We start from the raw sequence: 57,671 nt of genomic DNA on the forward strand, positions 1-57,671 counted from the left end.
CTGCGTTTGTTGATACAATTGCAAATTTCATGAATACATCTCTTAACATGACACCCCCAGAATTTTCCACGGGGCAGTTGAGTAACTTAGTAGAATATGAATTAAAAAATCACGAAATAGGATCTAATGATACGCTGTTTACATTTAATTCAGAGTTATTTTCTAAAGGAATAGGCTCAGGATTTAATGTATTTATTGTAATGGATCCAGAATCTACAGATAAATTATTTGAAAAATTAAATTAAAGGGCTTTCACGGTGTTACTTTGGGAGTAATCGAAACAATAAATAAATTGGTTGATATTGGAAAAGATGCGGCAGAAAACACTGCCAGTGCGTTTACAGGACTTACCTGTGAATCTACAGATATTCATTTTACAGGGCTTAGTTTTGTACCTGTTGAGTACATTCCAGAACAGTTCAGTGATGAAACATGCAAAGTTGTAAAAATAAACTTTGATGGCATTCTTTCTGGAACATCGGTTCTTATGATAAACGAAGAAGATTCTGTAAAGTTAGAAAAGCTTTTATTACTCGATCTTGTATGGGATGGGCTCGTTAATAAAACAGAACTTCCTGATTACGAAGAAATTGAAGAATCTGTATTAAATGAGGTTGCAAACGTAGTTTTAGCTTCATTTTTAAATGTATTTGCAAACGCACTTGGTAGCGAAATAAATATAACAACTCCCGAATTTACAAAAGACAGTGGATTTAATATTGTTGAATCTTTAGTTTTGGAAATGGCAGATAAAGGAATTGATAATATGCTGGTTTTTGATAATAAAATAGATATTATTAGAAGATTCCCCATAAAAATTAATATTTTTATAATGATAGACCCTGAAAAGCTTGAAAACCTCGATAAATTATAATTAATAAATTTTTTTAAGTTTTATTCTTACACGACTTTTTATTTTTTCAGATCTTATGCTGGTGATTTTGATGGATGATATGTATTTTAAAAGGATTAAACGTGATATTGGCACAAAATTAAAAATACAGGTGGACCAGTACAAGGATACTTACATTTTAAGGCGTGTTTCAGTTAGAATGAGGCTTTGCAAATGTAAAGATTTTAAAGAATATTACGAATATCTAACAAAAAATCCTTCAGAATATGAAAAACTTGAAAATACGCTTACTGTAAATGTAACGGAATTTTGGAGAGACAGGACAGTTTATAATGAACTTAGAAACGTCTTTGAAAAGATGGTAACTGATAGAACCATTAGAAGTATTCGAATCTGGAGTGCAGGCTGTTCTTCAGGGGAAGAACCGTATGGTTTAGCAGTTATGATAAAAGAATTAATGGAAAAACACAACCAAAAATTTTTAAGAGTAATGATTACTGCAACGGACCTTGACAAAGAGATATTAGAAAGGGCAAAAGAAGGAACCTACATTTCAAAACAATTTAAAAATATGGATCAGGATGTTATCGATAAATATTTTGATAAATTAAATGATAAAGAGTACCAGATTAAAAAAGAAATAAAAAGAATGGTTCAGTTTAAAAAACACGATCTTATTAAGGAAGGGCCCATGAAAGACATGAATATGGTTCTTTGTAGAAACGTTATAATCTATTTTGAAAAAGATATTCAGGAAAAATTATTTATGAAATTCCACGAAGCTTTAAATGATGGTGGATATTTGGTTTTAGGAAAAACTGAAATGCTTCACGGGGATTCAAGAAATGCTTTTAAACCTTCAAACCACAGGGAAAGAATTTATCAAAAATTAAAAATAAATTAAAAAATTACTTTTTTAAAAAAATAATTATTCTGTTTTAAATTTACTTACATCTTTTGAGATTTGTTCAGATGATTTAGTTATTTCTTCAATTGAATCGTCAATTTCATTCATAATTCTGCTCTGTTCTTCTGCAGATGCAGTTAATTCCTCTGCAGTTGCTGCAAACTCTTCCGAAATTGATGCAATATCCTGTGCATTTTTAAGAGCATTTTCTACGTTGTTCGCGGCTTTTTCAGCATTAATTTTTATTGAATTTATTTTTTCAGATGTGGTTTCTACACTTTCTTTTATTTTTAAGAAAGCACCGTTAACTTCGTCAATTGCGATAACTCCTTTATCAACTTCGTCTTTTCCAGAAATCCCTAGATCAATCGTAGCTTCAACTTTTCTGTTTACGCCGTTAATTGTCCTGTTAATATCTTCAACTGACTTTTTGATTTCTTCTGCTAAAGATTTAATTTCACTTGCAACAACTGCAAATCCTTTTCCTGCATCCCCTGCACGAGCAGCTTCAATTGATGCATTTAGTGCTAAAAGTCCAGTTTGTTCTGCAACGTCTTTAATTAAAACTGTAACTTCATTAATTTTTTTGGATTCATTTCCAAGTTCCTGAATTGCTTTTCCAAGGTTTTCGATAACATTGGTGATACTCTGCATTGTTTCAATTGCATTTTCAACTTTTTTAACTCCCATTTCAGAGTTTTCTTCAATTTCAAATGCTGCAGTAACTGTATCATCTGCTGCATCGGTAACTGCCGAAGTAATTTCTGATGTAGCTTCAAGCTGGTCAGATACATCCTGTAATTTTGCAGATTGGTCAGCTGCCGCAGTTGCAACCTGACTTGCTGCATCCGCAACCTGTTCTGAAGTTTCTTCAGCCCTTACAAGATCTTCTTTTGCTTTTAAAAGTTCAGCATTTAAATATTCAATCTGTTTTTTAAGGTCGTTTACCATTGTTGAGACATTTACTATTGCATTGTTTGTTGTTACTTGTAACGCATTATACTTTCTATTTGTGTCTGCCCTTATTGTGAAATCTCCCTGTTCTAAACTTTTAAATATTGTGTGGAGTTCTGAAAATGTATTTGCAACATCTTTTTTGTAAGTTTTTAAAAAATTTTCGTCTTTTTTTAACTTTTCAAAGTTAGAAATTACTGTTTCAACCATTTCTTCATCGCAATGTTTGTATTCTTTCCCAATTATTTTTGAAGAAGAATTTAAAAAATTTGTTACATTGTCAAGATATGTTTTTTTAAGAATTACATATCCAATTGCTGTAGAAATTACAATTGAAACAATAAACACTACGAATAATATATTTAAATTAAAAGATGAAGCCGCTATTAATGCATAAAAACTGACAAAAATGATTGCCGAGGATAAAATTGCCGTAATTAATAATGGCACATAAGGTTTTTGCATTTTCATATCTATCACCGTATAATTATATAGTTTTGAGTTCACTGCCAGTTCTAACTAAAACACTGCCGTCTTTAAGTGATAATGTTATAGTTCGGCCTGTGTAGCCACCAAGATCTTCAGAGGCTATTCTTAAACCCATTTTTTTGACTTCTTGCCTCGAAGCTTCAATATTTTTTTTGCCAACATCTATCGTATTTGAATTACATTTAAACATTGCAGCGCCACCTGCAAGTTTGGTGGTTAATTTATCTTTTCTAGCGCCAAGTTTAGCCATTCTATTGATTAATTCGGGGATTGCAGTATTTGCATACTTTCCAGGATTTTTTTCTGATGAATTTCTGGATTTTGGAAGCATTACGTGCGCAACGCCACCAATTTTTTTGCCCCTATCGTAAAGTATGATTGCAACACATGAGCCTAACAGAGTTTCAATCGATTCAGGGTTTTTAGCAACGCCAATATCCCCCATTTTTACTTTTAAAACCATGCTGATCGTCCTAAATGTTGTTTAAATCTAATATCAACGCTACGCGACCATCCCCTAATATTGTAGCTCCAGCAAGTCCATTAATATTTTTAAGTATTCCTGTGAGTGGTTTTACAACTATTTCATCCCTTCCAATAACTTCATCAAGGATCATTCCAACTTTTCCTTTATTTTTCTCGACAACTACAACATAGAGGTCGTCGGAATCGGAAAATCCTGATGTATTCAATGCATCTTTCAGCCAGATTACAGGCAAGATATGGTTTCTGTAAATTATTGCTTCCTGCCCTTCTAAATTTTTAATCTGTTCTTTTTCAACTGAAATAACATCTAAAACGCTCGTCAATGGCAGTGCATAGATATGCTCATTTAAGCGGATTAACAGGGTCTGTATGATTGCCATTGTTAATGGAAGATGCAGGGTTATTTCTGTACCTTTTCCAACTTCGGAATTTACTGTAACGCTACCTCCAAGTGATTCAATTTTTGACCTTACAACGTCCATTCCTACGCCACGTCCGGAAACGTCGGATACAACTTCCGCGGTGCTGAATCCTGGAAGGAAGATAACATTAACAGCTTCGTTATCGGTTAATTTTTCAGCTTCTTCTTTTGAATAGAGTCCTTTTTCAAATGCTTTTTTACGCATTGCATCAGGGTCTATTCCCTTACCATCATCCCTAATTATAATATTTACTCTATCTCTCTGTCTTGTTGCAATTAATTTTAAAATCCCTTTTTCAGGTTTTCCTAATTTTATTCTTTCATCTGCATGTTCAATACCGTGATCGAGAGAATTTCTAATCAGGTGAGTTAAAGGTTCTGCAAGTTCGTCGAGAACAGTTCTATCCAGTTCAATATCTGAACCCTCTATTTCAAAATCAATTTCTTTGTCGAGCGCTTTTGCAGTATCCCTTACGGTTCTTGGGAATCTATTGAATACAAATGCAACCGGGATCATCCTCATACCCATTACTTCTTCTTGAAGTTCTGTTGCAAGCATGTTGAGTCTTCCAACTGCATTATGGAGTTCTTTTAAATCGTATTTCGTAGCAATTTGGGTAAAGTTTGCTCGGTTTATTACAACCTCACCGACTAAATTCATCAATTTATCGAGTTTTTCAATGTTTACCCTTACAGTCTGCGACTTTTTAGATGAAGAATTTTCAGCCTGTTTTTTTGAAGTAGCATCTACCGTATTTTTAATTTTTGTATTGTCCTTTGAATTATTGGTATTTTTTTGAACATTTACCAAAAATTCAGTTATTTCAGGAGTTTTTGAGATTATTTCTTTTATATCATCTTCTGATTCATCGCTATCGTAATAAATTGTAACTGTGTTTCCGCCGAGATTTCCTTCCTGTATTTTTTCTTCAGGAGGTTCGGTTTCCAAAACATTTCCTTTTTCCTTCAAATCTTTAATGACCATGTATGCTCTAACGGCTTTTAATAGACATTCTTCATCTATTTTAATATTAATTTTGAATTTTGCAAGTGTTTCCAAACTTTTTTCTTTTTCTAGAACTTCTGCATCAGCAACTTGATTTACTGTTGTTTCAAGTTCAAATTTGACTTCTGTTGATACCACATATTCCATTTCACATACTGAATCTAAAATATCTATACTGTCCAAATCAGTTGAGATTAAAACATCCAGTTCTCTAGAACCACTTGATAAAAAGTTTTCTTCTGCAGGAACTGATGCTATTATGGTTCCAATTTCTTTTAATTTAGAAAGCACCATTGTTAACCGAACTGCTTTTAACAGGCAGTCTTCAACAACTTTTGATTTTACATGGTAAATTTTTTTATTTTCATTTATTTCAGAAATTAATTCTTTGGAAACTTCTTCTAAATTGAATATGGTATGGTCCAAAATGATCTCTTTATCATCTACTGATTCGCCAACAGTTTCTGATAATGTAATTGAAATTTTTTCATTTAATTCTGAATAGTCGTAGTTAGAACTGGATCCTGTTTCAACTACTTTTGCAATCTGTTGCATTGTTGAAAGTGCTGATTTTAGAACTGAAAGTGAATTTTCAGTTATTGCAACAGTTTCATTTAGCATTGCAGTTGAGAGTTCATCGATATTTTTTACAGTATCTTTTAATTCACTGTATTCGAGGGCATCAAGGATTGTTAGAAGTGCGGAAGCTGATTCATGCATTTGATTTAAAACACTGTCTAAGTTTTCAGGTTTTTCAACTACAAAATTATTAGATTGTCCTTCGATAAGTATGATTGAGGATTCATCTACTAAATGGATAGAACCTGAATTGGACGAGATATTGTTAACAGTTTTTTCTTCAACCTGTTTTTTAGCAACTTCATTAGGATCACTACAATCTAAAGGATCTTCTTTAGGGTTTTCTCCAGAAAGATACTTCTCTTTAACAGATTTAATTACCTCAACGAGTGAATCCACATCAACACTTGTTGTATCTTCTCCATCGCTAACTTCTGAAACCATTGTTTCAAGAGCATCGAGGCATTTGAAGAGTAAATCAACTATTTCAGGATTTACTTTTATTTTTCCATCCCGGATGTAGTCCAAAATATCTTCCATGTGGTGAGTTAATGAGGATATATGTTCAAATCCCAGTGTTCTTGCTGACCCTTTCAACGTGTGTGCAGACCTGAAGATCATGTTGATAATTCTTTCAGAGTCTTCAGGGCAGTTTTCAAGTTCAACCATATTTTGATTTAATGATTGCAAATGTTCTTCCGCTTCAGTCATGAATAGTTCTTTATACTGTTCCATATCGTCCATGGTATCAGCCCCCTATTTTTTTGGCGAATTTAATGATTTCTAAAGGAATATCTATTGGATCCATAACTTTATCGACTACATTCATTTCGATTGCTGTTTTGGGCATGCCGTAAATAACACATGTGTCTTGATTTTGTGCAATGGTATATCCGCCCTTATTTTTTACCATTTTTAGCCCGTTTGCACCATCTCTTCCGATACCTGTTAAAAGTACGCCAATTGTGTTTTTTCCATAATATTTTGTGACGTATTCGGCAGTTACATCCACGGTTGGTTTCGTTCCATGGATTTTTGGCATATTTTCATCAATTATGATGTATACATTGCCACCTCTTTTTTGAAGAACCATTTGGGAATCGCCTGGTGCAACGTAAGCATGGTCGGGTTTTACAATTTCACCATGTTCTGCTTCTTTAACGGTAATTGCTGAATTATTGTTCATCCTTTCGGCAAAAACACGGGTAAATCCTTTAGGCATGTGTTGAACTATAAAAATTGGAGGTGTGTTTTTAGGAATATTCGAAATTATGCTTGAAACCACTGGTGGCCCACCTGTTGAAGAGCCTATTAATATTGCAGTATCATTTAATTTTTCAGGAGAAAGTCCAGAAGTTTTTTCAACCTGCGGTTTTGGAGTACTGCTTTCCGCCTGTTTTTCTTTTTTAATAGTTTCTAAAATTCGAGATGATTTAATTCTTACTTTAGATTTTGAAGCATTTTTAACCTGTTTAATTATTTTTTCCCCGATTTTTCTAATATCCAGTGAAACAGAACCTGAAGGCTTTTCTATAAAATCAACTGCGCCATTATCCAGTGCTTTTAATGTAGCTTCTGAGCCCTGTTTTGTTACTGCGGAAAGCATGAGTATGGGGGTAGGTTTGTATGCCATGATCTGTTTTGTAGCATCAATTCCATTCATGATCGGCATTTCAACATCCATGGTAATTACATTTGGTTCTAATTTTTTCACAAGCTCGAATGCTTCCTTTCCATCTTTTGCGGTAGCAACAACTTCTATTTCGTCATCGGATTTTAAAATGTCTTCTAAAACCTTCCTCATAAATGCTGAATCATCTACAATCAGAACCTTTATTTTACTCATGTTTTCACTTGTTTTTGGTAATTAGGGGATTTTTTTAGGTTATTTAAAATTCTTGCGGGTCAATTAAATTTTTGATATCAAGAATAATGATTAATCTATTTCCAATTTTTGCAATGCCTTCAATGTATTCTCCGCTTGCATTTTTCTTGATTCCTTCAATGTCTTCGATCTGTTCAGCTGAAATCTGCATTACGTCACTTACGGAGTCGACCAATATTCCAATTGGAACGCCATCAATTTCTACAACCATTACAAGCTTTTCATCAACGCCTTCGTCGCCTAAATCTTCAAAAAGATTTAATTTTCTTCTTAGATCAATGATGGGCATTATTTCGCCACGAATGTTTGTAACTCCAACAATGTAATCAGGCGTATTTGGAATTGAAGTAATATCTTGCAATTTTAAAACTTCTCTCACACCAGTTACTCTTAAACAATATTCATTGCTTGCTAATTTGAAAACTACTACTTTTGGAACATCATCCATGCTAAAAACCTCATTTTAACCTATCTAATATATTATGAACAAGAATTATGCAGTGATCGGCATGTAATTCTAAAGGCGACAGCGATATTTTTTCTGCACCAAGTTCTTCCAAAAATTCTTCGTCCTTATCGCCAATTCCGATATGGTCGCCAAGTACGAATAAAAAATCTTCGTCATCTTTAAATTCAAAATCTTCAAGTGGTTTTCCGTTTAAGTGGAGGTAAAAAATTCGTTTTCCTTCATTTTTCTTTTCCAGAATAATATCTCTAAATTCACGTTTAGAAGAATATATTCCAGAAGTACTTTCTTTCCAGAGTTCAGAAGCATCTTTTTCAAGTGCTTTTTTGATAAAAAGTGCAATACTCCTTTCATCAGGACTGACTCTTTTTAATTCACTTCCAACGAATTTCAGTGCAACTGGAGGGTTTGGAGATCCATAGTTAACACTGTAAAAAATAGTATCTCTTCTCATATCGTGAGAAAGAAAAAATGCGCTGTTTACACAGCGACATAGCAAATCCAATCTTCCAGAACTTCCTGGAAGATCTTTTAAGTTAATTTCACCATTAGTTACGGCTTTGTTAGCTTTAATTATAAATTCTTTCAAAATTTCACCTAATTAAGGTCTAAAACATCAAAAGTATTGTAAATACCTTCTTTCTTTTGAGCAACAAATTTAATTGCAAGGACTGCTCCTGAAACGAGGGACTGTCTGCTGGTTACCCTGTGTGAAAGTTCAAGCCTTTCTCCTTCTGTTGTGAATATTACGCTGTGGTCTCCAACAATATCTCCGCCTCTTAACGCGTGGATACAGATTTCTTCTTTTGTTCTTTCTCCAGTCATTCCTTCTCTTCCGTAGATTACGTTGGAGTCTCTGTTTAAGTTGTTTTGAATAATTTCAGCAGCTCTTAATGCAGTTCCGCTTGGTGCATCTTTTTTGAATTTGTGGTGCATTTCAAGAATTTCGATATCGTAATCCCCGAGTTTTTGTGCTAAAAGTTCAAGGGTTTTAAAGAATATATTTACACCAACTGCATAGTTTTGTGAAATGGTTGCAGCAACTTTGTTTTTTGAAATTGCATCTTCCATTTCAGCTCTCTGTTCAGGCGTAAATCCAGTAGTTCCAATAACTAAATTTACTCCAAGTTTGCTCGCTGTTTTTGCGGTTTGAACACAAGGCGCTGCTGCAGTAAAATCAACTAATACTTCTGCACCAGATTCTTTTAAAACAACTTCAAGTTCGTCTGAAGTACTTAAGGCTACACCAATTTTTCCAAGGCCCGTTAATTCCCCAACATCTTGACCTTTTTTTGGGTGATTTGGAATATCAATTGCTGCAACTACATCTAATCCATCAGTTTCAGTAATTGTTTTTATAATTCCACTTCCCATTCTACCGAGTGCTCCTGTAACTGCTACTTTAACCATATTTCCACCTAAGCTTCCGCTTTTTCGTTAATATTGTCCATATAACTATCAATTTTACATTTTAAATTATCTACAACACCAGAAGCTCTGTCTATATTTTCAGGAGTAAACTCTTTTAAAATATATTTTATGTCCTGCACTCCTTCGTAAATTTCCTGAAGAAGGTTTAAAAGTCCTGAAATTTTGACATCTTGGGCATCCAATGCGTCGATTATTTTTTCAGAATTGTTATCAATACTTGATAATACGTTATCGATTTCTGAAGTAATTACATCTAATTTAGATGTCTGTTCATTATTTGAAGCTATTAATATATCCAGTTTATTATTAATTGATTCTAGTAAATTATTGTTTCCTTCAGAGCCTTTTTCAATTTTTTCAATCGAAACCGCTGGTTTATCCATTGCGAGTTTGATTTTGTTGAAAATATTGTTCATCGAATTTTTTAGATTATAAGCAAGAGATTCAAAGTCCTCATTTTCAGGGTTATCATATTCAGACTCTGGAAAATCAGGTTCTTCGCACGTAAATTCTTCAGTATTATATAAATCTTCGGAATTTTCGTTATCATTAATATTATTTTTAAAATCGCTATCTTGGTTTTGCTGATTTTCTTTTATTTTTTCGAATCGCTCAACGCTACTATCAAAAACTTCCATGATTATCGGCTCCATATAATGTAAGAATTTTTTTGCCGATTATATACTATATTGTTTTTGTGTAGGTAATTATGTTTATTACTAAAAATTTACGTATTGTTCAAAAAATATTTTTATTTTTTTGCCGTTTTTATTGGAATTCTTGTAATACTGTTGCAATCAAGGCAGGTAATTACAACGTGCGGGTAATTTTTTGCTTTTGTTCTTACTCTTGCATTTTTACCATATATTAAAAAAGAACCGCAATTTTTACAAATCCTTCTTTTCCATTCTTTTGGATAGGGCATTCTCATTCGCATTGCAATTTTTTTGCCCAAAAGTACGTAATTTTTTGAACGCTCAGTTTTTCCAGAGTTTGATTCTTTTTCAGCCTGATTCATCAATATATTGATACGTTCTTCTGCAACTTTTTTTGACTTTTCTAGAAATTTCTTTTTTAGTTTCATGTTTTTCCCTTATAATAATTATAAAAAATCAAATAGAAATCTGGTAAAATTATATAAAAAGGAATGTAAAGAATAGAGATTTCTTACTAAAATTTATATTGTATGAAACCGAATATGATTTGCTAAAGAATTTGCTAAAGATTTTTTATAATTATGGTGAAACAGTGAGTAATGTTAAGGACATGAGTCTTGCTCCAAGTGGGCACCTGAAAATGGAATGGGCAAAACGACATATGCCTGTTCTTTGTCGTATAGCGGAAGAATTTAAAAACGATAAACCTTTTGAAGGACTTACAATTGGAATGGCACTGCATTTAGAAGCTAAAACTGCAATTTTAGCAGAAACACTCCTAAAAGGCGGTGCAAAAATTGTGATTACCGGATGTAATCCACTTTCTACACAAGATGATGTTGCAGCAGCATGTGTTGAAAAAGGAATGGAAGTTTATGCATGGCGTGGAGAAACCAACGAAGAATACTACGAAAATTTAAACAAGGTTCTCGATTCAAACCCTGATATCGTTATCGATGATGGTGCAGATTTAATATTTTTAATTCACACCGAAAGGACGGAATTAATCGGAAAAATAATGGGCGGTTGTGAAGAAACTACGACTGGAATAATTAGATTAAAATCAATGGCGGAAGAAGGAGCGTTAAAATTCCCTGTTGTAAATGTAAATGATGCTTATACAAAACACCTCTTTGATAACAGGTATGGAACAGGTCAAAGTGCAATGGACGGAATCATAAGAACTACAAACCTGTTAATTGCAGGTAAAAATGTTGTAGTTGGTGGATACGGCTGGTGCGGAAGAGGAGTTGCATCAAGAGCTGCAGGACATGGTGCAAATGTTATTATTACTGAAGTAAATCCTATTCGAGCATTAGAAGCTAAAATGGATGGATTTACAGTATTAAAAATGGAAGAAGCTGCAAAAATTGGAGATATTTTTGTAACAACAACTGGCTGTAAAGATATTTTAAGAATGGAACACTTTTTATTAATGAAAGATGGCGCTGTTTTATCAAATGCTGGACATTTCGACAATGAAATTAATAAAAATGATCTAAAAGAACTTTCAAAATCCGTAAAAGAAGTAAGATTCAATATTGAAGAATACGACCTTGGAAATAAAAAGATATACTTGCTTGGTGAAGGAAGACTTGTAAATCTTGCATGTGCAGATGGACACCCTTGTGAAGTAATGGACATGAGTTTTGCAAATCAGGCATTAAGTGCAAAATTCATTAAAGAAAACAAGGGAAAACTTGAAAATGAGGTATACGAAATACCTTATGAGCAAGATTTTAAAATTGCACTTTTAAAATTACATTCAATGGGTGCAGATATTGATGAACTCTCTCCTGAACAGAGAAAGTATTTAAGCGACTGGAAAGAAGGAACTTAAATTTTTAATTTAACTTTTTTTAGTGATTATTATGGAAAAACCAGTTATGTGTAAAATAATTGATGTAATAGACGAAAGTCCAACAGTAAAAACTTTTTTACTCGACAATGAGTTTGATTTTAAACCTGGCCAGTTTGCAATGGTGTGGCTTCCTGAAATTGATGAAAAACCATTCGGATTTTCAAGTAAAAATTCAATCAGTATTGCAAAGGTAGGTAAATTTACTGAAAAAATTCACTCGTTAAAAAAAGGAGACCTTTTGGGGATAAGGGGCCCTTATGGAAATAATTTTGAGTGTATCGGCACTAAAATTCTTGCAGTTGCAGGCGGAATTGGAAGTGCTCCAGTTATTTCAGCAGTTGAAGCGTTTTCTAAATTGGGTGTTGAAATCACTTCGGTTATTGGGGGAAGAACCAAAGATGAACTTTTATTTTTGGATAGATTTGAAAAATGCGGGAAAACTTTTGCGTGCACAGATGACTGCAGTTTTGGATTTGGTGGATTTACAACTGAAAAAATGTTAGAATTACTTTTGGAAGAAAAATTTGACATGGTAATTACGTGCGGTCCAGAAATAATGATGAAAAAAGTTGTAGAGATTGCAGAACAAAATAATATTCCAATCCAAGTTTCACTTGAAAGATACATGAAATGTGGAATTGGAATTTGTGGCCAGTGTGCTGTTGATGATGAAGGACTCTGTGTCTGTAAAGATGGCCCTGTATTTTGGAGCGATAAACTTAAGTTTGTAAGTGAATTTGGAAAATACAAAAGAGACGCAAGCGGTGCTATTTTATAATAAATCTGCAATCGAGGATTAAGTATTTAAACTACATATATTAAGAAATATTAATATTAATAAAAATTACTTTTTTAAAGATAAATGTGAGTAGAAATGTGTTCGATAAGTGGAATTATAGCAAAGGACGAGGAGGGCTCGGGGAGCCGTAGTCTGCTGAAAAATATCCAAAAACATGTTATAAACATGATGAAAATATTAAAGCATCGGGGTCCGGATTATTCTGGAATGATGTTTGATGATGAAGTTCTCTATTTTGAAAATTTTGATGATATTACCGAAAATACTGAAACAATTTCTCGAATGGCAATGGGCCACAACAGGCTTGCTATCGTGGGAACTGCGGTTCAGCCGATTCCAAATACTGACGAATCTATTTGGATTATCTGTAACGGTGAAATTTACAATCACGTTGAATTGAGGGACGAACTCTCAGTAGAACACGAATTTAAAACTGATACTGATTCTGAGGCAATTATTCATGCCTATGAGGATGAACTCGTTGATGTTTTAGATGGTGATTACGCCTACGCAATTTACGATAAAGAAAAAAATATTATTGAACTAAGAAGAGATTTAATGGGCGTAAAACCGCTTTATTATATTGATATGGATGAATATTTTGCGTTTGCATCAGAAAAAAAGGCTCTTTACTACTTATTAATGGAAATTAATGAAATGGATTACAAAAGCGCTTTTAATTACGATATATCACGGCTTAATCCAAATTCAAGGCTTGTTTATGAATTAGATGAAAATTCATGGTATATTGAAGAAGACCTTGAAAAAGTAAATCCCGATTATTTCGAAGAAAATGATTATGAATTGTGTAAAAATGAACTTGAAACTACAATTTTAGATTCGGTTTTAAAAAGAGTAAACGGACTCGAACGCGTTGGAATAATATATTCTGGCGGTGTTGACAGTACCCTTATCTCAAAACTTGCATCTGAAAACTGCGATGTTACACTTTATTCCGTGGGTTCAGAGAATTCTGAAGATTTAATATATGCTGAAAGGGCTGCAAAAGACATGGGGCTTAACTTTAGAAAAAAAATAATTTTAGAAGATGAATTTGAAGAATACGTTATAAAAGTTGCAAAAGCAATAGATGAACTCGATGTAATGAAGTTAAGTGTTGGAATTCCGATATTTGCAGCTTCAGAAATGGCAAAAGAAGACGGAATAAAGGTAGTACTTTCAGGCCAGGGTGCAGATGAATTATTTGCAGGCTACAATAGATACCAGAGAATTTTAAACGAAAAAGGAGAAGAAGGCCTTAAAAAATCAATAATTTCAGATGTCTTTGATATTCACAAAGTCAATCTTGAAAGGGATGATCATTGTACGATGGCAAACGGTGTTGAATTAAGGGTTCCTTTCTTAGATAAGTTTGTAATTGATGTAGGACTTTCAATTCCTGTCGAATATAAAATTGAAGAGCCAAGAAAAAAGATATTAAGAGACATTGCTTCAAAATATGTTCCAGATTATATTGCACAACGGCCAAAAAAAGCAGCACAGTATGGTAGCGGAAGCGAAAAAATGGTCTATGCAGTTGCAAAAAAACACGGATATTCTAAAAAGGAAATTAATAAATTTTTTGAAGAATACTTAATTGAAAAAATAAAATTTTAAACTTTTTTTAATTTAATTTCTAAATATTAATTAAATGTCAATTTCTCCTTCAAAGACGGTTGTTGCAGGACCTGTCATGTAAATGTGGTTATCGTTTTCATTCCATTCAATTATTAAATCTCCACCGAGAAGTTTGACTGTTGATTTCCTACCAACGTATCCTTTTAAAATTGATGCCACTAAAACTGCACAAGCGCCAGTTCCGCATGCGAGTGTTTCGCCAGCTCCTCTTTCCCAAACTCTCATTTTAACAGTATTTTTATCAATTAATTCAACAAACTCGACATTTGTTTTTCTTGGGAATTTTTCGTGGATTTCAAATAAAGGTCCTATTTTTTCAAGCGGGAATTCGCTTACATTTTCGATATATGTTATTGCATGTGGGTTTCCCATTGAAACACAGGTGAAATAGTAGCTGTAATCTTTTGCAGTAATTTCTTCATCAATTACAGGATGTTTTTCACTTAAAACAGGAATTTCTTCTGCTTTTAAGATTGGTTCTCCCATATCAACTTTTACTAAAACTACTTTACCGTTTTCAACAGTCATTTCGAGAACTTTTATTCCCGCGAGTGTTTCAATAGTTATTGTTGATTTATCGGTCATTTTTTTATCATAAACGAACTTTCCAACGCATCTAATTGCATTACCACACATTTCAGCTTCTGAACCATCTGAATTAAACATCCTCATTTTAAAATCGGCTACATCTGATGGGAGAATTAATACAAGTCCGTCTGAACCGATTCCAAAGTGCCTGTCGCTTACAAATTTTGAAATTTCGTTTGGATTTTCAATTTTTTGTGAAATTGCATCTACGTAGATATAATCATTGCCTAAGCCGTGCATTTTTGTAAATTTCATTAAAACCACCATATGATATGGGTATTTTGGTAAATCATTTTTAAAAATAGTATGGGAAATAATTTAAGCTTTAGCATTTATCTTTGATTCGTCAATAACAACAACGTCTCTAATTGCAGTTACTGTTCTGTATGGAACGAAAGTATAGTTTTCTGATGAGGGGGAAACAGGGCTTTGTTCTGAAGGTTCAATATTTAATGAAATTATTCTACCTGTTTTTTCATCAATTACGATATCATCAACGGTACCGATGATGCTACCTAAACTGCCAACTATGGATCTGCCATTTAATGATTTAAAGGATAATTTCATTCAATCACCTTATTAATTAAAGTTTCAACCAGTTTTTTATCGGAGAGAGTATTGACATTTACAATAATATCTTTAATAACATGGAGAATTTCGGTCTGTTCACCATGTTTTGGAGTTAATATATTGATACCTAAAGGTATGTATCCGCCCATATTAATCGAGGGCGTTCCAACATAGTCATCATCTTTTGTGACTACACAAAAGGACTCTATGCGATTACAAGAATTGTTAACAAATAGATAATCCTGTATTATACTATTAATAACTTTCGGCTTAATTGTGGGGATGTCGCTTGATAAAATTAAAAATGGTTCTTTAAAAAATTCCATACATTCATTTAGGTCATCGACATAATTTGTTCCCGAAGTACAAATTATATCTATCTTTGGATTATAATTTCGGTCTAAACGATATTTTTTTTCCAAATATTCTTTTGTTTTAGGGGTATGAATTGATACTGCGACATATATTTTTTCGATTTTGGAGTTTAAAAGGGAGTCGATAACATAATCGATCATCGGTTTTTCGCAGATGTTTAAAATTGGTTTTTCCACGTTTTCTTTTAGCCGCGTTCCTTTTCCGCCCGCCATGATTAGTGCATCCATTTTTTTCACGCTAACATGATTAGTATGATTTATATAACCCTGAAAACATATTTAAATGTGTCATTATCAATTCGGGGGATAATTATGGAATATGTTTCTAAAAAAGAAATAAAGTATAAAGAACCTCTCGTAATTAGTGGTTTTCCAGGAATTGGCCTTGTTGGAAGCATTGCTTCATACCATCTTTTAAAAAACCTAAAAATGGAATATGTGGGGTACATTGAAGACCCGATGCTTCCAGAAATAATGATTGTTGAAGAAGGAATTGCATACCCTCCGGTTAGGGTTTATGCTCGCGATGATTTAGTAATATTTTTTTCAGATGTAATGATTCCTCCTGAATTAGTATATCCTATGTCAATTATGATATCTGACCGTTTAAAAGAAATAAATCCAAAAATGGTTGTAACACTGGAAGGATTTGCGTCGATGACTCCTGAAAAATCATTCTGGGTTTCATCGTCTGAAAAAATCCTGAATTCGGTTAAGGATGAAGAAATTCCTGCACTGCAACTTGGAATTATTGGGGGAATTTCAGGAGCACTTATGAAGTGCTGTAATGACAGGGATATTCCATCTGCATGTTTAATTACCGAAACGGTCGGTCTAAGGCCTGACCCTCGAGGAGCTTCTAAAATAATTGAAAATTTAAATAAAAAATATAATCTGAATGCAGATACTGAAGAACTGATAAAAGAAGCTGAAAGTATCGAAGAAAAAATGAAAAGCCTTGCAAAAGAACATGCAAAATTAATGTCAAAGCCAAAAACTGAAAATCCTATGTATATGTAAAACTAAAAAAGTGATATCATGAAAGCATTAGCTTTGACGGGAGTGGGACCTTATGCAATTTCTGAAATTGTAAAAAACCACGTTAAAACGTTAAGTTTGAAAAATATTTGTAATTTGTTAGCATTAGAATCTTCAAATGTTGGAGATTTCTTATTTATTACAAATGTTTCAAAAGAAGACGTAATTTCCGGAACTGAGGGATTGATTGTCCAGGTGAAGAATATCTCTATTAATAATCAGAACGGATATTCGAGAAGCTGTGATGAAATAGAATCAATAGTTGGTAAAGTGCAGGTGGAACTTTTAGGCTATGCATCCTGTTCAAATGTGGTTGAAACCGGATTAATGGATCCATCAGTTGTAATTTTAAAAGCAAAATCAGTATATGAACTTTAATTATCACTAATAACCATTAAAACTAAAATCTGGTGAAAAAAAATGCCCGTAATAACAATAGAAGCTGGATTAGTAAATAACGAGCAGAAAGAAAAATTAATTAAAGAATTTACAAAAGCTGCAAGCGAAATAATTGGACTGCCCGAAGAAAAATTTATCGTATTTATAAAGGAAAATGCGGATGAAAATGTCGGCGTTGGCGGAATTTCCCTTTTAGAACTTAAATCAAAAAGATAACCGATAAGCATTTATTCTATTTTTCATTAAAGTTTTTTTTAATTTTTAACAAGATATTAGCGAAGAGGCGATTTTTTTGAAGATACTTGGAATAAGCGGTTCACCAAGAAAAAACGGGAATACGAGTACCCTCGTAAAAGAAGCGTTAAAAGCTGCCGAAAATGAAGGTTTTGAAACAGAATTTATTTCACTCTCAGGTCTTGAGTTAAATCCTTGCATTGCATGCGATATGTGTAAAAAAGATGAAGGATGTATTATCGTAGATGATATGGAAGAAATTTTGGAAAAAATCGAAGATGCTGATGGCATAATTATCGGATCTCCAGTTTACTTTGGAGGGGTTTCTTCACAGACAAAGATGTTAATCGATAGGTCAAGACCCCTTAGGGCAGGTTTTAAATTAAAATACAAAGTTGGTGCTGCAATTTCAGTTGGTGCTTCAAGAAACGGCGGTCAGGAAACTACTATAAGACAGATTCACGACTTTTACCTTATACAATCAATGATTGTTGTAGGGGATAGCGCTCCTACCGCACACTATGGGGGAACAGGTCGGGGAAAATCTCCAGAAGATACAAAAGAAGATACTGTTGGACTCGAAACTTCGAGAAATACTGGAAAGAGAGTTGCAGAAGTTTTGAAAAAAATGAAATTATAATACATTCATAATTTATTTTTTAATTACCATTATGGGGGATTTTATGGATTTAACAGAAAGCCTGGAAATAAAAAAGTATCTAATAGAAAATGAACTTCAGGTTTACCCAACTCAGGACGTTCCTGAGGATTTACCTAATATAATTTGGGAAGGAGATAACTGGAAAGATTTTTTGAAAATCGCAATTTTTGAAAAAGCATCGATAATATTTTTTAGAGAAGAGATTTTTAAAGATGCACACATCATTTCAAATATAATTCCAACAACCGATTCTGATGAAAAAATCGTCGAATTTAACAATAAAATAAGATCTTTTGATAAATATATCGGAAAATTGGCAATATTTACAATGTACTGGATAAAAAATGATATCGTTTATTCGTTTACCCAGAGTTCACAATGGGCTGAAGATTTTTTAAATATTTCGGTAATGCTTGAAAATACGGAAGATAGGGAAATTTTAGGAATGTAATAATTTAAATTATATTTTTTTTCAAATCATTTTTTTAATTAAATTATGGTGTGTGAAGGCCAAATAACAGTCCTAAACTGTATCCAAAATATGCTACAAGTAAAAACCTAGGAATCCTTCCAAGAAGGGTTCCCGCACCAAATGAAACAAGATTCATTTTGAATATTCCTGCAAGCCATGCAAAAACCTTGTACGGAATCGGGGTAAAGCCTGCAATTGCAACATCCCATACACCAAATTTTTCGAAAAATGCTTTTCCTTTAATAAAATATTTTTCTTTGAAAATTTTCAAAAATACATTTGTTCCAAGTTTTTTTCCAAGAAAATAACCCGTATATCCGCCAGTAAGTGATCCAAAAGAAGCTACAAGGGCGCAAGTTACGGAATCTAATCCGAAAGCCGATGCGCCAATAATAAATATATCTGGTAGAATTGGCTGGATAACTGCCTCAGTAAATGCAATTAAAAATATTCCGAAATATCCATAGTTAAGTACAATATATTCTGCAAATTGGTAAAAATCCATAATACACCTTATTTTTATCCTTTAACGAGTGCTCGAAGTATGTCCGTTTGAGATATAACTCCAACTGCATTTTTTTGTTCATCGATTACCAAAAGGCCAGATACATCTGCATGGAGCATCATCTGTGCGGCATGTGTCACATCTGCATTTTCATCTATCGTTAATATTTCTTTTGTAGAAACATCTTTTAGAGTTACATCCATTAATTCAAAAACCCCTTTTTCAAAGAACAGATGCGCCAAATCCCTGTAAGTTATAACTCCATCGATATTTTCATCTATCCTTACAAAAACCCTTTTAACGCCCTTATGGTTCATTACTTTAAATGCCTCAAAAAGACTTTTTTCACTGTCAATGGTAAAAATTGTCGGGTTCATTAACTCTTTTACTTTCATAAACGTTCCCCTCTCTTTTTCGATAGATTAATATATAATTAAAATAAAGAAATGTGTATTTGTGACACATCCGCCGTATTTATGAACTAGCGTGAAATGTCTTATTTATATTATTTTAATGCAGTCTATTATTTTGAATTCACACTATATAATGGAACTCATAGATTATATTCTTTGGTGGTGCAATGAGCAAACTGGTACTTAATATGCCCTGCAACACATTTACACTTGAAACAATTATGTGTTGCGTGTTTGGACTGAAAGCATTTGATGTTGCAGTCTATTTCGAAATTTTAAGGTGTAAACCTGCAAAAATAAACGAAATTGCAGAATCACTAAATAGGGAGAGAAGCACAATTCAAAGATCAGCGCAAAGTCTGATGAATGCTGGCCTTATCCTTAGAAAACAGATAAATATTAAAGAAGGCGGTTATTACTACAAATACGAAGCTGTTCCTTTCTTAGACGTCAAAGAAAAGATTAAAAAAACTATGAATGACTGGAGTCGCGACGTTTGCAAATGGGTAGACGAAATAGATGAAAATGATGCAAATGAATTGATAAACAATTTAATTTAAAGTAATTTGATAAAATATATGTGAAAATATGAAAATAACTTTTCTTGGAACCGGGGCTGCAATACCTACAAAATACAGAGCACACCCTTCAATTTCCCTTAAATTCGATGGGGAAATATTTTTGTTTGATTGTGGTGAAAATACACAAAGACAGATTATTTTTACAGATGTATCTCCGATGAAAATTAATAATATATTTATTACACACCTTCACGGCGACCACGTGCTTGGGCTTCCTGGATTATTACAATCGATTGCATTTCAGGGTCGGAAAAAAACATTAAACATTTATGGTCCATCAGAAACGGCGAAAATGATTGAACATATCATGGGTGTTGGGTACCACTCGATTGATTATCCAATAAATGTTTATGAAATTTCTTCTAAAACGCCTGAAAAAATTATTTCAACGAATAATTACGAAGTTTTCAGTTATCCTGTAGTCCATTCAGTTCCTGCACTTGCATACGTATTCAAACAGGTTAAAAAACCAAGAATGGATTTGGAAAAAGTTAAAAAATTGGGGATTGAAATCGGGCCTGATTTAAAACGGTTAAAAGATGGTTTTAATGTCGAACTCAATGGAAAAATAATTACTCCAGAAGATGTATCACTCCCTCCAAAAAAAGGAATATGTGTTGGATACAGTGGGGATACTATTCCGTTAAACGAGTTTGCAGAATTTTTGAAAGAATTAAAATGTAATACATTAATTCATGAAGCTACATTTGACAAAACAATGGAAAGAAACGCAAAAGAAACGCTCCATTCAACAGCAACAGATGCATTAAATATTGCAAAACTTTCAGGGGTTAGTACGGTACTATTAACCCACATATCTGCGCGATATGATAATATAGATGCTTTTGAAAGTGAAATTGTTGAATTTAAATCAGAAAATCCGGAAATTCATGTTTTAATTGCAGAAGATTTAATGGAGTATCCTTTAAAATAAAAATAGGTGAAAATGTGACAGAGTATTTTGAATATGCCGGAGTTGAAAATACGGAAAATACACTAAAATATGCGATAGAACGGGCAAAACTTGGAATTTCTGACATTGTCATTGCTTCATCTTATGGTGAAACTGCAAAAATACTCCTTGATATGCTAGAAAAAGAAAATTTAAATGTAAATGTGGTTGTTGTAACATACCATCAGGGATTTTCTGGACCTGATGTTGTAGCAATGCCTGAAAATGTCAAAAAAGACCTTGAAAAAAGAGGAGCAACAGTATTTAGCGGAACTCATGCGTTAAGTGGTGTTGAAAGGGGAATTTCAAAAAGATTTGGCGGATATGGGCCTGTAGAAGTTATTGCACAAACTCTAAAAACACTCGGACAGGGTGTTAAGGTATGTTATGAAGTAACGGTAATGGCGGCTGATGCAGGACTTGTTTCAACGAAAAAAGAAATTATTGCAATCGGTGGAAGTAGCAGGGGTGCTGATTCTGCAGTTGTAATCCGGCCATCAAATATGAATACATTTTTTGACATCGAATTAAGAGAATTAATATGCATGCCAAAAAATAAGAAAAAGCATGAATAGTTGAAAATACATGATATATGAAATGTTTATGAATATCCCTCAAAGGTGATAAAATCGAAGAGGAAATAAAATTAACAAACATGGTTACACTACACGGATGAGCTTGCAAACTTCCAGACACCGAACTTGAAAATTTAGTAAAAGGCATAATTTCTGAAGATGATTTAAAATATGCAAAAGTGGGCCTTGGAGACGATGCCGCTGTTGTTATAAAAAATGGAATGGCAATTGTAAAAACAATTGACGTTTTCACACCGATTGTAGATGATCCCTACCTTCAAGGAAGGATTGCGGCATGTAATTCTACCAGTGATGTATATGCAATGGGAATTTCTGAAATTATTGGTGGACTTGTATTCCTTGGAATTCCTCCAGAACTTCCAGTACCCGTTGCAAAAAAAATGCTTCAGGGTTTTCAGGACTTTTGCCGGGAAAACGATACCACGATTATTGGTGGACATACCATTTTAAATCCGTGGCCTTTAATTGGTGGCTCGATTACTGGCGTTGGAAAAGAAGAAGACATTCTTACAAAAGCAGGATGTAAAAATGGCGATGTATTAATTCTTACAAAACCGCTTGGAAACCAGAGTGCAATGGCGCTATCAAGGGTTACCGAGGAATTTGAAGATTTAATCGATATCCCAAAAGAAGAACAAAAATATATCTTTGAAAAAACCATTGAACTGATGACAACGTCTAATAGAATTGCTCTTTTACATTTAAGAGAACTTGAAAATGAGTTAGGCGAAAAAATTGCAAATGCAATGACCGATGTCACAGGATTTGGTATTTTGGGCCACAGTCAGGAAATGGCTGAACAAAGCAATGTTGAAATTGAAATATCCTGCCTTCCAGTAATTAAAGGAACTCCAGAACTTGCTTCACTATTTGGACATGCTCTTTGCAGTGGAAAAGGTGCTGAAACCGCTGGAGGTCTTTTAATATCTACAAAACCAGAATACAAGGATAAATTAATTCAGAAATTCAAAGAAAATAATGTTTATGCATTTGAAGTCGGAAAAATAGTAAATAATGGTGTCGGAATAGCTAAATTATCCGAAAATGTTGAGATTTTAGAAATATAAATATAATCCGAACCTAAATTTAGGAGGATTATTTTTTAATCGCTTATTTTAAATATATATTTGCATTCGGGGCAGATTATCTTTTTCCCTACTGAATTAAATTCTTTTCCGCATTTTGGACATTTTGTCTTATTTGTTTTTAATTTATCGAGATCTATTGTTGTGTACTTGCTGATTTCATTTTTAAAATTCATAATATTCCTCTTAAGCAATAATATTTATATTTAAAATTATAATGATTTATATAAGCTTAATGTTGATTTAAAAGTTACAGTGAAAAAATGGGTTTAAAATATTTAGCATTCAAAAATCGGGGCCAGATATCTCTTGAACTTGGTGTTTTGGTACTGGCTGTAGCTATGGTTGCAGTATTTGCAGGGTACTTGTACATACAAAGTACGTTAGAATCCGCAGTTAAGATAAATCAGACAGCAAATGGTACTGTCGGCATGTATAACAGTGCAGTAAACAGAATTACTGAATCTGTTGGAAACTTAAGTAATAATTAAATGGTGAAACTTTGAAAGAGCTAAATGGTAGAATTATTTCAAAAGGAGTCGTTGAAGGGGAAGCAATTATTTCAAAATCGCCTATTTCATTTCTTGGTGGCGTAAATGAGGAAGGAATTGTAACTGACAAGGAAAATGAACTTTTTGGAAAAAGTATTGCAAATAAAATATTTGTATTTCCAAGTGGAAAAGGAAGTACCGTTGGTTCTTATGTAATCTACGGGCTTGCTAAAAGAGGACTTTTAAAAGGAATGGTAAATTTTGAGTCTGAACCAATTGTCGCAACAGGTGCAATTCTTGGAAAAATTCCACTCGTGGATAAAGTTAATATAGATGAAATTAAAGATGGCGATATAGTAGTAGTTGATGGAAACACGGGAACTGTTAAAATTAAAGAACAGTAAACTAAAAACATACTTTCCTACTATTTTGAATATTTATTTACATTTTAAAATGTGTGAGATGAGACTATGAGGAAATCGAGAGACGCAAACCCATTTAAGGCAATGCCGAATATATTATACCCTGACGAATTGATGGACAAGGCTTACAACAGGTCAGAAAAGATCGCAGGGGAACTTAGAACAACTACGAGAGGATTAAGTACTCCAAAATCAAAGATAATCGAAGATAATAAAATCAGGACCACTGCATCAGTTATTTCAGATAATCTTTTAAAAATTGTGGAAAAAACCCCTTCAATAGATAATTTGGATCCATTTTATAGGGAAATTCTTGAAATCATGGTTGGAAGCGACGAATTTAAAAAATCGCTTGCGGCAGTTCAGTGGGCTTCTGAAATCGTGAAAAAATTAGGAACCCAATATTCAAGAAAAGTTAAGAAAGCACCAAGCCCACAAGCGACGTCAATTGTTAGAAAAGAATTTATCGGAAGGGTTTCATCAGTTTTAAAACAGATTTACCCAAATATGGCGTTTTTAGGTGTTGCAAGAAACAAGCTTAAAAACATTCCAACAGTAAAAAATTTGCCATCCGTAGTTATTGCAGGATACCCAAACGTTGGAAAATCAACACTCCTTAGAACACTTACCGATGCAGAACCTGAAGTAAATTCTTACCCATTTACTACAAAAGGACTGAATATTGGATATACTGAAGAAGGAATTCAGATAATTGATACACCTGGTGTTTTGGACAGGCCAATTTACGAAAGAAACGATATCGAACTTCACGCGGTAGTTGCAATAAACTATCTTTCAGATATGATTTTATTTGTAATTGACCCAACAGAATTTTGCGGTTTCACAATGGATGAACAGTTTAACTTACTTCAAGAAATTAGAAAAACGTTTAACGTTCCAATTTTAGTTGCACTTACAAAAATGGATGTTGATGAAATAGAAGGATTAGATAAGCTTGAAGAAGATCTTGGGGAATATGAAGTATTAAAAGTATCTTCATTTAAAAAAGAAGGTATTGCAGACTTAAGAGAAAGACTCTTAGATATCCTTGACGAACAGGGTTTAATGGATCTTTTAGAAGAATAATTTTCTTTTTTTAGTTTTTTATGCTTTTTTAGTTTTTTGAAATATTGTAGCTTTTAAAGCCACCTACAAGTCTTTTTACTTTAAATCCTAATAGTTTTAGTATCGTTGCAATTGATTGGCTTCTCATTCCGCCCCTTGCACAAAACACTACTAAATTTTTATTTGGATCTAATTTTAAAGATTCTGAAACTATTCTTTTTATTCCATCTTGAATTATAACTCCAGCTTTAGCAACTGCAACTTCTTTTCCTTCGTGTTTGTAGAGTTTTCCGATAGTTTCGTATTCATCTGTTAAAAAAAGTGGTATGTTTACTGCGTCAGGTACCGTTTTTTCAGAAAATTCTCTTGGGGACCTTGCATCAACAATTATTGTGTCTTCAAAGTTTAACTTAAAAAACTGGTCAATTGTAATAACATCGTCTGAAAGCTCACTTCCAATTGATTCAAGGTATTTTTTAATATTTACTGGTTCAAAATAAAACATTTCGCCAGAAAATTCTAAAACAGTCGGTTTTATAATCTCTTTAGAATTTTCAGAAATAAATGATGCAATTTGTCCAGTTAATTTTCCAGCAGCAATTTTTCCATTTCTTAAAATTACTTTTTCACCAGTTTTTAATCTGATTACTAAAATAACATCATTTTTAAAAGTAAGAAGCCTTGAAAGAATGTTTTCGTCCATGTTTTCACTTTAATTTTTAATTCCGTGTTTTTTCAAAATTTCATCAACATATTTTGATATTTCTTCTGCGGATTTTAAATTATCTTCGTTATTTATTACTAAATCATGTTTTACCTTTCCAATATGTCTTAAATAGTGTTCGCTGTAAAGTCCATCTTCAATTAATATTGCAGCATCGTAATATTCATCTTTTTTTATTAAATCAATTATTTTATCCATTAATTCGATTTTTTCAGGTTTTGAAAGTACTGTTTTTAAATCAACAAATTTATCGATTAAAATTTCCTTTTCGCTCTCGTTTTTTGGACGGTACCAGTTCAAAAGCCGTTTTATCTGGCATTCATGGGGGCAGTTTACAACTATATTGTAATTGTAGCATTTTAAATCAGAAAACGGTTCTGGGATTGTTACTTTAGTTCTTCCGCCAATTTTTTTTCCTTCAAATTCGACTATGCAATATCCAGTACTTTCTGCAATTTTTTTCTGTTCTTCAATGCACGCATCAAACTGTTCTTGGGTACTTGATGATAAATCGTATAAATCGCCCAAAATACTGCCTTTATTGTTTGCACAGCCTTCAATATCAACTACAGTATATTTTTTCTTTAATTCGTCCAAAATTTCGGTTTTTCCGCAACCCGTTTTTCCAAAAAGTCCAAAAATAATCATGTTTACACCAGAAATACAGTAGTAAAAACATATTAAAAAACTTAATGGATATTGATTTAAATTCATGAATATTTTGAAAATTTTGGAAAATAATACTTTTTTGACATTTTTAAGATAAGCTACTCCATAAAATTACCCAATTTTTCCAACATAATCCTTAAAACATTTATTATCACCTTTAATACAGAACAGATAACTCAAATGGAATTTGAGAACCATTTTGAAGTTCATTTACAAACGTTAATATAGCGGTGATATTATAGTTTTTACCTTATTAGTTAACAATCAAAAGGTGATTTTTTGAAGGTAAGGTATTTCATAATTACCAGTTTTATTTTTCTGCTCTGCGCAAGTTTTGTAAGCGCAGAAGAAGCAGTCTGGAATGATACATTTGGTTATGGGAACGGGCAGGATATTGCATTAGATGGGGATGGAAATTCTTATGTTACAGGAGGTAGTGAGGACGTTATAACCTTAAAATATGCTCCAAATGGAACACTCCTTTGGAATAGTACAATGGATTTTGGTATGACGTCTGAAATGGGTAATTCTATTGCACTGGATAATAGTGGAAATGCATACGTTGCAGGTCGTGGAAATGATAATGTTGTAATTTTAAAATATGCTCCAAATGGAACGCTTCTCTGGAATAATTCATATGATTACCTGGGCTCAATAGATTATGGGAAAGATATTGCACTGGATAATAGTGGAAATGCATACGTTACAGGAGCTGGTAAAGGTAGATATCATTTTTATTGTATAGTCCTGAAATATGCTCCAAATGGAACGCTTCTCTGGAATTCTTCATTAACTTTAGATGACACTAATGGTTTGAAAATTGCACTGGATAATGGTGGAAATGCATACGTTACCGGAGATGGTGATAGGAGCATTTTAACAGCAAAATATGCTCCAAACGGAACACTCCTTTGGTATACTAAATACGTCTGTGGTTCATCAACAATGTCTACTGTTGGGGAAGATATTGCACTGGATAATAGTGGAAATGCATACATTGCAGGTATTGGAAATACAGGTGTTTATGAGGATTATCTTTATATAACCTTAAAATATGCTCCAAATGGAACGCTTCTCTGGAATAGAACTGTTAATCTTGGATTAACTGATCAAGCTTTTGGTATTGAAGTAGATGCACTTGGAAATGCATACGTTACCGGTTGTGTGGATAATGGAGTAACCCAGGATATAATGACAATAAAATATGCTCCAAATGGAACTCAAGAGTGGAACAGATCTGTAGATTATAATGGCCGAGATAATGCACTCGACGTTGCACTGGATAATAGTGGAAATGCATACGTTGCAGGATATATAACTGATAGTTCAGATCAGCAAGTTTTTGTAATTAAATATGCTCCAGATGGCAGTGAATTATGGAACAGTACCTGCCTTTACCGGTCTACTTCCTACGGGATAGCTATTGCACTGGATAATGATGGAAATGCATACGTTACAGGATCTGTTTCAGGTGCTACGATTGTAACCGTTAAATTTGGAATTCCTGTTGACGAAACTGCGCCTGAAGTTACAATAAATACTTTAGAAAAATCGTACAACACAACATCAATTGTTACAAATGCAACTGCAACCGATTTAAACTTAGATTCAGTTATTGCTGAAATAAACGGAACTGAAAATATAACTTTAGAAAACATTTCAGGATACTTTGTAAATTCCACTTTCGAGTTTTCAGAAGGATTGAATACACTTAAAATATATGCAAATGATACTAGTGGAAACATAAATTCAAGCGAAAATATAACTTTTATTGTAGATACTACAAATCCAGAACTTAGAATTGAAACTTCAAACGTTTCAAACACGTCTGAATTAACAATAAACGTTACAGTAACGGATAATATTGGGCTAAACTACACTAATATTTCAATAGTTGATAATTATGGAAATTTAGTAAATTCAACAATAAATGAAACTAATGGAACATATCAGATTACTTTAAGAGTTCCTGCGGATGGAATTTATAATATAACCGCAACTGCGTTTGATATGGTTGAAAATAAAAACACAACAGAAGCAATTGCTGTAAATGTGGATGAAAATGCACCATTGGTCACAATAAATACTTTAGAAAAATCGTACAACACAACATCAATTGTTATAAATGCAACTGCAACCGATTTAAACTTAGATTCAGTTATTGCTGAAATAAACGGAACTGAAAATATAACTTTAGAAAACATTTCAGGATACTTTGTTAATTCCACTTTCGAGTTTTCAGAAGGCTTAAATACACTTAAAATATATGCAAATGATTCGTTTGGACATATGAATTCAAGCGAAAACATAAGTTTCATTGTAGATTTAAATTCACCAGAAATTACAATCAAATTGATCGAAGGAAAATACCTTAACAATGGATCAAACGTTATAAACTTCACAGTTAATGAAAGTAACCTTGATAAAGTTACTGCATTCAATGGATCAACTGAAATACTTCTTAATAACCGTACGGGAAACTACTTAAATTCTGTAGTTTTAAATGAAGGCATTTACAACGTAACGATAAGAATAAACGATACTGCGGGAAATATTGCAGAAAAAAGTTTAAATTTCATAATTGATACAACTGCACCAGTGGTTGCAATTAACACCCCAATAAACGGAACTACATTTACTACAAGTTCTTTTTCAATAAATATATCTGCAAATGATTCATTATTAAATGTTTCATCAGTTATTGCTAAAATTGGAAGTGTTAGAAACGTAACACTTTCATTTGATGGAGATTACTACACTGGAAGTACTGGGACTCTTTCAAACGGAAACTATGAAATAACAATTCTTGCAACGGATTTGGTAGGAAACGTAAATTCAAACGAAACTGTAAATATAACAGTTGCAGTTCCTGCTTCAATCTCATCATCTGGAAGTGGTGGAAATCACTACAGTTCAGACCTTTCAAATGGAATTACTTCATCAGTTATTAAAACTGCGGTTTCAAACTCAAATATTGTATATGGAAGCGATGTAGATGAAGGATATGCCCAAGATTTAAGAGAAAACCTCTACGATTCAGAAGATTACGAGATATCTGGAGATACAATAATTGTTGGTGGGCCAAAATATAACGTGCTTGCTAACAAATACGATTCCAAATTTGGAATATCAATTTCAAATGACTACCCTGGAGAAAATAAAGGGGTTATTCAGGTATTAAAAGTTCAGGACAACTCTGGAAAAATCGTTCAAAGCTACACGGTAGTATATATTGCAGGTTCTGATAGACTTGGAACACAAGCTGCATTAGAATACTTCAAAACTTTGGATGAGTTGCCAGAAAGGCCAATCACTATTGAATGGACAGAAAACGGTCCGGTCTTAGCTTAATATTTAATTAAAATAGATATTTTCTTTTTTAGCTTTTTTGCAAAAATTAAAAATTTAAAAAAAGTAATTTTATTTAAAAAATTTTAAAAAATTTAGGTTGTATATTCTGAATTTATTTTAACGTAATCATACCCTAAATCGCATCCAAAGGCTGTGTTTTCAAAGTTTCCTCTTTTTAAATCCACGATTATTTTGATTTTATCTTCTTTCATTATTTCTTCTGCAAGCTTTAATTCCGGAGTTCCACAGTCTGCAATTTGTTCCCCTGCTTTAACTAAAATTGCCTGCTTTTCTGAAGAAATATCGCTTATTATAATATCAAAATTGTTCATATCCATTTCAGCACCGCTGTATCCAACTGCCGCTGCAATTCTTCCCCAGTTTGGATCGGCACCAAAAACCGCAGTTTTTAAAAGAAGTGATCTAACAATAGACATCGAAGCTTTTTTTGCATCTTCTTTTGTTTCTGCACCAAAAACAGTTGCTTCAATTAATTTTTTAGCTCCTTCTCCATCTGAAACAATCATTTTTGCAAGTTCTTTTGAAACATAAGTTAAAGCGCTGTCAAAATTTTCTTTACAATCGTTATAATTTACACCACTTTGGGCATTTGCCAAAACATATACTGTATCATTTGTGCTCATGTCTCCATCGACAACTGCATTGTTAAAGCTTTCATCAGCTGCATTTTGAAGGGAATTTGTTAAATCTTCTTTTGATATTTCAATGTCGGTAGTAATAAATCCAAGCATTGTTGCGTGAAGCATGTTTGGTGCAATCATTCCAGCACCTTTTGCAATTCCGCCGATTCTAACCGATTTGCCATTTACTTCAAATTCAACTGCAATGGTTTTTGGAAAAGCATCCGTTGTCATTATCGCTTTTGATGCGTTTTCATTACTGTTTTCTAAATTTATATTTTCAAATGCCCTTTCAACTTCTAATGATATAATATCCATCGGCATTTTTCTACCAATTACTCCTGTTGAAGCTGAAAGAACCTGATTTTCTGGAATTTTCAATAACTCAGCTGCTTTTTTTACGAGTAATTCTGCATCATTCATTCCACCTTTTGTAAAGCAGTTCGCATTACCGCTGTTTGCAACAATGGCCCTGAATATTTTATTATTTACTAAAGTATCCTTTGAAAGAGCAACAGGATGTGCGTAAACTTTATTTGTTGTAAATACGCCTGCTGCAACTGCATCTGTTTCTGAATATATTAATGCGGCACCGTATTTTCTATCCTTGTGCCCGTTTGCCTTAAAACCCTTTGGAGCTACGACCCCTCCATCCACAACCACGAAATTTTCGGCCATGTTTCATCATCTCTTAAAATTAATTAACTCTGGAAATTATTTTTATTCTAAGTATAAAAAATTTATTCAAAACAATATCTAAAATTAAAATTATTAAATTTTAACTATTATTTTTAATTTTTTTAAGCTTAGTAAATGTAATTATCCAGATCAATACAAAAACAACAAATGACGATGAAAGAGTTGCAATTGCACCGCCAATTATACCCATATGTGGAATCAGGGTGTAATTAAATACGGCATTTAATAAAATACCTAAAAATAAAACATATACTGGAATTTTTGCATATCCAAGACCTTGGAGGGATGATGCACATATCGTATACGTACTCATGAATACTGCTGAGACAGAAAGTATTTTTAAGGAAGCAATGCTTTCAGGAGTACTTATTCCAAAAAATAAGTTTAAAAGTTCTTTTGAAAATAAAAAAATCACTAACAACGCAGGTAAAACTATTGAAATGTTTAAAATCGTTGCTTTTTTAAAATATGAAATGTCTTTTGATTTTGAAATTCTTGGAATTAACACTATTGCTATTGCAGATGCGAACAAGAAAAGAAGCCTTGAAAGAAGTGAAGCGTATCCATAAACACCATTATCATAAGCTCCGAGCATCGAAAGTATGAAAATGCCATCAAGATCATTTATCAGCCTATAGGATGCAGTCGTAAGTGCGATAGGAATTGAATAATATATAACTTTTTTAACAGATTCCTTCTCTTTTATCGGTGAAAATATATTTTTTAAAATATTTGAAAATGAATATTTTAGATTTGATTTTGATAAAAGATAAATTCCAAAAATTCCACCAAGTAAAAATGAAACTGAAATCGATAGAATTCCACCAACTACGCCGAATAAATAGCTTAAAATTACTAAAAAAACGACTTTCGAAGTATTTTCTAAAATCCAAGTTTTTGATAAATTCTTTATTTTTAAATTTCCCTGTAATACGCCCCTGCTCCATGAAATAACTACAGAAAATGGCAGAGCTACTGCGACAGCGTAAAAATAAACATCTGGTAAATTAGAATAGTTTCCGCCAAGTAGATATTTTAAAAATACTGTAAAAATTGCACCAAAGATTGAAAAAATAAACATTACTTTTAAAATATCATATATCCAAGTATTTTCGTTAAAATCGCCGCCAGAAATAAATTTTGCCATTGCTGGCGGAATTCCCGAACAAAAAATAATAACTAACGTATCTAAAATCGGCATTAGCCCCTTGATTACACCAAAACCCTCAGTTCCAAGAATAAATGGTATTAAAAAATAAAAAAGATAGGCTGCAAATTTGGAATACATGTTTGAAAATATCATGTAAGCACTGTCTTTTAAAATTCCATCTTTTTTTAAGTTTTTAATCATGAAATCACAAACGAAATAAACTTAATTTTTGATTAACTTTTGAACCATTGCTTTATTTTTTAAAGCAGATTCGAAATTGGGATTTAACGTAACAGCTTTTTCAAAACACTCGAAAGCTTTTTGGTAGTTTTTAACCTTGTAGTACTCGACACCCTTATTATTCCACCTTATTGGGAGAATTTCTTTTAATTTAATGCGTGTCTTTTCAATATTTTTTCTCAAAGTTTCTGAATACGGATTTATTTCAAAAGCTTTTTCAAAATAGCCAAGTGCCTTCTCAAAATTGCCCTGATTGTAGTTTTCAACACCCAATTTTGAAAATTTATTATAATTTTCGTTTTCCTGCTTTTTTAACTTTTCTTCTACCATCTTTTTATTTTTTATTGCAGGAATATATGAAGAATTCATGTTTAAAACGCTGTTAAAACATTGCAGCGCTTTTTCGTTTTCCTTAAGTTTTAAAAAAACCATTCCCTTTCCAAACACTGCTAAAAAATCGTCTGGATAGTATGAAAGTATTTTATCATAGCACTCAAGTGCTTCTGCATATTTTTCAGAATTACAGAGCAATGCTCCGTGACTGTGCCATTTTTGAATGCCGTAATTGTTCTTCATGTTCAATCCTTTCAAAAGTTAAAAACAGTCCAAATCTTTTGATATAATGAATAATGAAGTTTGAAAATAAATAGCTATTGTGTAGGTAAAATTTAATTTTAAAAAAGAGATGTATTTTAAAGAATTATTCGAATTCAATTGTTGCTGGCGGTTTATCGGTTACGTCAAGAACTACTCTTGTAACGTTTGGAATTTCTGAAGTTATTCTTTTGCTGATTCTTTTTATAAGATCAAATGGAATTTCAGGAGTGTGTGCAGTCATTGCATCAAGTGAGCTTACAAATCTAAGTGCAACAACCCAGTTGTAATCTCTAATGTCGCCTTTAACACCAGTTGCTTTTGTGTCAAGCACTGCTGCAAAGTACTGCCAGAGTTCGTTTTTAAGTTCAGTTTTTTCAATTTCTTCTGAAACAATGAAGTTTGCTTCTTTGCAGATTGCTAATTTTTCATCTGTAATTTCGCCTAAAATTCTAACTGCAAGTCCAGGTCCTGGGAAAGGCTGCCTGTGTGCAATCTGGTCAGGTAAACCAAGTGAAACTGCTAAAAGTCTAACTTCATCTTTGTAGAGTTCTCTTAATGGTTCAACAACATCTAAAACCATTCCACCAGGTAATGCAATGTTGTGGTGTGTTTTAATCTGTCCTTCACTTTCAATCCAGTCTGGAGCAATTGTTCCCTGAACGAGTACTTCTTCACCCTGTTCTTCTGCAACTTTTTCAAATACTTCGATAAAGAGCCTTCCAATTATCTTTCTTTTTTCTTCCGGATCAGTAATGCCTTCGAGTTCTTTTAAAAATATGTCTTTTGCTTCAACAATTTTTAAATTGAGCCCCATCTGTTCTTTAAAAATTTTCCAGATTTCTTCGGACTCGTTTTTTCTCATTAATCCGGTATCAACATAAACTGCAAGTAATTTATCTCCAATTGCTTTATCCGTAAGAACTGCAGCAACTGCACTGTCAACTCCACCGCTCAGCGCAATGATTGTTTTTCTATTATTAATCTGCTTTCTTATTTCTTCAATGGATTCTTCTATAAACGGTTCGGTCTTGAACATTGATATTCCTCCAAATAATTAATTATTTTTCAATCGAAGCTTTTACCAATCCATGAAATAATGGGTGAGGTTTGTTTGGTCTTGATTTAAATTCTGGGTGTGCCTGTGTTGCAATAAAGTACTTGTGATCTTCAAGTTCTATGAATTCTGCAAGTTTTCCGTCAGGTGACATTCCCGAAATTATTAATCCGTTTTTCTTCAATATTTCATGGTATTCTGGATTTACTTCGTATCGGTGCCTGTGTCTTTCAGATGCATTTGTTGAACCATATAATTCACTTGCAAGCGAGTTTTCTGCTAAAATTGCAGGATATGCTCCAAGTCTCATGGTTCCTCCTTTTTCAGTTACTTCACGCTGTTCAGGAATGTAATCGATTACAGGGTGTTCTGTTTCTTCATCAAATTCTGTTGAATTAGCATTTAAACCACATACATGTCTTGCAAATTCGATTACTGCGCACTGCATTCCAAGACATATTCCTAAAAACGGAATATTTTTTTCTCGTGCATATCTTACCGCATTTACTTTTCCATCGATTCCCCTATCGCCAAAACCACCAGGAACTAAAATGCCATGTAATTTTTCATCGTCAACCATTTTGTCGAGAATTTCTTCATAATTTTTGGTTTCGAGTTCTTCTGAATTAATCCATGCAATATTTACTTTGGTATCGTTTTTAGCACCTGCATGGCCTAAAGCTTCCATTATGCTCATGTAAGAATCTTTTAATTCAACGTATTTTCCAACGATTCCAATTGTGATTTCATTCATCGGGTTTATGATTCTGTCAACAATAGCTCTCCATTCAGTTAAATCTGGAGTTGAATCTCTTAAATTAAGTTTTTCAGTAACTAATTTTCCAAGCCCTTCTTTTTCAAGATTTAGGGGAACTTCGTAAATTGTTCTTGCGTCTTTACATTCGATTACTGCTTCTTTTTCAACATCACAAAAGAGTGCAAGTTTGTCTTTTATTTTTTCACTTATTGGAATTTCTGATCTACAAACCAAAATATCAGGCTGGATTCCAATTCCTTTTAATTCTTTTACTGAGTGCTGTGTTGGTTTTGTCTTTAATTCTCCAGCACTTCTAATATATGGGAGAAGTGAAACGTGAATGTATAGTACATTTTCTTTTCCAACATCTTTTTTAAATTGTCTGATTGCTTCTAAAAACGGTAAACTCTCAATATCTCCAACAGTTCCACCAATTTCAATAATCGTAATGTCAGAATCTTTTCCAAGATTTTTGATTCTATCTTTTATCTCGTTTGTAATGTGCGGAATTACCTGAACCGTTTTTCCAAGATAATCTCCTCTTCTTTCCTTTGAAAGAACGCTCCAATATATTTTACCTGTTGTGATATTGTTGTCAGCTTTCAATCCAATATCTACAAATCTTTCGTAATTTCCAAGGTCAAGATCAGTTTCTCCGCCATCATCAGTTACAAAAACCTCGCCATGTTCAAATGGAGACATCGTACCTGCATCGATCTGTAAATAAGGGTCGATTTTAATCATATTTACGTCTAAACCCCTGGCTTTGAGAAGTCTTCCAAGAGATGATGAAGTTATCCCCTTACCTAAAGAAGACACTACACCGCCTGTAACAAATATATATTTCATCAGAATCCCTCGATAAATAGTAAAATCAAAATAATAATTTTAGAAATATTATTCAATCAAATATAAATGTTTCCCGATTTTCTGAAAACAAAATTTTAGAATAACTAATAAATTCATGTATGTTTTAAGGGTATATGAAGTTATCAGACGCCGAGAGGAAAATATGGTTGAACTTAAAGTAGATTCAGAAATTGTTTTAAAAGAAATAGAATTGTCCGATGCAGAAGATATTTTTAAATTAATCGACTCAGATCGAGAAAATCTCAGAATTTGGCTCTCTTTTATAGATTCAACAAAAGAAATAGCCGACACTGAAGACTTTATACGTTCGATACTGTTTCTTCCAAAAGATATTCGAGATCTTGTCACTGTTATTATTTACAAAGGCCAAAAAATTGGATTAATTGGATTTAAGCTAACAGATTTTGTAAATAAAAAAACGGAAATTGGCTACTGGATTTCAAAAGAATTTGAAAACAAAGGAATTGTAACTAAATCTGTAGTAAAAATGATAGATTATGCATTTAATAATTTAGAATTAAATAGGATACAGATAAAATGCGGAATTGGAAATGAAAAAAGTTTAAAAATACCAAAAAAGCTAAATTTTAAATTTGAAGGTATCGAAAGAAGTGCAGAATTGTTGAATGGAAAATTTATCGATGCAGAAGTTTACAGCATTTTAAAAGATGAATGGACTTTTAAAAATTAAAAAAAGAAATTTAATCTTTTTTTATGTGGTTCATCAGAACGCCTTTTTTGTAGCAGAGGTATAATATCCCGGTATCGTACCTTGCATCGTGAAATCCAACTTCGCTACAGCCATACGCTTTTTTTGTAAATTCAAGTCCTTCATTTGGGCACTGTTCTAAAAATTCCATTAATTCAACTAATTTTGGTCTTTTATATCTTTTCTGACCCGGAAGTTTACAGATTGGGGTAAAATGAAACATCGTACAGAATTTATCTTTTGGAACATATTCTGGACCGAGTCTTTCAAACTCTGCTTTTAAAAACCGTATATCAAAAGAGATATTGTGCCCAATTATTACGGAATCTTCAAGGTCTTCCCGAACTTCATCGACAGTATCTTCAAAAGTCATTCCATTTGATAATTCGTCAAGTATTTCCATTGTAAGCCCGTGAACTTTTGCAGCGCTTCTTGACATGTGGTCAACTGAGTAGTATTGATTAAAAACTTTTTTTAAGTTTAAATCTTCGTCAGTTACTAAATAAGAAAGCTGTGCAATCTGTCCGGGGTGAAGTCCCGTTGTTTCAGTATCTAAAAAAACATACATCTTTAACACGTTTTAATTTTAAATTTTCAATAACTCATTTCAAGATAACTCAACTATATATATCAGGTTATTTAAGCTTTATATCTAATTATCTAATTAAAGAATATAAAGAATATTTCTCTGATTTAATTATGCAATGATGAGTGCCGACTTCACTGAGGATTTTTCCGATGAAGACAACGGGGACAGCTGAGCATAACTTTTTTAAAAAATTTATATTATAATTTTAAATTAATAATTAAGGAGAGTCTGCTGGCCGTATTTCATTCCAAGGTCTCCAAGGATTTTTTTACCGATTTTTTCGCCGAAAAGTTCAAGGATTTTTTCAGGATTATTATTTATTTCAACTTTGGACTTAATTCCTGCATTATAAAGTTTTCTCGACCTTGCACGGCCGATATTCTTGACTTTTAATAATTCAATTAATTCTTCTTTTGCACCGTATTCAATTCTTAATTCCATTTCCATAAGGGCTCTGTATATTTCACTGCTGTCTAAATTAATTAGTTTTGCAATCTCTTTTGTTGAATAAATCATCCATTTGGCCTGTTCAACTTTGTATCTTAAGATTCCGGGTTCAACACCGTACTTTTCCAAAATTAGTTCTTCAGGTATTTCACTTACCCAGTCGCAGAACATTTTTGAATTTTTAAAAGCTTCAACATTTTCCGCAGAATACTCATTAATTCCAAATTTTTCCATTTCAAGGATTAAATCAAGTTCTTCATTCGGCCTAACTCTTAAAAGTGGCCTCATTTCGTTAGTTTTTGAAATCAAATAGAATAAATACTGATCAATTTTTGATCGATCCAATTGAGCACATTTTTTCTTCAATTCATGTAATTCTTCTATTATAATTTCAGAACTCATCGGGTCGATATAAAGTTCAGAAATTCTTTTTCCAAGCTTTGTTGATTTAAATTCAACTTTTGAATTGGGATTTGAAAGATCGAATGAAGTTTCTTTTGAATCTAAAACTAAATTATTTGAAGAATCAAAGGAGAGTTCAACTACTTTGTTTTCCGCTTTTTTAAGAACTGAGGTTTCTAAAAATTTATTTTTTTCTAAAAATTCTACAACTTCTGATACATTTAATAAAACTGCGCCGATATTTCCAAACTGGTAAGCGTAAAACGTATTTTTCATGAAATTGACAAGATTTTGTCCGTCATTAATTTCTCCTGTGGAAATTAAACCCAAAATATGAATTCTCAAAACTTTCTGGTTTGCTAATTTTGAATATATATTTTCAACATTTCCAGTAAGAATTTCATAAGCTTTTTCAGAATCGCGCTCATTTTTGATATAAATTATTCCTTCACCGTAAGGGTCCAATCCAGGTCGGCCAGCTCTCCCAATACACTGCTGAATTTCCATTCTTGGAATATCTACAAGGCCGTTTTGAGAATATCTTTTTATATCTCGCACAATTGCTCGCCTGCACGGTAAATTCAAGCCTGCCGAAAGTGTTGGCGTACAGCAGATTACTTTTATTAATCTATTTCTAAATCCATCTTCAACGATTTTTCGATGCTGATACGTGAGTCCTGCATGGTGAAATGCTATTCCTTTTTTAATACATTCTGAAAGGGCTTTACAAGTTTCAGTTGGCGTATCGAGAATTGATAAAATTTCTTCACTTAATTTATTTAGTTCATGCTGTTCAGTTCTTGTTAAGTACTTAGTTAAATTGTGTTTTTTTGCTTCGCCAACTGCATTTCTTTTTGAATTGCAAAATATTAAACAAGAACCTTTTTCTTCGACACTATCAACTATTAAATCAGTTATATTATTTTTAGAAACCTGCTTTATTTTTTTTGCAGGGCTTTTTACAAACTCAAGTTCATTTTCAAAGTAAATTCCTTTTTTTAATTCAACTGGCCTCCATTCATCAACGATTAATTTCGCGTTTAGCCAGTCTGAGAGTTCTTCGGGGTTTCCAATAGTTGCAGAAAGGCCGACAATCTGGGCATTTAAATTTTTCAATTTCGTTAAAATTACTTCTAAAGTTCCGCCCCTGTCGTTATCCCCTATTAAATGGATTTCATCAATTACTGCTAAGGATACGTCATTTATCCATTCAACTTCGTGTCTCATCAATGAATCGAGCTTTTCAGAAGTAGTTATAATGATATGAAACTTTGAGAGATTCTCTTTAGTATCAAAATCCCCGATTGATAGCCCTACTTTTATTCCATATTTTTCATATTTTTCCTTAAATTCATCAAATTTTTCATTTGCAAGCGCTTTTAGTGGGACGATGAATAACCCTTTTTTTCCAGTTAAATTTTTATTTTCATCTAAAATATGGTTTAATAAAGCCATTTCTCCAATAAGCGTTTTTCCACTCGCAGTTGGAATACATATTAAAAAATTCTTTGTTTTATCAAAAAGTTCTTCATCAATTACTTTTTTTTGCGGAGGTCTTAATTCAGTAATTTTGTTTTCTTTAAGTATATCCAATACATGCATTTTTTCAACATTTTTGTTAATTCTTTTCTTTTTAATTGTAATCCATTTGTAATATAATTTTGCCCATATGAGTAATAATAATTACTGAGTATTGTTACATAGTAATAAAATATAACAACATATAAATACTGCGTTATATCAAGTATTATCTGTAATAAATATCTTAAAAAATTATTACTCTAAAAATGGGTGAGGCAATGCACATACCAGATGGATTTATCCCATTGTGGGAAAGCGGGATTTTTTGGGTAATTTCCCTGATATTTTTAAGTATGTCTTTAAGATGGGCATCAAAGGAAATGAATGAAAAGACAGTTCCACTATTTACGGCACTTGCAGCAGGTATTTTTGCAATTCAAGCAATGAACATGCCTATACCTTGGGGAACTAGTGGACACATGGTTGGTGCAGCACTAACTGCGATAGTATTTGATAGCCCTTGGGCTGCTGTATTAATGTTAGCTCTTGTTTTAATTGTTCAAGGATTATTCTTTGCAGACGGTGGTTTAATCGTCATGGGTGCAAACATCTTTAACATGGGTGTTGTAGGTGGATTTGTAGGATACTACGTATTCAAATCATTGAAAAAAACAAACTTCCACGCAGCAGTATTTACTGCTGGATGGTCTGCAACATTTATAGCAGCACTTGCTTGTGCAGCAGAACTTGCAATTGCAGGAACATTCCCAATTGACCTTGGAATTCAATTTATGGGTCTTTACCACGCAGTTATCGGAATTATTGAAGGTTTAATTACTGCGGTAGTGGTAGGCTACCTCGCATCAGCTCGACCGGATCTTGTAAAGAGCGTAAAAAAGGTGGTTTCAAATGAGTAACAACAACTCGATATTAGTTGCAGGACTAATCGTTGCATTATTAATTGGACTTGCAGCACCATTTTTAGCTTCAGGTGACCCTGATGGATTGGAAAGCGCTGCAGAAAAAATTATTAATTCAGATGTTTTGGATGCAAATTTAGATGAAGCAGGACTTGAAGAAGAAGGAACAGTTGCACCTTCACCAATGCCTGACTATGCAATTCCAGGAATGGACAAAATAGGGGAAATTGGTGCATTAATTATTGGTATTTTATTAATAACCTTACTTTCATTTGGCGTTGGTTCAATATTTAAAAAATCAACTTCAGAAAACTAAAAGATCTGATTTACTTTTTTCAATTTTTTAAAATTTCAAAAGATTAAGAGTTCGTTTTTATTACATATTTTTATATAATTTATACCAAAAACATGATTTTAAAATTAAACAGGTGTATTTATGATAAAACATATCGTTATGTGGAAATTAAAAGAAAATGATAAGGATAATGATAAATTTGAGAATGCAAAAACCATTAAAAATAAATTGGAAAGTTTAAATGGAGTTATTCCTGAAATAAAATACATAGAAGTTGGTGTAAACTCTGAAAAATTTGAAAATAACTACGATGTAGTGTTGGTATCAGAATTCGACAGTTTTGAAGATTTAGATGTTTATCAAAAACACCCAGAACACGTGAAAGTTGGAGAATTTGTAAAATCAGTTGCAGAACTCAGAACTGCTGTTGATTACGAATTTTAATTATATTTTTTTAATGAATATTTGTATTATTTTCTCCTATTTTTTTCAAAATAATATGGTTTTTTATAGATTAAGAACTATTTTAAATTAATAATACTCTATAATCATTTGCGAAATATTGTAATAATCAAATATTTTCAGGTCAAAATTTGCACGGATCAATTCACAGTTTGGAAAGAGATGCGTTTGTCGAAAGTCCGCTTCACAGAATAGATGCTAGAATCAAATTAATTTTTGTTTTTACCGTAGTTTTGACTGCAACAATTTTTAACAATGTTTATTTAATGGTTTTAATGGAAATTTACATGTTATTTGTAATGCTCTTTTCAAAAATCCCTATTTCAAATTTACTTAAAAGAATAATCATGATAATCCCATTTGGTGGATTTATAGCATTATTCCAGCCTTTCATTCGAGGAGAATCTGTAATATATTATTTAGGAATGCTTCCAATATATTCTGAAGGATTGGATTTTGGAATTTCATTATTTTTAAAATTTCTGGTTTCTATAACTTCAGTGGTGCTGTTATCCTCGACAACACCAATGTATGAAGTAATAAATGCTGGAAAAAAACTTGGAATTCCAAGCATTATGTCTACGCTTCTTGGAATGATGATTAGATACTTATTTGTAATGGTTGATGTTTTAGAATCCACGATAAAAGCCCAAAAATCAAGGGCACTTAACAGGAAAAATTTAAACTACAAACAGCTTCTAAATACATTTGGGTCATTAATCGGGCTTGTTTTTTTAAAATCATATGAACAGGGTGAAAGAACCTATTTAGGAATGCTTTCAAGAGGATATTCGAAAGATTCGAATATAAAAACACTCGGTCAAAAAATCGGATTTAATGACATTTTGTTTTTGTCCACTACAACGCTAATACTGTCAATTGGAATTATCTCTTTTTAAACTATCGAATGCCTATCCAAATTGACAGTTTTTAAGTCATAATACTATATCTAAAATTATATATGTTAATTTAAAAAGGTCGTTATTCACAAATAAAAAGTTAGATAAAGATAAAACTTCAAAAGTATAACTATAGAAATTTAAAAAGGCGCACCATGGGACTATTTTCAATTTTTAAATCAAAAGATCCAAAAAAACTGCTTGAAATTGGCACTGAATATTATAATAATGGTAAGTATCAAAAATCCATAGAATATTTTAATAAAACTTTAAATTCAGAGCCCAAAAACCCTGATGCATGGTATTTTAAAGGAAATGCATACCAAATGCTTGGTAAATCAAAACTTGCTCAAGATTCATACGAAAAAGCGCTTTCTATACGTCCAAACGATCTTGAAATAATTAAAAGCTATACAATGCTACTCAATTCGTTAGAACTATTCAAAGAATCCGTTGAAATCTTGAAAAATGTTTCCGAATCCGACGATGAAATTATAGAAATTTTAGGCGATGCCTACTTAAAAACAGGTAAATTTGAAGAAGCAATTTTACATTATAATGATATTTTGGAAAGAAAACCAAGGTATAAAGAAATCCTTGCAAAAAAAGGAACTGCACTTGTAGGGCTTAAACAATTTGATGAAGCTCTTGAAATTTATGAAAAAGTTTTGAAAATAAGCCCCTATGATACTGAAGTCTGGAAAAATATAGGTAATGCATTTTATACTGTTAAAAAGTATGAAAAAGCAATTCAATTCTATGATATGTACTTAAATGAACATAAAGGAGACTTTGGAGTAACTCTTTCAAAAGGAGACGCTTTGAGAAAACTTGGAAAAACCAACGAAGCACTTGATCTATATACAAAAGTGCTCGAAAAACATATACAAAATTATGAACCGTGGTGCAGGGTCGGCCTTTTATATTACGATACTGAGGATTACGAAACTGCCATTTATTACCTGGAACTGGCAAATGAAAGAAACCCATTAAATCCATCCATACTGGTAAAACTTGGAAGAACGTATGTTAAATTAAGGAATTATAATAAAGGACTCGAATTTATGGAAAAAGCTTTAGATAAAGACAGCGAATACGCAAAAGCATGGTGCTACAAAGGATACATATTAAATCTTTTGGAAAGGCATTATGAAGCAATAGACTGCTACAAAAAAGCTATATCGATAAATAAAAACGATTCTAAATTTTGGATGCATTTATCAAATGTATACAAAACCATTGGAAAAGAAGACTATTCAAAAGAAGCTTATGAAAATGCAGTAAATCTTGAAAATCATAATATGCTTCCAAAAAGTGCTGAAAATTCAGTACTTTAACATATTATTATTTCAAACGTGAACAATACCGCATAATTTAAATAGAATAGGTTTCATACGATTAGGAAACTTGAAATTTGAGCAGGGTGAAAACGTGGAAGAAGAAAGGTTCTATGTAACTCAGGCTTTGTCTGAATCCGAAGTATTTGGAAAGTTAAGAATGCTGATTGCTGAAAATGTCTCAGGACTCTATAATTTAACTGTTAAAAATAACTTAAACCATAAATTCTATTCAATAAAATTTATTGTTAAAGCAAGAAGCGAAAATTACGCAAAACTCTGTGAAATTCTCCAGAAAAATGAAATAATTTTGGTAAACTGTTATGAACTGATTTTCCCATCGTATAAAATTTCAATAAAAGGGGATTCAGAACAGTGTTTAAACATACAAAAAGAACTATTGGAAGTATTAATGGCTTATGGTTCTGTTCCAATAAAATCTAAACTTTCATCAGACGAATTTGTTAATGGATCATTAGAAATAACTGTTACAAATAAGGACCCCTCAAATTGCATCAAATTTTTAGAACTTATGAGAAAAAACAAAGATATGGAATACAAAGTTACTCCTGTCGATGAAAGCGAATTTTAATTTACTTAAAAAAGAAGGGGGATAGGTGATTTAATGGTCATCGGGTTTTTTCGTTCGAAATCTAACAAATTAAAAAAGCTTCTTGAAGAGGATATGATTAATGATGCCCAAAAAATGTTGGATGAGGACGATTCATTAACTTCGGATTTATTTAAATATTTAAAAATGAATAGTGAGAATTTAAAAGCTAATGCTATTTATTTGCTCACAAAAAATTATTTAAAAAATAATAAAGATATTTCTGAATTATATTCCCCTTTAAAAGCATTTTTATCACAAAAAAGCGAAGTTTTAGTTTTAAATTCATTAATGTCACTCAAACTGATAACTGATGTTTTCCCTGAAGTTTATGAAAATTTTAGTTTAGAGGTAACTCAAATTAATAAGACTTTTGTTAATTTGGATATTAGGAGTTATACTGGGAATTTGATAAAAAAATACGGCAAATTTAAGGAGTATAATCTTTCGGATAATCAAAAAATGCTTCAAAAACATGTTAAACAGTTAATGAAGTCTTCAAAACAGGAATCATTGTTTGGACGATTAATGGAAATTGGATCCTCATTGTTTGTTATAATGCCTGAAAAACTGGAAGTTACTGAAGAAATGCTTGAAGATTCAATTTCAAAAGATGATTTACAGTTTAATGTTTTCACGATTGAAACACTCAAATCAGGTAAAATAAAAGAAATGGATCCTTTAAATATTGTATACCAGCTATCGAAACTGCCGACACTTACTAAAGGACAGGTGGATGATACTATGCCTCAAACGCTTGATTTGATGGGATGTTCAAAAAACATGATTGTAAGAAACATGGTATTAAATACAGTTTATGAAGTATCAAAGAAGTATCCTGATGTACTTTATAAACACATTTCAGGACTTGAACTTTATGAAAAACAGTATGGTGGAAACGATCCAGTATTTAAAGCAATTATCAAAGAAATTGCCAAAAAATATAATTTAGATAACTCTCCTCTTTCAAAATTACTTTAAAATTTAATATTTTAAATAAAAAAATATTTAGGATTTATACGGAAAGTTTTTTATTAACTCATTCATTTTTTCATTATCAATATATTCGTTATTTCCAATTTTTAGAACTTTTTCAGAAGTTACCCTTCCAAAAGGAGTTAATGGGCATCTATGTTTAACCGCAATTTCTAAAATATTTGAAACTTCATCTTCTGGAACGCTTACTAAATATGTTCCAAGATATCTTGTAGCCCTTGGATATGGAAGTCCTGTTATTTCAACACCATTTTGAGCTTTCAAAAGCATTTCTAAAATGTTACAAAGCCAGCCTCCTCTTGAAGCATCTTTACAGGCGTGAACTTCAATATCATTTTTTAAAATATCTAAAAATGTATCAAATTTATTTTTTGCTTTTTGAACTCTTTCTCCAATATCCCCTTCTACAGGGTGTCCGAGCATTAGCATTACATCGTTATCTTTTGAACCAGAATCTCGAATTATTTTGTCTGAAATAAGTTCACCAAAAACAACTACACTCATGCAGGATTTTAATGACTCAATTGTTTGGGTGTTTCCACCTATTATTGGAATATTAAGTCCGATTGACTGTTTTTTTAATCCATCTATTGCAATTTCAATTTCTTCTTCGTTTGCAGCCTGAATTGCATCCATTGCATAAAGCGGTTTTGCACCCATTGCAACGATATCACATGTAGTGTGGATAAGTGCGGTTTTTGAGCCTAAAATTAATGGGTATGGCCCTTCCATATTGTAAACAGATTTTCCGATAACTACTCCGTCATCTCCTGCGCGAATACCGCATGAAAGACCTGGAACTTTTGAATCCATGCCCCAAAATTCTTTTCTAGGATAATTATTTTCCATCATATGTTCTATTGCATAGTTAATTTCGTACTCGATATTTTCCATGTTCTCACGTTAAATTATATAAATCATTTAAATTATAGTTTAAGAAGATTTAAAGACATTTTTAATTAGTTATAATGATATCTATTCAAGATAGGGATTATTTTTATATAAATATTCCTTTTATAAGGTCATTGAGCAATATAAAAATTTCATAACTACTGAGTGTGTGAAATAATGGTAAAACTTAACAAAAATGAACTTGAACTTATAACTCAAGTGTTAAAACGAGCAGAATCAATTTCAAGGGATGTTAATCCCGAATCTTTTATTTATTCGGATGATATGTATATTGGAAGAAATGATTCCTGTAGAACCGCACTTTATGCGATAGATAATAAAGAGTTTTTGGAAGATTTTGGTGAAGAAGAATTTGAAGAAATAGTTTGGGATGAACTTAAACTTTATGAAGATTATCTTTACGAAAAACAGGCTAAGTCTGGGAAATCAGAAGAAATTTCTGAAAAAATTACCGAAGTTAAAAAATTAATTAAAAAAATAAAACCTTATGAGGAATAAATATTAATTTAATTATTCATTTATTTTGATGTTGCATATTACAGAGTATTTTTATACGCTTAAGGCATATTGTATCTCTGCTTTAAATTGAACAATAATAAGGTGCGAGTTTTTTGGTGGTTTTATGAGAAACACTCCCAAAATTTGTGTTATCAACGGTGACGGTATTGGAAACGAAGTAGTTCCAGAAACGGTGCGAGTTTTAAATGAAATTGGTGACTTCGAATTCATTCATACCCATGCAGGTTACGAATGTTTTAAAAGATGTGGCGATGCGATACCTGAAAACACAATTGAAATTGCAAAAGAATCTGATTGTATTTTATTTGGATCAGTTACCACACCAAAACCGACTGAATTAAAAAATAAATCATATAGAAGTCCAATATTAACTTTAAGAAAAGAACTTGACCTTTATGCAAATATTAGGCCAACTTATAACTTTGATAATCTTGATTTTGTTATAATTCGAGAAAATACTGAAGGACTCTATGTAAAAAAAGAATATTACGACGAAAAAAACGAAGTTGCAATTGCTGAGCGAATAATTTCAAAATTTGGAAGTTCTAGAATTGTAAAATTTGCTTTTGATTACGCAGTTCAAAATAATAGAAAAAAAGTATCCTGTATACATAAAGCAAATGTATTAAGGGTTACTGATGGATTATTTTTAGAAGTTTTCGAAGAAATATCTAAACATTACGAAAAATTAGGAATAAAATCTGATGATTATCTAATTGACGCGACAGCAATGTATTTGATTAGAAACCCGCAAATGTTTGATGTATTGGTTACAACAAATCTTTTCGGAGACATATTATCTGATGAAGCTGCAGGACTTATTGGTGGACTTGGAATGTCTCCTTCGGCAAACATTGGCGACAAAAATGGATTATTTGAGCCAGTTCACGGATCTGCACCAGACATTGCGGGAAAAGGAATTTCAAACCCGATTGCAACAATATTGAGTGCTGCAATGATGCTTGACCATTTAAAGATGAATAATGAAGCTGAATATATTAGAAATGCGGTTAAAAAAACGGTTGAATGTAAATATTTAACTCCTGATCTTGGGGGAAACTTAAAAACTTTTGAAGTTACGGAAAAAATCATTGAATCCATAAGGTCTCAGATGATTCAGTGAGCATACTAAAATTTAAAAACTATTAGGTAAAACACATATCTGTAAATTGATCGGTGATTTTCATGAGATTTGAACTTGAAGGGAGAATAATTTTTAGCAAGGATGTAGAAGAAGAAACACAAAAAGATATTATTGAAGTTTTGGAAAATGGGGACATTTTTTTAAAGGGTGTTCCAGAAGGCAAAGAAAACGAAGCTTCAAAAATTGAAGGTTATGAATTCCAAGGAAAAGATTTAAAACTTAACATGACTTCAGGAACATACACGCGAGCACACGAAGGTATTGTGAGATTAAAAAAACCGATAATGGAAAAAGTTGGAAGAAAACACCAGATCGGTATTCGAGATGTTGCAATTGATAGTTACGTTGTAACAATTACCGCAACACCTTCAAAAGTTGCTGAATTAAAAGGATTAAAAGTTCCAGAATGCGAAGTTGAATTAGATGGCGAAAAAATTAAAATTCTCTTTAAAAATTTGGGCGATGGAGAATTAAAAAGAAATATAATCGATAGGGCAATCAAATTTGTTAAAACCGAGCTTGATAAACAAGAACAGGATTTAACTTTTGAAGTCTGTAAAATTGCACCTGGAACTATTGTTTCAGACTACAAAGCAAAAAGAGAAATTACATTTGATAAAGACCCAACTGAATTAGCAGAACCCTATGGGTGGGTAAAAAGATTCCCTGGAAGAGGACAGTGGTTTTACACAGCCCCAATGGCAAAATTATTCAGAGCATTTGAAAGCTTAATTGTCGAAGAATGTATCGAAAAAATAGGATTTGACGAATGCTTATTCCCTAAATTAATTCCTCTGGATGTAATGTATAAAATGAGATATTTAGAAGGACTCCCTGAAGGAATGTACTATGTATGCCCTCCAAAAAGAGAACCTGAAATGTTTAAGGATTTCGTAAATGAAATGATGATTAAAAAAGAAATTCCAATTGAAAAATTAAAAACATTATTGAGAGATCCAGGATATGTTTTAGCACCTGCACAGTGCGAACCATTCTACACGTTCTTTGACCACGAATTAGTTGATGTTGACAGTCCTTCAAAATTCTTTGATAAAAGCGGATGGACTTACAGATGGGAAGGCGGCGGAGCTAAAGGTCTTGATAGGGTAAATGAATTCTTAAGAGGGGAATGTGTATGGATGGGAAGCCCTGAATTTGTAGAAAAAGTAAGGGACGATACATTAAAATACGCAGAAAAATTAGCAGAAAAATTAGATTTAGAATACTGGACCGAAGTTGGAGACGATCCATTCTATTTAGAAGGTAGGAAAAACGAAGACAGAGGAATTGAATTCCCTGACGTTCCAAAATATGAAATGAGACTCTGGCTACCTCACGTAAAAGATGAAAGAAAAGGAGTTGCAGTAACTTCAGCAAATATTCACGGAACCCACTTTGTAGAAGGATTTGGAATTAAAGACTACAAAGATAGAAAAGTATGGACTGGATGTACGGGCTACGGATTATCAAGATGGTTAATTGGATTTTTAGCACAGTACGGCTACAACTACGAAGACTGGCCTGAAATAATTCAGAAAAAAGTTGGAAAATTGCCAGAAATCCCTAAATTAATCACTTGGCCATAAGCTAAAAATATCTATTATATCCTTTTTTACGGAATATTATTGATTATTTAGACTATTAACGTAAGAAAAATAGTTTTTTTAAGGAGCAATATTTTATACAATAATTTACACAGTACATAATGTCACTGGGGGGTGTACATTATGGATTTAAACTATGTGATAAATACAGTTCTCGGCTGTTATGATACTATCTTCATATCTTTAGCCGTCGTTGGAATTTCTGTATGGAGTACTTTTTGGTTTTGGGTAACTACCTTAGAATCCTGAGATAATTACTTTTTTGGGCCTTTTCTTTTTAATTTTTGTATAACTTTATAGTACGGTTCGTGGGGCACGTGCAAAAATTTCTCACGAATGTGTTTTACAGAGTTTGAAATTCCAATTATACGTATGTTTATCGGCTTTTTTTTATGTTCACCCATTAAACTTAGTGAACTTCTTAAAGTATCGACTTCTTCTCGTGAAATTCGAAGTATTCCATACGGATGGTTGTAATCAATTAACCATGGATTCGTTTTTGAACAACCCAAAACTCCTGAATAGTTCAATAAAGCATTTCTAACAACAGATATTACGTCTTTTTGAGATAGTTCCATCTCGTAAATAATCTCAAGTGCTACGTATCGTTTTTTTTCTCTTAATGTTGGAGGTAGTGTTTTTAACATCTTATATTTCCCCTATATATACTAAAATAAAAATAATAAACGCAATATTTATAATAATTGGGCCAGTTATAAAAACTTGGTGATTATTGTGTTGAAAAATCATGCTTTAAGGATATTGGAAGAATCACTCGATTATGATGTAGGTTTTGGAGACCTGACTACAGAATTAATGATACCTAAAAATCAGGAATCAGAAGCAGTATTTATTGCTAAAGAAAAATCTATAATCTGTGGAATTGATTTTGTAATTGAATTTATGGAAAAAAACGGATTAACCTGTACTCCATTGGTAAATGAAGGCGATAATGTTATTGGACCTTTTTTAAAAGTTAAGGGAAACACAAAAACGATAATAACTCTCGAAAGGACAGCGTTAAACTTTTTAATGCACCTTTCTGGAATTTCAACTAAAACTAACAGGATAATTAACGAAGTAAGAAAAATTAATAAAACTGTAAAAATTGCAGCAACGAGAAAAACTCACCCGCTACTTTCAATGATCGAAAAATATGCAGTTTTTGTTGGCGGTGGGGATACCCACAGATTCAGGCTTGATGACATGGTAATGATTAAAGATAACCACATTCAGGCAGTTGGAATTGATGAATGTTTTAAAAGAGCTGAAAAATTAAGCTTTTCTAAAAAAATTGAAGTAGAAGTTGATAATCTCGATCAGTTGAAAAAAGTAATCGAATATAAGCCTGACATAATACTTCTCGACAATTTTGAATTTAAAAATATAGAAACTGCATTAAATATCGTTTCAGAATTTGGAAAGAAAACCGGGTTTAAACCAAAAATTGAACTTAGCGGCGGAATAAATGAAAATAACGTAGAAAAATATGCAAAATATAATGTAGACGTTATTTCAATGGGTTCATTAATTCATTCGGCCACTTCTGTTGATATCGGACTTGATTTACTTTAAAATATTAATTTAAAGGATTTATATGATAACAAAAAGTGAAGCACTTGATTTTTTAAAATCTAATTCAACAAATTCCATTTTGGAAAAATTAGGGAAAATAAATGCAGAAAATACATCAAAATATGTCACTTTTTCAAAGAATGCATTTATTCCAGTCTGCAACTGGTGCAGGAACGTCTGCGGATACTGTACCTTTAGAAACGAAAACTTCAAATTGTTAAAAATGGATGAAATGAAAGAAATTTTAACTAAAGCAGATACTTTCGGATGCAGGGAAGCACTTTTTACTTTTGGAGAAAATGTTGACGAAAATGAAAAAGTAAAAGAAGAATTGAAAAAAATGGGATATTCTGGAATTTTAGAATATCTTTATGAAATAAGTGCGTGGTGCCTTGAAAACACGAATCTTTTACCGCACACTAACTGCGGTATTTTATCTTATGATGAACTCAAATACTTAAGGGAAGTAAACGCTTCAATGGGTTTGATGCTTGAAAATTCAAGTGCGAGATTATGCGGGACTATTGCACATGAAAAGAGTCCTGGAAAAGATCCCAATTTAAGAATTGAAATGATCGAAAATGCTGGAAAATTAAAAATTCCATTTACTACGGGAATATTAATTGGGATTGGAGAAACGCTTGAAGAACGTATTGATTCCATATTTGAGATTAAACGAATTTATGAAAAGTACGGGCACATTCAGGAAGTAATCGTTCAAAATTTTAGATCAAAACCACAAATTCCAATGGAAAATTACAGAGAACCAAGTCCAATTGAAATGTTTAAAATGATAATTCTTTCAAAATTAATTTTAGATGATATTTCAATTCAGGTTCCACCTAATTTAAATCGAGAAACAGGACAGTTATTTTTAATGGCTGGAATCGATGATTGGGGGGGAGTTTCACCATTAACTAAAGACTTTGTAAACCCCGAAGCCCCATGGCCAGATATTGAAGAATTAAACAGCTTTTCAAAAGAACTTGGATATACTTTAAAAGAAAGGCTTCCAGTTTATGAAAAATATATTACAAAAGAATGGATTGATAAAAAAATTTTAGAAAAAATTAATAAATAATTTACTTTTTTAAATCATTGCAATTAAGGCATTTGCTGCTTCTGTTGTAGCGATTCTATCGCCACCAGCAACAACTAAAACATCGTTTCCATTTGCAGTTTCAGAAACTACTGATAAAGTTGCAAGGGAATCATCATTAATTGCAATTAATCTAGTATCTGCTAATTCTTTAGTTATGGAGTTTACAAAAGGTCCTCCAACCAATATTAATGGATTTTCTGAAGATTCCATTGACGTTTCAGTATCCAACTTAACAACTGGGGCATTTACGGTTAGGGATTCCTCATCTCCTGCGAAAATTGCATCTGCAACAATTTCTGCATTTAGTACATTTACTTTTTGGTTTTTTACTATGCTAACTTCTTTTTCTTCGTTCATTTCAAAAAATACACTTAATTTATCGTCTTCATCTTCATCATCAAGGGTAAATGTTCCATAATTTGCAATGGTTATCTCATCTCCAGACCCAATATCTTCTAAATCATCTCCGACATATTTCAAAGCAAGTCCAACTTTTTTCTGCCCATATTCAAAACTTTTAAAATCATCAGTATATTCTAAAGTATTATTACCTTTTAAAATCCCGTATGTTTCCCAATCTGGAATATATTCTTCCCCCAAGGATAAGCACTTCATGTTGTTAACGATTACAAGTTCCGCATAACCATAATCAGAACCGATATTTTGCCAAGCGCTGTTAATCCTTACCCCGATTCCATTTGAACACATGTTTAATCTTGGGTTATCAAATACTTCTGTTATAACCTTGCCATCTTTTAAAAGCTGAGCATTTACCTTACATTCATTTTCATCATCTAAACTTTGTATGATATTTAAAATTTTAACTTCATATCCGTTGCCAAGAGTATATGATTCACCTTCTTTAATTACTCCATCATAAACTTCTTTTCCAAGAGCAAATGAATCTTTATCAGCACTCATACCAATAATAACCCATTCTTCACCCATAAAAGGAATTCTTTTTCCGGGACAAAGTGTTGTTATGTCGTCAAAAGAAGAAGCATCGTCTTTAAATGAAATAACTGCGTAAGCTAGCCCTTCTTCATTTATATTCCATTCACCACTATCATTATTTAACTTTGCAAATAAAAATTCATAAGCATCGTCATCGCTATTAAACCAGTCTGATGGATCGATATCATCAACTGAGGATAATGTTGATAGTTTACCAAGTGACTTTGCACCATTATCTGCATCAAGGCCTGTTGAATCGTCATAAGTAATATCTGCTAAAACATCTGCATAATCATCATCTGCACAAGCAATGAAAAGCCCGTTTCCATTTGATGTGAAGTTAATAGAATCATCTGCTGCATCATCATTTAGTAGATCGAAATCATCAGAACTTGCGGATGCACTGACTGATAAGGTTGCAGAAGCGCTTTCATCATGCTGTTCTAAAAAGGATAATGATCCAATTTTTGCCGCGATATTAGCAGCAGATACAACATCTGATGCTACTGAATTTGAACCAACAATAATATCAATATTTGAATTATTCCCTGAAACAATGTCTGAAACGAAAGAATCTACATCCCCAACTTGCTCTACTGCAAAAGCGCTTGAAGATAATGTCGTGCCGAGCATCAAGCCACCTAAACCGATGCTAACTATTTTTTTAATACTAATTGCCATTTATTCACCTGTTTATTTAATTTTTTAAAAATAAATTATCTGGAATTTAATAAGTCTCTCAGTTATTGTGATTATACGCACCCCTATTTTCACCTTTATATAATGTAATTATAAATAATTACTTTTTTTATAAAATAGTAATCACTATAGTTTACTATTATATATGTATTCTTACATATGGATACTTTAGCAAATTAAACGAGGTCTGTTGAAAATTCTGTATGATATATTATAAAATATATCATATTTAGTATATTCATTTACAAATTATGTAATAATTATGAATAATATTTAAATTTTATGATTTTTTTAATAAATTTTTAAAAATAAATCATATGAAATATATACAAGAACACAAATATTGTTACAAAAATAATAGGGTGAAATTATCGAAGTAGACTGGGCTGAACATTATCGGAAAAATCATGCAAAAACACAATTTAAGTCTGAAATGGAATCGAAAAATTTTTGGGATACCTTTTCAAAAAATTACGCTAAAAATGTATTAAATAAAAAAAATAGATGGGTCGAAAATAATATTGAATATCTTAAAAATGAGTTTAAAATCGATAAAAACACATCCATATTAGAAATTGGACCAGGACCTGGAACTTACACAATACCCCTTGCAAAGGAAGTTAATGAAATTACTGTTGTAGAACAGTCTACCGGAATGATTGATATTTTAAAAAATAGAATGAAAGAAGAAGAAATTGACAACATAAATATAATAAACAAAAGATGGGACGATTTTAAATTAGATGCAGGTAGTAATCACGATATTGTATTTTCATCGTACTCGCTCGGCGTAGATGATATGGAAAGTGCCCTTAAAAAAATGAATAATTATGCAGAAAAATACTGCTGTATCTTAACATTTGGGACTCGCCAAGCTTGGAGGCCAATATATAATAAAATTGGTGAATCCATTTTAGAACATGACCCCAAAAGAAAAGAATATGGAATGACATACATTTTAATTTATAACATATTATATCAGCTTGGAATATATGCTGATGTTAAAATAAGTGAAAAACCATTTTTACAAACATTTGAAAATCTGGACGAAGCTGCTGAACATTATTTGGATAGATTTAGAGCCCGTGGAGACATAAAATTAAATAATGAACAATATTCAAAAATAAAAGAAATATTGTCAAATGAATTAACTAAAACAGGCGATTCTTGGAAATTTGAAAAAAATTCAAAAGAAGCCCTGATTTGGTGGAAAAAAGAACAAAATATTTGAAATATTTAAATAATTAACTTTTTTGAATTTTTAATTTTTTTAAATGTTTTATAAGTTTTTTTAACTCTAAAACTTCCTTGATATTCCCGTCTGACCTAAATATCTTAACCATTGATTTAACCTGAGCAACTGCTTCATCATATCGTTTTAATGCAGCATACATTGCGGCTAAATTATATATTGCAGCCCAATAATCAGGATCAATTTCAATTGCTTTTTTGTAGTGTTCTTCTGCTTCATCATATTTTTCAGATTTTGCTAAAAAAGTTGCAAGATTATTATGGGCTTTTGAATTTGAACCATCTAAAGCGATTGCTTTTTTAAATTCAATTTCTGCTTCACCATATTTTTCAAGGTATTCCAAAAGACACCCGTAATGATTGTGTGCTTCTGAGTGACCCGGATTTAAGGCAATTGCTTTTTTATATTCTGTTTTGGCAGCCTCAAAATCACCAGATTCATAGAGTGTATTTGCAAAACTTAATATTTCAAGAAATTCTTTATTGTCTATCTCGTAAGTGTATTCTTCAACTAATTCACTTTCTAATTCCGATTTATCAAGTAATTCATCAAGGGTTTCTAATTTTTCTTCAATTAATCCTTCTGAATTTTCTAACTCATTTTCAATATCTTCTTCAATAGCATCTAAAATTTCAACATCTTCAACTAATTCTTCAGGTACTTCAAAAACTGATTCCAAGTTTTCCTCGATTTCTGGCTGTTCAGTTTCTTTTTCGAGTTCGAAAATGCTTTCTTCTTCAAATTCAGGTTCTACAATAGAAACTTCTAAATTTTCGTCACTAATTTCATTTTTTTCTTCAGGATCCGTTACTTCGAAAGTTTCACATTTGATATCTTCTTTAATATCTTCTTCAAAATTTTCGTTTAATTCGTCTTCAGGCTGTGTTTCTGAGTTATCCTCTGATTCATCAATTTCAGGCAGTTTATCATCTATTTTTTCAGTTACTTCATCTTCACTTTCTGTTTCTTCAAAATTTTCCCCAATTTCACCTTCCAAGATGAGGTCTTCAAGCTCTTCAGGTTCAAGTTCGGAATATTTTTGGGGTTCTTCTGATTCTTCTTGAACAGTTTTTGAAAAAATATCTGGTACCAGTTCATCGATCTTTACATCTTTGTACAACACAGGTTTTTTGGTTTCTTCACCCATATCAAACAAATTCATGTTTGAAAGCGAATTAAAGTTATGCAGTGCATCTACAAAATCAGGTATTATTTTCACTGCTTTTTTGTAACATCTTATTGCTTCGGCGTATTTTCCGAAATTAAAGTATATGTTTCCCATATTAAATGAAATTTGTGATTCTACAAAATCAGTTCCCTTTTTTTCCATTTTTTTAAGTTTTTCGACTTCGTCGTTCACTTTTTTTGAAAGGCTGTAGTTATCTTCAAATTCAGGCTGGTGGATTGAAATTTGCTTTTTTAATTCAGGGTCGTCTAATTTTAAAGAAATTATATATTTGTCCGAATTGTATGCAGTTTTCGCTTCATCTAACATGTTTTCGTTAGAATACATTGAACTAAACAAAAATATAACATACTTACTCGTTTTCATTGCTAAATTGAGCCTTGAAAGTGTGTTTTCACGATTATCTAAATTTATTAAAAAACACTCCCTTTCAAACCCTCTTTCAAGCGTTTTTTTAATCTGTTTTGAATATTCAATCCCGCTTGTATCATAGAAAACTACTGCGTTGTTGTAATCTGCCATAAAAATCCCTCGATGATAACAATTAAAATAAAATTAAACTTTAAATAATTTAAAACTTTCTCTAAATATTTTAAAAAAAGAAAAAAGAACTAATACGTAAAAGTTTCGATTTCTTTAAATGATGCACCGATTCTTGCACCAAGTTCCTTTGAAAGTTCGACATCATCAGTAGTGCATATGATAAATCCTTCGTTTGATTTTACTCGCTTTATTGTGCCCTGTTCTTGCACAAGTTCACATCTTAAATTTAAAATTCCTTCTTCAGTATCGTAAATTGCAAAAGCTCCAAAAGGTGCCTGACATCCACCACCATATTCTTTTAAAGCCCATCTTTCAGCAGTAGCTTCAATATATGTCTTTTTATCACATATCTTTTCTAAAATTTCGTTTATTTTCATATCGGATTTTCTTGAAGCAACACCAATTACTCCTTGAGCTGGTGCAGGAAGTATATCAAGCTTTTTGTAATTAAATTCGGATAAATCAATGCCCTGCCTTATGAGTCCCGCTTTTGCCATTACAATAGTATCGTATTCTCCATTTCTTAATTTATTAATTCTTGTTGCAACATTACCCCTGAGTAGTTTTGGAGTGAGATTTGGGTTGGTGAACTGTAAAAATGAGGTTCTTCTAATGCTTGAAGTTCCTACATTTAATTCATCATGTTCAATATCAAAATCGCAGTCTTTTCTCCAGATTATGATGTCATCAGGACTTTCTCGCTTAGGTGTTGCAGTAATTTGTAATTCATCACTCCAGAGGGTTGGAACGTCCTTTAAACTGTGGACTGCAATATCAATTTCATTTTCAAGCATTTTATTATCGAGTTCTTTTGTAAAAACACCGATTCCAAGATCAGCAAGTTTTTTGTTCTGATCTTTGTCGCCAGTAGTTTTAACTATCATTATTTCAGTTTCAATACCTAAATCATTTAAAAGACCTGCAATATATTCAGTCTGGACCATTGCAAGCGTGCTTCCCCTTGTTCCTATTCTTAACTTCAAAATTTCACCGCTAAATAACTAAAATATGAAAAATATTAAAATCGAATAATTTGAATATCAAGTCTGTTATTATTTTTAAATATATTATTCTTATTACTTTTGATTTAACTAATTTTTTAAGGTTATTCCCCTCTCAAAGTATCAACAGGGTTTAATTTTGCACCGCTTCTTGCAGGGAAGTAGCCGCTTAATATTCCAACTACAAATGAAAATACTAAAACTCCGACAATTAATTCCCATGAAATCCATGCTCTAATCAATCCATATCCTGAAATTGCTGCAATATACTCGATAGCTTTTGCAATAAGTATTCCAAGTATCGTTCCAATAATTCCGCCGAATAATCCTAAAAATCCAGCTTCAACCACAAATATTGAAAGAA

63 protein-coding genes (2 of these 63 cut by a window edge) are annotated in these 57,671 nt (G+C 32.2%); 33 read left to right on the top strand and 30 right to left on the bottom strand.

The features are described from left to right. From MMJJ_RS00300 to MMJJ_RS00310, 3 genes are all read left to right on the top strand, one after another. Positions 1–245, top strand: the 3' end of a protein-coding gene (locus tag MMJJ_RS00300; RefSeq protein WP_104837162.1) for a chemotaxis protein CheC. Its footprint begins 445 nt before the window's first position; the window shows 245 of its 690 coding nt (coding positions 446–690); the start codon falls outside the window, past its left edge; its stop codon occupies positions 243–245. 20 nt (positions 246–265) lie between these two features. Further along, positions 266–874: a chemotaxis protein CheC gene (locus tag MMJJ_RS00305; RefSeq protein WP_104837163.1), complete on the top strand. Its 609-nt coding sequence runs from the start codon at positions 266–268 to the stop codon at positions 872–874. A gap of 70 nt (positions 875–944) precedes the next feature. Further along, entirely contained in the window at positions 945–1,757 is an 813-nt protein-coding gene (locus MMJJ_RS00310; protein WP_104837164.1) for a CheR family methyltransferase, read from the top strand. Positions 1,758–1,781: 24 nt separating this feature from the next. Here MMJJ_RS00310 and MMJJ_RS00315 read toward each other — a convergent pair whose 3' ends face one another. From MMJJ_RS00315 to MMJJ_RS00355, 9 genes are all read right to left on the bottom strand, one after another. Then, positions 1,782–3,185, bottom strand: coding sequence for a methyl-accepting chemotaxis protein (locus tag MMJJ_RS00315; protein ID WP_104837165.1), 1,404 nt, complete (start codon positions 3,183–3,185; stop codon positions 1,782–1,784). A 16-nt stretch (positions 3,186–3,201) separates the two neighbouring features. Beyond that, positions 3,202–3,666, bottom strand: coding sequence for a chemotaxis protein CheD (locus MMJJ_RS00320; protein ID WP_104837166.1), 465 nt, complete (start codon positions 3,664–3,666; stop codon positions 3,202–3,204). 10 nt (positions 3,667–3,676) lie between these two features. After that, positions 3,677–6,439 (bottom strand): chemotaxis protein CheA, encoded by a 2,763-nt coding sequence (locus tag MMJJ_RS00325; protein WP_104837167.1) that lies wholly within the window; start codon positions 6,437–6,439, stop codon positions 3,677–3,679. A gap of 4 nt (positions 6,440–6,443) precedes the next feature. Continuing rightward, entirely contained in the window at positions 6,444–7,541 is a 1,098-nt protein-coding gene (locus MMJJ_RS00330; protein ID WP_104837168.1) for a protein-glutamate methylesterase/protein-glutamine glutaminase, read from the bottom strand. Positions 7,542–7,584: 43 nt separating this feature from the next. Further along, positions 7,585–8,028 carry a chemotaxis protein CheW gene (locus tag MMJJ_RS00335; protein ID WP_013999368.1) on the bottom strand — a complete coding sequence of 148 codons (444 nt, stop codon included), beginning with the start codon at positions 8,026–8,028 and terminating at the stop codon, positions 7,585–7,587. Positions 8,029–8,038: 10 nt separating this feature from the next. Further along, a complete protein-coding gene (gene trmY, locus MMJJ_RS00340; protein WP_104837169.1) occupies positions 8,039–8,635 on the bottom strand; it encodes a tRNA (pseudouridine(54)-N(1))-methyltransferase TrmY in 597 nt (198 codons plus the stop codon). A gap of 8 nt (positions 8,636–8,643) precedes the next feature. Further along, positions 8,644–9,456 carry a 4-hydroxy-tetrahydrodipicolinate reductase gene (gene dapB, locus MMJJ_RS00345; RefSeq protein ID WP_104837170.1) on the bottom strand — a complete coding sequence of 271 codons (813 nt, stop codon included), beginning with the start codon at positions 9,454–9,456 and terminating at the stop codon, positions 8,644–8,646. An 8-nt stretch (positions 9,457–9,464) separates the two neighbouring features. Beyond that, entirely contained in the window at positions 9,465–10,115 is a 651-nt protein-coding gene (locus tag MMJJ_RS00350) for a phage infection protein (RefSeq protein WP_104837171.1), read from the bottom strand. A 113-nt stretch (positions 10,116–10,228) separates the two neighbouring features. Continuing rightward, positions 10,229–10,561, bottom strand: coding sequence for a ribonuclease P protein component 4 (locus MMJJ_RS00355; protein WP_104837172.1), 333 nt, complete (start codon positions 10,559–10,561; stop codon positions 10,229–10,231). Positions 10,562–10,725: 164 nt separating this feature from the next. Between MMJJ_RS00355 and MMJJ_RS00360 the strand changes: the two genes are divergently transcribed. The 3 genes from MMJJ_RS00360 (at position 10,726) to asnB (ending at position 14,410) form a co-directional block, all read left to right on the top strand. Next, complete coding sequence (locus MMJJ_RS00360) at positions 10,726–11,973, top strand: adenosylhomocysteinase (protein WP_104837173.1); 1,248 nt, start codon at positions 10,726–10,728, stop codon at positions 11,971–11,973. Between the two features lie 31 nt (positions 11,974–12,004). Further along, positions 12,005–12,772: a dihydroorotate dehydrogenase electron transfer subunit gene (locus MMJJ_RS00365; protein WP_104837174.1), complete on the top strand. Its 768-nt coding sequence runs from the start codon at positions 12,005–12,007 to the stop codon at positions 12,770–12,772. Positions 12,773–12,868: 96 nt separating this feature from the next. Further along, entirely contained in the window at positions 12,869–14,410 is a 1,542-nt protein-coding gene (gene asnB / locus MMJJ_RS00370) for an asparagine synthase (glutamine-hydrolyzing) (protein WP_104837175.1), read from the top strand. Positions 14,411–14,440: 30 nt separating this feature from the next. Here the strand turns inward: asnB and dapF are convergent, their stop codons facing one another. The 3 genes from dapF to cobY all read right to left on the bottom strand — a co-directional run bounded on the left by dapF (position 14,441) and on the right by cobY (position 16,191). Next, a complete protein-coding gene (gene dapF / locus MMJJ_RS00375; protein ID WP_104837176.1) occupies positions 14,441–15,274 on the bottom strand; it encodes a diaminopimelate epimerase in 834 nt (277 codons plus the stop codon). A 63-nt stretch (positions 15,275–15,337) separates the two neighbouring features. Continuing rightward, positions 15,338–15,586 carry a PRC-barrel domain-containing protein gene (locus MMJJ_RS00380; RefSeq protein WP_104837177.1) on the bottom strand — a complete coding sequence of 83 codons (249 nt, stop codon included), beginning with the start codon at positions 15,584–15,586 and terminating at the stop codon, positions 15,338–15,340. Then, positions 15,583–16,191 (bottom strand): adenosylcobinamide-phosphate guanylyltransferase, encoded by a 609-nt coding sequence (gene cobY, locus MMJJ_RS00385; RefSeq protein WP_104837178.1) that lies wholly within the window; start codon positions 16,189–16,191, stop codon positions 15,583–15,585. The genes MMJJ_RS00380 and cobY overlap by 4 nt, the downstream gene beginning before the upstream one ends. Before the next feature lie 84 nt (positions 16,192–16,275). Here cobY and MMJJ_RS00390 point away from each other — a divergent pair, with 84 nt between their 5' ends. From MMJJ_RS00390 to MMJJ_RS00410, 5 genes are all read left to right on the top strand, one after another. Next, positions 16,276–16,983: a proteasome assembly chaperone family protein gene (locus MMJJ_RS00390; RefSeq protein WP_104837179.1), complete on the top strand. Its 708-nt coding sequence runs from the start codon at positions 16,276–16,278 to the stop codon at positions 16,981–16,983. Between the two features lie 18 nt (positions 16,984–17,001). After that, positions 17,002–17,379, top strand: coding sequence for a DUF473 domain-containing protein (locus MMJJ_RS00395; RefSeq protein ID WP_104837180.1), 378 nt, complete (start codon positions 17,002–17,004; stop codon positions 17,377–17,379). A gap of 42 nt (positions 17,380–17,421) precedes the next feature. Then, positions 17,422–17,616 (top strand): 4-oxalocrotonate tautomerase DmpI, encoded by a 195-nt coding sequence (gene dmpI / locus MMJJ_RS00400; RefSeq protein WP_104837181.1) that lies wholly within the window; start codon positions 17,422–17,424, stop codon positions 17,614–17,616. Between the two features lie 76 nt (positions 17,617–17,692). Next, the gene (locus tag MMJJ_RS00405; RefSeq protein WP_104837182.1) at positions 17,693–18,274 is read left to right on the top strand and encodes a flavodoxin family protein; all 582 of its coding nucleotides are present in this window, start codon (positions 17,693–17,695) and stop codon (positions 18,272–18,274) included. A 43-nt stretch (positions 18,275–18,317) separates the two neighbouring features. Next, positions 18,318–18,746, top strand: coding sequence for a hypothetical protein (locus tag MMJJ_RS00410; RefSeq protein ID WP_104837183.1), 429 nt, complete (start codon positions 18,318–18,320; stop codon positions 18,744–18,746). A gap of 43 nt (positions 18,747–18,789) precedes the next feature. On the opposite strand, the gene MMJJ_RS00415 is transcribed toward MMJJ_RS00410, so the two are convergent. Together MMJJ_RS00415 and MMJJ_RS00420 are read right to left on the bottom strand one after the other, a co-directional pair. Further along, positions 18,790–19,272, bottom strand: a complete 483-nt coding sequence (locus MMJJ_RS00415) for a YqaA family protein (RefSeq protein ID WP_104837184.1) — start codon at positions 19,270–19,272, stop codon at positions 18,790–18,792. A gap of 14 nt (positions 19,273–19,286) precedes the next feature. Continuing rightward, positions 19,287–19,667, bottom strand: coding sequence for a CBS domain-containing protein (locus MMJJ_RS00420; protein WP_011170852.1), 381 nt, complete (start codon positions 19,665–19,667; stop codon positions 19,287–19,289). Between the two features lie 185 nt (positions 19,668–19,852). Here MMJJ_RS00420 and MMJJ_RS00425 point away from each other — a divergent pair, with 185 nt between their 5' ends. The 4 genes from MMJJ_RS00425 to selD all read left to right on the top strand — a co-directional run bounded on the left by MMJJ_RS00425 (position 19,853) and on the right by selD (position 22,881). Continuing rightward, the gene (locus tag MMJJ_RS00425) at positions 19,853–20,245 is read left to right on the top strand and encodes a helix-turn-helix domain-containing protein (RefSeq protein WP_104837185.1); all 393 of its coding nucleotides are present in this window, start codon (positions 19,853–19,855) and stop codon (positions 20,243–20,245) included. A 28-nt stretch (positions 20,246–20,273) separates the two neighbouring features. Continuing rightward, the gene (gene rnz, locus MMJJ_RS00430) at positions 20,274–21,200 is read left to right on the top strand and encodes a ribonuclease Z (protein ID WP_104837186.1); all 927 of its coding nucleotides are present in this window, start codon (positions 20,274–20,276) and stop codon (positions 21,198–21,200) included. Between the two features lie 14 nt (positions 21,201–21,214). Beyond that, complete coding sequence (locus MMJJ_RS00435) at positions 21,215–21,793, top strand: pyruvate kinase alpha/beta domain-containing protein (RefSeq protein WP_104837187.1); 579 nt, start codon at positions 21,215–21,217, stop codon at positions 21,791–21,793. A gap of 80 nt (positions 21,794–21,873) precedes the next feature. Next, complete coding sequence (gene selD / locus MMJJ_RS00440; RefSeq protein ID WP_104837188.1) at positions 21,874–22,881, top strand: selenide, water dikinase SelD; 1,008 nt, start codon at positions 21,874–21,876, stop codon at positions 22,879–22,881. A gap of 35 nt (positions 22,882–22,916) precedes the next feature. Here selD and MMJJ_RS09330 read toward each other — a convergent pair whose 3' ends face one another. Next, positions 22,917–23,075: a hypothetical protein gene (locus MMJJ_RS09330; RefSeq protein ID WP_013999353.1), complete on the bottom strand. Its 159-nt coding sequence runs from the start codon at positions 23,073–23,075 to the stop codon at positions 22,917–22,919. A gap of 87 nt (positions 23,076–23,162) precedes the next feature. Between MMJJ_RS09330 and MMJJ_RS00445 the strand changes: the two genes are divergently transcribed. The 3 genes from MMJJ_RS00445 to MMJJ_RS00455 all read left to right on the top strand — a co-directional run bounded on the left by MMJJ_RS00445 (position 23,163) and on the right by MMJJ_RS00455 (position 24,898). Beyond that, entirely contained in the window at positions 23,163–23,390 is a 228-nt protein-coding gene (locus MMJJ_RS00445; RefSeq protein WP_011170847.1) for a class III signal peptide-containing protein, read from the top strand. Positions 23,391–23,401: 11 nt separating this feature from the next. Continuing rightward, entirely contained in the window at positions 23,402–23,794 is a 393-nt protein-coding gene (locus tag MMJJ_RS00450) for a DUF126 domain-containing protein (protein WP_011170846.1), read from the top strand. Between the two features lie 66 nt (positions 23,795–23,860). Next, positions 23,861–24,898, top strand: coding sequence for an NOG1 family protein (locus MMJJ_RS00455; RefSeq protein WP_104837189.1), 1,038 nt, complete (start codon positions 23,861–23,863; stop codon positions 24,896–24,898). 28 nt (positions 24,899–24,926) lie between these two features. Here MMJJ_RS00455 and MMJJ_RS00460 read toward each other — a convergent pair whose 3' ends face one another. Then, a complete protein-coding gene (locus MMJJ_RS00460; RefSeq protein WP_104837190.1) occupies positions 24,927–25,580 on the bottom strand; it encodes a selenouridine synthase SelU-like subunit in 654 nt (217 codons plus the stop codon). A 9-nt stretch (positions 25,581–25,589) separates the two neighbouring features. After that, entirely contained in the window at positions 25,590–26,249 is a 660-nt protein-coding gene (locus MMJJ_RS00465; protein WP_104837191.1) for a selenouridine synthase SelU-like subunit, read from the bottom strand. Between the two features lie 300 nt (positions 26,250–26,549). Between MMJJ_RS00465 and MMJJ_RS00470 the strand changes: the two genes are divergently transcribed. Next, positions 26,550–29,621: an SBBP repeat-containing protein gene (locus tag MMJJ_RS00470; RefSeq protein WP_104837192.1), complete on the top strand. Its 3,072-nt coding sequence runs from the start codon at positions 26,550–26,552 to the stop codon at positions 29,619–29,621. A gap of 92 nt (positions 29,622–29,713) precedes the next feature. Here MMJJ_RS00470 and argJ read toward each other — a convergent pair whose 3' ends face one another. The 5 genes from argJ to pyrG all read right to left on the bottom strand — a co-directional run bounded on the left by argJ (position 29,714) and on the right by pyrG (position 35,608). Next, positions 29,714–30,940, bottom strand: coding sequence for a bifunctional ornithine acetyltransferase/N-acetylglutamate synthase (gene argJ / locus MMJJ_RS00475; RefSeq protein ID WP_104837193.1), 1,227 nt, complete (start codon positions 30,938–30,940; stop codon positions 29,714–29,716). A gap of 100 nt (positions 30,941–31,040) precedes the next feature. After that, the gene (locus MMJJ_RS00480) at positions 31,041–32,312 is read right to left on the bottom strand and encodes a flippase (protein ID WP_104837194.1); all 1,272 of its coding nucleotides are present in this window, start codon (positions 32,310–32,312) and stop codon (positions 31,041–31,043) included. A gap of 21 nt (positions 32,313–32,333) precedes the next feature. Beyond that, a complete protein-coding gene (locus MMJJ_RS00485) occupies positions 32,334–32,942 on the bottom strand; it encodes a tetratricopeptide repeat protein (protein ID WP_244901533.1) in 609 nt (202 codons plus the stop codon). A 109-nt stretch (positions 32,943–33,051) separates the two neighbouring features. Then, complete coding sequence (gene guaA, locus MMJJ_RS00490; protein WP_104837196.1) at positions 33,052–33,984, bottom strand: glutamine-hydrolyzing GMP synthase; 933 nt, start codon at positions 33,982–33,984, stop codon at positions 33,052–33,054. A gap of 22 nt (positions 33,985–34,006) precedes the next feature. After that, on the bottom strand, positions 34,007–35,608 hold the full coding sequence (pyrG, locus tag MMJJ_RS00495) for a glutamine hydrolyzing CTP synthase (RefSeq protein ID WP_104837197.1): 1,602 nt from the start codon (positions 35,606–35,608) through the stop codon (positions 34,007–34,009). Positions 35,609–35,771: 163 nt separating this feature from the next. On the opposite strand from pyrG, the gene MMJJ_RS00500 reads away from it, so the two are divergent. Continuing rightward, the gene (locus MMJJ_RS00500; RefSeq protein ID WP_104837198.1) at positions 35,772–36,320 is read left to right on the top strand and encodes a GNAT family N-acetyltransferase; all 549 of its coding nucleotides are present in this window, start codon (positions 35,772–35,774) and stop codon (positions 36,318–36,320) included. 10 nt (positions 36,321–36,330) lie between these two features. On the opposite strand, the gene MMJJ_RS00505 is transcribed toward MMJJ_RS00500, so the two are convergent. After that, positions 36,331–36,906, bottom strand: a complete 576-nt coding sequence (locus MMJJ_RS00505) for a 3'-5' exonuclease (RefSeq protein ID WP_104837199.1) — start codon at positions 36,904–36,906, stop codon at positions 36,331–36,333. 231 nt (positions 36,907–37,137) lie between these two features. Beyond that, positions 37,138–39,378 carry a DEAD/DEAH box helicase gene (locus MMJJ_RS00510; protein WP_104837200.1) on the bottom strand — a complete coding sequence of 747 codons (2,241 nt, stop codon included), beginning with the start codon at positions 39,376–39,378 and terminating at the stop codon, positions 37,138–37,140. A 197-nt stretch (positions 39,379–39,575) separates the two neighbouring features. On the opposite strand from MMJJ_RS00510, the gene cbiM reads away from it, so the two are divergent. The 7 genes from cbiM to MMJJ_RS00545 all read left to right on the top strand — a co-directional run bounded on the left by cbiM (position 39,576) and on the right by MMJJ_RS00545 (position 44,801). Next, positions 39,576–40,214, top strand: coding sequence for a cobalt transporter CbiM (cbiM, locus tag MMJJ_RS00515; protein WP_104837201.1), 639 nt, complete (start codon positions 39,576–39,578; stop codon positions 40,212–40,214). Beyond that, positions 40,207–40,533, top strand: a complete 327-nt coding sequence (locus MMJJ_RS00520; protein ID WP_104837202.1) for a PDGLE domain-containing protein — start codon at positions 40,207–40,209, stop codon at positions 40,531–40,533. Before cbiM ends, MMJJ_RS00520 begins: the two co-directional genes overlap by 8 nt. A 120-nt stretch (positions 40,534–40,653) precedes the next feature. After that, entirely contained in the window at positions 40,654–40,956 is a 303-nt protein-coding gene (locus MMJJ_RS00525) for a Dabb family protein (protein ID WP_104837203.1), read from the top strand. 149 nt (positions 40,957–41,105) lie between these two features. Beyond that, positions 41,106–41,873, top strand: a complete 768-nt coding sequence (cbiQ, locus tag MMJJ_RS00530; protein WP_104837204.1) for a cobalt ECF transporter T component CbiQ — start codon at positions 41,106–41,108, stop codon at positions 41,871–41,873. A gap of 155 nt (positions 41,874–42,028) precedes the next feature. Beyond that, the gene (locus MMJJ_RS00535; protein WP_104837205.1) at positions 42,029–43,210 is read left to right on the top strand and encodes a tetratricopeptide repeat protein; all 1,182 of its coding nucleotides are present in this window, start codon (positions 42,029–42,031) and stop codon (positions 43,208–43,210) included. A gap of 94 nt (positions 43,211–43,304) precedes the next feature. After that, positions 43,305–43,802, top strand: coding sequence for a hypothetical protein (locus tag MMJJ_RS00540; protein WP_104837206.1), 498 nt, complete (start codon positions 43,305–43,307; stop codon positions 43,800–43,802). Positions 43,803–43,835: 33 nt separating this feature from the next. Beyond that, positions 43,836–44,801, top strand: a complete 966-nt coding sequence (locus MMJJ_RS00545) for a hypothetical protein (protein WP_104837207.1) — start codon at positions 43,836–43,838, stop codon at positions 44,799–44,801. Positions 44,802–44,828: 27 nt separating this feature from the next. On the opposite strand, the gene MMJJ_RS00550 is transcribed toward MMJJ_RS00545, so the two are convergent. Further along, complete coding sequence (locus tag MMJJ_RS00550; protein WP_104837208.1) at positions 44,829–45,710, bottom strand: AIR synthase-related protein; 882 nt, start codon at positions 45,708–45,710, stop codon at positions 44,829–44,831. A gap of 174 nt (positions 45,711–45,884) precedes the next feature. Here MMJJ_RS00550 and MMJJ_RS00555 point away from each other — a divergent pair, with 174 nt between their 5' ends. The 3 genes from MMJJ_RS00555 (at position 45,885) to serS (ending at position 48,977) form a co-directional block, all read left to right on the top strand. Beyond that, complete coding sequence (locus tag MMJJ_RS00555; RefSeq protein ID WP_104837209.1) at positions 45,885–46,226, top strand: hypothetical protein; 342 nt, start codon at positions 45,885–45,887, stop codon at positions 46,224–46,226. Between the two features lie 124 nt (positions 46,227–46,350). Continuing rightward, positions 46,351–47,370 (top strand): homoisocitrate dehydrogenase, encoded by a 1,020-nt coding sequence (gene aksF / locus MMJJ_RS00560; RefSeq protein ID WP_104837210.1) that lies wholly within the window; start codon positions 46,351–46,353, stop codon positions 47,368–47,370. 62 nt (positions 47,371–47,432) lie between these two features. Further along, positions 47,433–48,977: a serine--tRNA ligase gene (serS, locus tag MMJJ_RS00565; RefSeq protein ID WP_104837211.1), complete on the top strand. Its 1,545-nt coding sequence runs from the start codon at positions 47,433–47,435 to the stop codon at positions 48,975–48,977. Positions 48,978–49,249: 272 nt separating this feature from the next. On the opposite strand, the gene MMJJ_RS00570 is transcribed toward serS, so the two are convergent. After that, positions 49,250–49,642, bottom strand: a complete 393-nt coding sequence (locus MMJJ_RS00570; protein ID WP_104837212.1) for an Rpp14/Pop5 family protein — start codon at positions 49,640–49,642, stop codon at positions 49,250–49,252. Positions 49,643–49,730: 88 nt separating this feature from the next. Here MMJJ_RS00570 and nadC point away from each other — a divergent pair, with 88 nt between their 5' ends. Continuing rightward, entirely contained in the window at positions 49,731–50,570 is an 840-nt protein-coding gene (gene nadC / locus MMJJ_RS00575) for a carboxylating nicotinate-nucleotide diphosphorylase (RefSeq protein ID WP_104837213.1), read from the top strand. Between the two features lie 22 nt (positions 50,571–50,592). Beyond that, positions 50,593–51,651 carry a 7,8-didemethyl-8-hydroxy-5-deazariboflavin synthase subunit CofG gene (gene cofG / locus MMJJ_RS00580; protein ID WP_104837214.1) on the top strand — a complete coding sequence of 353 codons (1,059 nt, stop codon included), beginning with the start codon at positions 50,593–50,595 and terminating at the stop codon, positions 51,649–51,651. 9 nt (positions 51,652–51,660) lie between these two features. Here cofG and MMJJ_RS00585 read toward each other — a convergent pair whose 3' ends face one another. Further along, positions 51,661–53,307 (bottom strand): S-layer protein, encoded by a 1,647-nt coding sequence (locus MMJJ_RS00585; protein ID WP_104837215.1) that lies wholly within the window; start codon positions 53,305–53,307, stop codon positions 51,661–51,663. A 451-nt stretch (positions 53,308–53,758) separates the two neighbouring features. Here MMJJ_RS00585 and MMJJ_RS00590 point away from each other — a divergent pair, with 451 nt between their 5' ends. Further along, the gene (locus tag MMJJ_RS00590) at positions 53,759–54,556 is read left to right on the top strand and encodes a class I SAM-dependent methyltransferase (protein WP_104837216.1); all 798 of its coding nucleotides are present in this window, start codon (positions 53,759–53,761) and stop codon (positions 54,554–54,556) included. 13 nt (positions 54,557–54,569) lie between these two features. Here the strand turns inward: MMJJ_RS00590 and MMJJ_RS00595 are convergent, their stop codons facing one another. The 3 genes from MMJJ_RS00595 to MMJJ_RS00605 all read right to left on the bottom strand — a co-directional run. Further along, positions 54,570–56,285, bottom strand: coding sequence for a tetratricopeptide repeat protein (locus MMJJ_RS00595; RefSeq protein ID WP_104837217.1), 1,716 nt, complete (start codon positions 56,283–56,285; stop codon positions 54,570–54,572). An 89-nt stretch (positions 56,286–56,374) separates the two neighbouring features. Beyond that, entirely contained in the window at positions 56,375–57,289 is a 915-nt protein-coding gene (gene hemC / locus MMJJ_RS00600; RefSeq protein WP_104837218.1) for a hydroxymethylbilane synthase, read from the bottom strand. Between the two features lie 122 nt (positions 57,290–57,411). Further along, positions 57,412–57,671 carry the 3' end of an ABC transporter permease gene (locus MMJJ_RS00605; protein WP_104837219.1) on the bottom strand. Its footprint extends 934 nt past the window's final position, so the window shows 260 of its 1,194 coding nt (coding positions 935–1,194); its start codon lies off the right edge, out of view — the gene reads right to left on this strand; its stop codon occupies positions 57,412–57,414.

Source organism: Methanococcus maripaludis (assembly GCF_002945325.1).
GTDB lineage: Archaea > AGJL01 > Methanococci > Methanococcales > Methanococcaceae > Methanococcus > Methanococcus maripaludis.

What these genes read in the sequence shown, in the direction of transcription:
- MMJJ_RS00310 (WP_104837164.1), top strand. Translation starts at nt 945, where the DNA reads ATGGATGATATGTATTTTAAAAGGATTAAACGTGATATTGGCACAAAA.
- MMJJ_RS00315 (WP_104837165.1), bottom strand. Translation starts at nt 3,185, where the DNA reads ATGAAAATGCAAAAACCTTATGTGCCATTATTAATTACGGCAATTTTA.
- MMJJ_RS00320 (WP_104837166.1), bottom strand. Translation starts at nt 3,666, where the DNA reads ATGGTTTTAAAAGTAAAAATGGGGGATATTGGCGTTGCTAAAAACCCT.
- MMJJ_RS00325 (WP_104837167.1), bottom strand. Translation starts at nt 6,439, where the DNA reads ATGGACGATATGGAACAGTATAAAGAACTATTCATGACTGAAGCGGAA.
- MMJJ_RS00330 (WP_104837168.1), bottom strand. Translation starts at nt 7,541, where the DNA reads ATGAGTAAAATAAAGGTTCTGATTGTAGATGATTCAGCATTTATGAGG.
- MMJJ_RS00335 (WP_013999368.1), bottom strand. Translation starts at nt 8,028, where the DNA reads ATGGATGATGTTCCAAAAGTAGTAGTTTTCAAATTAGCAAGCAATGAA.
- dapB (WP_104837170.1), bottom strand. Translation starts at nt 9,456, where the DNA reads ATGGTTAAAGTAGCAGTTACAGGAGCACTCGGTAGAATGGGAAGTGGA.
- MMJJ_RS00350 (WP_104837171.1), bottom strand. Translation starts at nt 10,115, where the DNA reads ATGGAAGTTTTTGATAGTAGCGTTGAGCGATTCGAAAAAATAAAAGAA.
- MMJJ_RS00355 (WP_104837172.1), bottom strand. Translation starts at nt 10,561, where the DNA reads ATGAAACTAAAAAAGAAATTTCTAGAAAAGTCAAAAAAAGTTGCAGAA.
- MMJJ_RS00365 (WP_104837174.1), top strand. Translation starts at nt 12,005, where the DNA reads ATGGAAAAACCAGTTATGTGTAAAATAATTGATGTAATAGACGAAAGT.
- asnB (WP_104837175.1), top strand. Translation starts at nt 12,869, where the DNA reads ATGTGTTCGATAAGTGGAATTATAGCAAAGGACGAGGAGGGCTCGGGG.
- dapF (WP_104837176.1), bottom strand. Translation starts at nt 15,274, where the DNA reads ATGAAATTTACAAAAATGCACGGCTTAGGCAATGATTATATCTACGTA.
- MMJJ_RS00380 (WP_104837177.1), bottom strand. Translation starts at nt 15,586, where the DNA reads ATGAAATTATCCTTTAAATCATTAAATGGCAGATCCATAGTTGGCAGT.
- cobY (WP_104837178.1), bottom strand. Translation starts at nt 16,191, where the DNA reads ATGGATGCACTAATCATGGCGGGCGGAAAAGGAACGCGGCTAAAAGAA.
- MMJJ_RS00390 (WP_104837179.1), top strand. Translation starts at nt 16,276, where the DNA reads ATGGAATATGTTTCTAAAAAAGAAATAAAGTATAAAGAACCTCTCGTA.
- MMJJ_RS00395 (WP_104837180.1), top strand. Translation starts at nt 17,002, where the DNA reads ATGAAAGCATTAGCTTTGACGGGAGTGGGACCTTATGCAATTTCTGAA.
- dmpI (WP_104837181.1), top strand. Translation starts at nt 17,422, where the DNA reads ATGCCCGTAATAACAATAGAAGCTGGATTAGTAAATAACGAGCAGAAA.
- MMJJ_RS00410 (WP_104837183.1), top strand. Translation starts at nt 18,318, where the DNA reads ATGGATTTAACAGAAAGCCTGGAAATAAAAAAGTATCTAATAGAAAAT.
- MMJJ_RS00415 (WP_104837184.1), bottom strand. Translation starts at nt 19,272, where the DNA reads ATGGATTTTTACCAATTTGCAGAATATATTGTACTTAACTATGGATAT.
- MMJJ_RS00420 (WP_011170852.1), bottom strand. Translation starts at nt 19,667, where the DNA reads ATGAAAGTAAAAGAGTTAATGAACCCGACAATTTTTACCATTGACAGT.
- MMJJ_RS00425 (WP_104837185.1), top strand. Translation starts at nt 19,853, where the DNA reads ATGAGCAAACTGGTACTTAATATGCCCTGCAACACATTTACACTTGAA.
- rnz (WP_104837186.1), top strand. Translation starts at nt 20,274, where the DNA reads ATGAAAATAACTTTTCTTGGAACCGGGGCTGCAATACCTACAAAATAC.
- MMJJ_RS09330 (WP_013999353.1), bottom strand. Translation starts at nt 23,075, where the DNA reads ATGAATTTTAAAAATGAAATCAGCAAGTACACAACAATAGATCTCGAT.
- MMJJ_RS00445 (WP_011170847.1), top strand. Translation starts at nt 23,163, where the DNA reads ATGGGTTTAAAATATTTAGCATTCAAAAATCGGGGCCAGATATCTCTT.
- MMJJ_RS00455 (WP_104837189.1), top strand. Translation starts at nt 23,861, where the DNA reads ATGAGGAAATCGAGAGACGCAAACCCATTTAAGGCAATGCCGAATATA.
- MMJJ_RS00460 (WP_104837190.1), bottom strand. Translation starts at nt 25,580, where the DNA reads ATGGACGAAAACATTCTTTCAAGGCTTCTTACTTTTAAAAATGATGTT.
- MMJJ_RS00465 (WP_104837191.1), bottom strand. Translation starts at nt 26,249, where the DNA reads ATGATTATTTTTGGACTTTTTGGAAAAACGGGTTGCGGAAAAACCGAA.
- argJ (WP_104837193.1), bottom strand. Translation starts at nt 30,940, where the DNA reads ATGGCCGAAAATTTCGTGGTTGTGGATGGAGGGGTCGTAGCTCCAAAG.
- MMJJ_RS00480 (WP_104837194.1), bottom strand. Translation starts at nt 32,312, where the DNA reads ATGATTAAAAACTTAAAAAAAGATGGAATTTTAAAAGACAGTGCTTAC.
- guaA (WP_104837196.1), bottom strand. Translation starts at nt 33,984, where the DNA reads ATGTTCAAGACCGAACCGTTTATAGAAGAATCCATTGAAGAAATAAGA.
- pyrG (WP_104837197.1), bottom strand. Translation starts at nt 35,608, where the DNA reads ATGAAATATATATTTGTTACAGGCGGTGTAGTGTCTTCTTTAGGTAAG.
- MMJJ_RS00500 (WP_104837198.1), top strand. Translation starts at nt 35,772, where the DNA reads ATGGTTGAACTTAAAGTAGATTCAGAAATTGTTTTAAAAGAAATAGAA.
- MMJJ_RS00505 (WP_104837199.1), bottom strand. Translation starts at nt 36,906, where the DNA reads ATGTATGTTTTTTTAGATACTGAAACAACGGGACTTCACCCCGGACAG.
- MMJJ_RS00510 (WP_104837200.1), bottom strand. Translation starts at nt 39,378, where the DNA reads ATGCATGTATTGGATATACTTAAAGAAAACAAAATTACTGAATTAAGA.
- cbiM (WP_104837201.1), top strand. Translation starts at nt 39,576, where the DNA reads ATGCACATACCAGATGGATTTATCCCATTGTGGGAAAGCGGGATTTTT.
- MMJJ_RS00520 (WP_104837202.1), top strand. Translation starts at nt 40,207, where the DNA reads ATGAGTAACAACAACTCGATATTAGTTGCAGGACTAATCGTTGCATTA.
- MMJJ_RS00525 (WP_104837203.1), top strand. Translation starts at nt 40,654, where the DNA reads ATGATAAAACATATCGTTATGTGGAAATTAAAAGAAAATGATAAGGAT.
- MMJJ_RS00535 (WP_104837205.1), top strand. Translation starts at nt 42,029, where the DNA reads ATGGGACTATTTTCAATTTTTAAATCAAAAGATCCAAAAAAACTGCTT.
- MMJJ_RS00545 (WP_104837207.1), top strand. Translation starts at nt 43,836, where the DNA reads ATGGTCATCGGGTTTTTTCGTTCGAAATCTAACAAATTAAAAAAGCTT.
- MMJJ_RS00550 (WP_104837208.1), bottom strand. Translation starts at nt 45,710, where the DNA reads ATGGAAAATATCGAGTACGAAATTAACTATGCAATAGAACATATGATG.
- MMJJ_RS00555 (WP_104837209.1), top strand. Translation starts at nt 45,885, where the DNA reads ATGGTAAAACTTAACAAAAATGAACTTGAACTTATAACTCAAGTGTTA.
- aksF (WP_104837210.1), top strand. Translation starts at nt 46,351, where the DNA reads ATGAGAAACACTCCCAAAATTTGTGTTATCAACGGTGACGGTATTGGA.
- serS (WP_104837211.1), top strand. Translation starts at nt 47,433, where the DNA reads ATGAGATTTGAACTTGAAGGGAGAATAATTTTTAGCAAGGATGTAGAA.
- MMJJ_RS00570 (WP_104837212.1), bottom strand. Translation starts at nt 49,642, where the DNA reads ATGTTAAAAACACTACCTCCAACATTAAGAGAAAAAAAACGATACGTA.
- cofG (WP_104837214.1), top strand. Translation starts at nt 50,593, where the DNA reads ATGATAACAAAAAGTGAAGCACTTGATTTTTTAAAATCTAATTCAACA.
- MMJJ_RS00585 (WP_104837215.1), bottom strand. Translation starts at nt 53,307, where the DNA reads ATGGCAATTAGTATTAAAAAAATAGTTAGCATCGGTTTAGGTGGCTTG.
- MMJJ_RS00590 (WP_104837216.1), top strand. Translation starts at nt 53,759, where the DNA reads ATGGAATCGAAAAATTTTTGGGATACCTTTTCAAAAAATTACGCTAAA.
- MMJJ_RS00595 (WP_104837217.1), bottom strand. Translation starts at nt 56,285, where the DNA reads ATGGCAGATTACAACAACGCAGTAGTTTTCTATGATACAAGCGGGATT.